General features: G+C 70.9%; 54 protein-coding genes, 1 tRNA gene and 1 pseudogene (1 of these 56 cut by a window edge). 41 read left to right on the plus strand and 15 right to left on the minus strand.

The genetic code is table 11. From position 1 onward, the window contains the following. A pseudogene (gene minC, locus VFQ84_RS00585) lies at window positions 1–409 on the minus strand (septum site-determining protein MinC); the annotation flags it as partial. Between the two features lie 2 nt (window positions 410–411). Then, complete coding sequence (locus tag VFQ84_RS00590) at window positions 412–1,008, minus strand: GNAT family N-acetyltransferase (RefSeq protein WP_325128118.1); 597 nt, start codon at window positions 1,006–1,008, stop codon at window positions 412–414. Window positions 1,009–1,176: 168 nt separating this feature from the next. Between VFQ84_RS00590 and VFQ84_RS00595 the strand changes: the two genes are divergently transcribed. From VFQ84_RS00595 to VFQ84_RS00635, 9 genes are all read left to right on the plus strand, one after another. Further along, window positions 1,177–2,355 (plus strand): sensor histidine kinase, encoded by a 1,179-nt coding sequence (locus tag VFQ84_RS00595; RefSeq protein WP_325128120.1) that lies wholly within the window; start codon window positions 1,177–1,179, stop codon window positions 2,353–2,355. Continuing rightward, window positions 2,352–2,993, plus strand: coding sequence for a response regulator transcription factor (locus VFQ84_RS00600; protein WP_325128122.1), 642 nt, complete (start codon window positions 2,352–2,354; stop codon window positions 2,991–2,993). The genes VFQ84_RS00595 and VFQ84_RS00600 overlap by 4 nt, the downstream gene beginning before the upstream one ends. Window positions 2,994–3,132: 139 nt before the next feature. After that, window positions 3,133–4,410, plus strand: coding sequence for an SRPBCC family protein (locus VFQ84_RS00605; RefSeq protein ID WP_325128124.1), 1,278 nt, complete (start codon window positions 3,133–3,135; stop codon window positions 4,408–4,410). A 98-nt stretch (window positions 4,411–4,508) separates the two neighbouring features. Further along, window positions 4,509–5,438, plus strand: a complete 930-nt coding sequence (locus VFQ84_RS00610) for an ABC transporter ATP-binding protein (protein WP_325128126.1) — start codon at window positions 4,509–4,511, stop codon at window positions 5,436–5,438. Beyond that, window positions 5,435–6,169, plus strand: coding sequence for an ABC transporter permease subunit (locus VFQ84_RS00615; protein WP_325128127.1), 735 nt, complete (start codon window positions 5,435–5,437; stop codon window positions 6,167–6,169). Before VFQ84_RS00610 ends, VFQ84_RS00615 begins: the two co-directional genes overlap by 4 nt. 5 nt (window positions 6,170–6,174) lie before the next feature. Continuing rightward, window positions 6,175–8,037: a GldG family protein gene (locus tag VFQ84_RS00620; RefSeq protein WP_325128129.1), complete on the plus strand. Its 1,863-nt coding sequence runs from the start codon at window positions 6,175–6,177 to the stop codon at window positions 8,035–8,037. Between the two features lie 3 nt (window positions 8,038–8,040). After that, entirely contained in the window at window positions 8,041–9,252 is a 1,212-nt protein-coding gene (locus VFQ84_RS00625; RefSeq protein ID WP_325128131.1) for a DUF4340 domain-containing protein, read from the plus strand. After that, window positions 9,249–9,605: a DUF423 domain-containing protein gene (locus VFQ84_RS00630; protein ID WP_325128134.1), complete on the plus strand. Its 357-nt coding sequence runs from the start codon at window positions 9,249–9,251 to the stop codon at window positions 9,603–9,605. Before VFQ84_RS00625 ends, VFQ84_RS00630 begins: the two co-directional genes overlap by 4 nt. A gap of 2 nt (window positions 9,606–9,607) precedes the next feature. Then, window positions 9,608–10,282, plus strand: coding sequence for a DNA-3-methyladenine glycosylase 2 family protein (locus VFQ84_RS00635; protein ID WP_325128136.1), 675 nt, complete (start codon window positions 9,608–9,610; stop codon window positions 10,280–10,282). Between the two features lie 80 nt (window positions 10,283–10,362). Here the strand turns inward: VFQ84_RS00635 and VFQ84_RS00640 are convergent, their stop codons facing one another. The 7 genes from VFQ84_RS00640 to VFQ84_RS00670 form a co-directional block, all read right to left on the minus strand. Further along, the gene (locus tag VFQ84_RS00640) at window positions 10,363–11,154 is read right to left on the minus strand and encodes a M15 family metallopeptidase (protein ID WP_325128138.1); all 792 of its coding nucleotides are present in this window, start codon (window positions 11,152–11,154) and stop codon (window positions 10,363–10,365) included. A 98-nt stretch (window positions 11,155–11,252) separates the two neighbouring features. Continuing rightward, window positions 11,253–12,668, minus strand: coding sequence for an alpha/beta hydrolase family protein (locus VFQ84_RS00645; protein WP_325128140.1), 1,416 nt, complete (start codon window positions 12,666–12,668; stop codon window positions 11,253–11,255). Continuing rightward, window positions 12,668–13,207 (minus strand): hypothetical protein, encoded by a 540-nt coding sequence (locus VFQ84_RS00650; protein ID WP_325128142.1) that lies wholly within the window; start codon window positions 13,205–13,207, stop codon window positions 12,668–12,670. The genes VFQ84_RS00645 and VFQ84_RS00650 overlap by 1 nt, the downstream gene beginning before the upstream one ends. Further along, window positions 13,204–13,401: an Arc family DNA-binding protein gene (locus tag VFQ84_RS00655; protein ID WP_325128144.1), complete on the minus strand. Its 198-nt coding sequence runs from the start codon at window positions 13,399–13,401 to the stop codon at window positions 13,204–13,206. The genes VFQ84_RS00650 and VFQ84_RS00655 overlap by 4 nt, the downstream gene beginning before the upstream one ends. A 3-nt stretch (window positions 13,402–13,404) precedes the next feature. Next, on the minus strand, window positions 13,405–13,713 hold the full coding sequence (locus tag VFQ84_RS00660) for a hypothetical protein (RefSeq protein ID WP_325128146.1): 309 nt from the start codon (window positions 13,711–13,713) through the stop codon (window positions 13,405–13,407). Between the two features lie 7 nt (window positions 13,714–13,720). Continuing rightward, a complete protein-coding gene (locus VFQ84_RS00665) occupies window positions 13,721–14,584 on the minus strand; it encodes an SPFH domain-containing protein (protein ID WP_325128148.1) in 864 nt (287 codons plus the stop codon). Between the two features lie 102 nt (window positions 14,585–14,686). Continuing rightward, window positions 14,687–15,592, minus strand: a complete 906-nt coding sequence (locus VFQ84_RS00670) for a hypothetical protein (RefSeq protein WP_325128150.1) — start codon at window positions 15,590–15,592, stop codon at window positions 14,687–14,689. A gap of 94 nt (window positions 15,593–15,686) precedes the next feature. Here VFQ84_RS00670 and purT point away from each other — a divergent pair, with 94 nt between their 5' ends. Then, window positions 15,687–16,886 (plus strand): formate-dependent phosphoribosylglycinamide formyltransferase, encoded by a 1,200-nt coding sequence (purT, locus tag VFQ84_RS00675; protein WP_325128152.1) that lies wholly within the window; start codon window positions 15,687–15,689, stop codon window positions 16,884–16,886. Window positions 16,887–16,927: 41 nt separating this feature from the next. Here the strand turns inward: purT and VFQ84_RS00680 are convergent, their stop codons facing one another. The 5 genes from VFQ84_RS00680 to VFQ84_RS00700 all read right to left on the minus strand — a co-directional run bounded on the left by VFQ84_RS00680 (window position 16,928) and on the right by VFQ84_RS00700 (window position 21,858). Beyond that, window positions 16,928–17,716 carry a histone H1-like repetitive region-containing protein gene (locus VFQ84_RS00680; RefSeq protein WP_325128154.1) on the minus strand — a complete coding sequence of 263 codons (789 nt, stop codon included), beginning with the start codon at window positions 17,714–17,716 and terminating at the stop codon, window positions 16,928–16,930. 115 nt (window positions 17,717–17,831) lie between these two features. Beyond that, window positions 17,832–19,046, minus strand: a complete 1,215-nt coding sequence (locus VFQ84_RS00685) for an endonuclease/exonuclease/phosphatase family protein (protein WP_325128156.1) — start codon at window positions 19,044–19,046, stop codon at window positions 17,832–17,834. A 43-nt stretch (window positions 19,047–19,089) separates the two neighbouring features. Further along, window positions 19,090–19,800: an arginyltransferase gene (locus VFQ84_RS00690; protein WP_325128158.1), complete on the minus strand. Its 711-nt coding sequence runs from the start codon at window positions 19,798–19,800 to the stop codon at window positions 19,090–19,092. 556 nt (window positions 19,801–20,356) lie between these two features. Then, window positions 20,357–21,196: an archaetidylserine decarboxylase gene (asd, locus tag VFQ84_RS00695; RefSeq protein WP_325128160.1), complete on the minus strand. Its 840-nt coding sequence runs from the start codon at window positions 21,194–21,196 to the stop codon at window positions 20,357–20,359. Further along, window positions 21,193–21,858, minus strand: a complete 666-nt coding sequence (locus VFQ84_RS00700) for an SCO family protein (RefSeq protein ID WP_325128162.1) — start codon at window positions 21,856–21,858, stop codon at window positions 21,193–21,195. The genes asd and VFQ84_RS00700 overlap by 4 nt, the downstream gene beginning before the upstream one ends. Window positions 21,859–21,939: 81 nt before the next feature. Here VFQ84_RS00700 and prmB point away from each other — a divergent pair, with 81 nt between their 5' ends. The 11 genes from prmB (at window position 21,940) to VFQ84_RS00755 (ending at window position 34,830) form a co-directional block, all read left to right on the plus strand. Then, the gene (gene prmB, locus VFQ84_RS00705; protein ID WP_325128165.1) at window positions 21,940–22,860 is read left to right on the plus strand and encodes a 50S ribosomal protein L3 N(5)-glutamine methyltransferase; all 921 of its coding nucleotides are present in this window, start codon (window positions 21,940–21,942) and stop codon (window positions 22,858–22,860) included. 7 nt (window positions 22,861–22,867) lie between these two features. Then, window positions 22,868–23,968 carry a chorismate synthase gene (gene aroC / locus VFQ84_RS00710; RefSeq protein WP_325128167.1) on the plus strand — a complete coding sequence of 367 codons (1,101 nt, stop codon included), beginning with the start codon at window positions 22,868–22,870 and terminating at the stop codon, window positions 23,966–23,968. A gap of 223 nt (window positions 23,969–24,191) precedes the next feature. Beyond that, window positions 24,192–25,211 carry an aspartate-semialdehyde dehydrogenase gene (locus VFQ84_RS00715; protein WP_325128169.1) on the plus strand — a complete coding sequence of 340 codons (1,020 nt, stop codon included), beginning with the start codon at window positions 24,192–24,194 and terminating at the stop codon, window positions 25,209–25,211. 80 nt (window positions 25,212–25,291) lie between these two features. Beyond that, window positions 25,292–27,724, plus strand: coding sequence for a FimV/HubP family polar landmark protein (locus tag VFQ84_RS00720; protein ID WP_325128171.1), 2,433 nt, complete (start codon window positions 25,292–25,294; stop codon window positions 27,722–27,724). Then, entirely contained in the window at window positions 27,725–28,492 is a 768-nt protein-coding gene (truA, locus tag VFQ84_RS00725; RefSeq protein WP_325128229.1) for a tRNA pseudouridine(38-40) synthase TruA, read from the plus strand. Window positions 28,493–28,669: 177 nt separating this feature from the next. Further along, a complete protein-coding gene (locus tag VFQ84_RS00730) occupies window positions 28,670–29,305 on the plus strand; it encodes a phosphoribosylanthranilate isomerase (RefSeq protein WP_325128174.1) in 636 nt (211 codons plus the stop codon). Further along, entirely contained in the window at window positions 29,298–30,527 is a 1,230-nt protein-coding gene (gene trpB, locus VFQ84_RS00735) for a tryptophan synthase subunit beta (protein WP_325128176.1), read from the plus strand. The genes VFQ84_RS00730 and trpB overlap by 8 nt, the downstream gene beginning before the upstream one ends. A gap of 167 nt (window positions 30,528–30,694) precedes the next feature. After that, window positions 30,695–31,501 carry a tryptophan synthase subunit alpha gene (gene trpA / locus VFQ84_RS00740; protein ID WP_325128178.1) on the plus strand — a complete coding sequence of 269 codons (807 nt, stop codon included), beginning with the start codon at window positions 30,695–30,697 and terminating at the stop codon, window positions 31,499–31,501. Between the two features lie 74 nt (window positions 31,502–31,575). After that, the gene (accD, locus tag VFQ84_RS00745) at window positions 31,576–32,472 is read left to right on the plus strand and encodes an acetyl-CoA carboxylase, carboxyltransferase subunit beta (protein WP_325128180.1); all 897 of its coding nucleotides are present in this window, start codon (window positions 31,576–31,578) and stop codon (window positions 32,470–32,472) included. Window positions 32,473–32,477: 5 nt separating this feature from the next. After that, a complete protein-coding gene (glmM, locus tag VFQ84_RS00750) occupies window positions 32,478–33,821 on the plus strand; it encodes a phosphoglucosamine mutase (RefSeq protein ID WP_325128182.1) in 1,344 nt (447 codons plus the stop codon). Between the two features lie 70 nt (window positions 33,822–33,891). Continuing rightward, window positions 33,892–34,830: an isopenicillin N synthase family dioxygenase gene (locus tag VFQ84_RS00755; protein ID WP_325128184.1), complete on the plus strand. Its 939-nt coding sequence runs from the start codon at window positions 33,892–33,894 to the stop codon at window positions 34,828–34,830. Between the two features lie 918 nt (window positions 34,831–35,748). Here VFQ84_RS00755 and VFQ84_RS00760 read toward each other — a convergent pair. Further along, window positions 35,749–36,555: an SDR family oxidoreductase gene (locus VFQ84_RS00760; protein ID WP_325128186.1), complete on the minus strand. Its 807-nt coding sequence runs from the start codon at window positions 36,553–36,555 to the stop codon at window positions 35,749–35,751. 107 nt (window positions 36,556–36,662) lie between these two features. On the opposite strand from VFQ84_RS00760, the gene VFQ84_RS00765 reads away from it, so the two are divergent. The 20 genes from VFQ84_RS00765 to nuoN all read left to right on the plus strand — a co-directional run. Continuing rightward, window positions 36,663–37,343 carry a methylamine utilization protein gene (locus tag VFQ84_RS00765; RefSeq protein ID WP_325128188.1) on the plus strand — a complete coding sequence of 227 codons (681 nt, stop codon included), beginning with the start codon at window positions 36,663–36,665 and terminating at the stop codon, window positions 37,341–37,343. Continuing rightward, on the plus strand, window positions 37,340–39,682 hold the full coding sequence (locus VFQ84_RS00770) for a putative bifunctional diguanylate cyclase/phosphodiesterase (RefSeq protein WP_325128231.1): 2,343 nt from the start codon (window positions 37,340–37,342) through the stop codon (window positions 39,680–39,682). Before VFQ84_RS00765 ends, VFQ84_RS00770 begins: the two co-directional genes overlap by 4 nt. A 32-nt stretch (window positions 39,683–39,714) precedes the next feature. Further along, a complete protein-coding gene (locus VFQ84_RS00775) occupies window positions 39,715–40,131 on the plus strand; it encodes a group 1 truncated hemoglobin (protein WP_325128190.1) in 417 nt (138 codons plus the stop codon). 43 nt (window positions 40,132–40,174) lie between these two features. After that, window positions 40,175–40,927 carry a triose-phosphate isomerase gene (gene tpiA, locus VFQ84_RS00780; protein WP_325128192.1) on the plus strand — a complete coding sequence of 251 codons (753 nt, stop codon included), beginning with the start codon at window positions 40,175–40,177 and terminating at the stop codon, window positions 40,925–40,927. A gap of 12 nt (window positions 40,928–40,939) precedes the next feature. Next, on the plus strand, window positions 40,940–41,383 hold the full coding sequence (secG, locus tag VFQ84_RS00785) for a preprotein translocase subunit SecG (RefSeq protein WP_325128194.1): 444 nt from the start codon (window positions 40,940–40,942) through the stop codon (window positions 41,381–41,383). A 55-nt stretch (window positions 41,384–41,438) separates the two neighbouring features. Then, window positions 41,439–41,523, plus strand: a tRNA-Leu gene (locus VFQ84_RS00790). A gap of 80 nt (window positions 41,524–41,603) precedes the next feature. Further along, a complete protein-coding gene (locus tag VFQ84_RS00795; RefSeq protein WP_325128196.1) occupies window positions 41,604–41,960 on the plus strand; it encodes an NADH-quinone oxidoreductase subunit A in 357 nt (118 codons plus the stop codon). Then, entirely contained in the window at window positions 41,951–42,505 is a 555-nt protein-coding gene (locus VFQ84_RS00800; RefSeq protein ID WP_034209917.1) for a NuoB/complex I 20 kDa subunit family protein, read from the plus strand. Before VFQ84_RS00795 ends, VFQ84_RS00800 begins: the two co-directional genes overlap by 10 nt. A 16-nt stretch (window positions 42,506–42,521) precedes the next feature. Next, the gene (locus VFQ84_RS00805; RefSeq protein WP_325128200.1) at window positions 42,522–43,244 is read left to right on the plus strand and encodes an NADH-quinone oxidoreductase subunit C; all 723 of its coding nucleotides are present in this window, start codon (window positions 42,522–42,524) and stop codon (window positions 43,242–43,244) included. A 7-nt stretch (window positions 43,245–43,251) separates the two neighbouring features. Continuing rightward, complete coding sequence (locus VFQ84_RS00810) at window positions 43,252–44,508, plus strand: NADH-quinone oxidoreductase subunit D (RefSeq protein WP_325128202.1); 1,257 nt, start codon at window positions 43,252–43,254, stop codon at window positions 44,506–44,508. A gap of 14 nt (window positions 44,509–44,522) precedes the next feature. After that, on the plus strand, window positions 44,523–45,050 hold the full coding sequence (gene nuoE, locus VFQ84_RS00815) for an NADH-quinone oxidoreductase subunit NuoE (protein WP_325128204.1): 528 nt from the start codon (window positions 44,523–44,525) through the stop codon (window positions 45,048–45,050). Window positions 45,051–45,058: 8 nt separating this feature from the next. Then, window positions 45,059–46,426 (plus strand): NADH-quinone oxidoreductase subunit NuoF, encoded by a 1,368-nt coding sequence (nuoF, locus tag VFQ84_RS00820; RefSeq protein WP_325128206.1) that lies wholly within the window; start codon window positions 45,059–45,061, stop codon window positions 46,424–46,426. After that, complete coding sequence (gene nuoG, locus VFQ84_RS00825) at window positions 46,423–48,729, plus strand: NADH-quinone oxidoreductase subunit NuoG (RefSeq protein ID WP_325128208.1); 2,307 nt, start codon at window positions 46,423–46,425, stop codon at window positions 48,727–48,729. The genes nuoF and nuoG overlap by 4 nt, the downstream gene beginning before the upstream one ends. A gap of 1 nt (window position 48,730) precedes the next feature. Continuing rightward, window positions 48,731–49,789 (plus strand): NADH-quinone oxidoreductase subunit NuoH, encoded by a 1,059-nt coding sequence (nuoH, locus tag VFQ84_RS00830; protein ID WP_325128211.1) that lies wholly within the window; start codon window positions 48,731–48,733, stop codon window positions 49,787–49,789. 7 nt (window positions 49,790–49,796) lie between these two features. Continuing rightward, a complete protein-coding gene (gene nuoI, locus VFQ84_RS00835; protein WP_325128213.1) occupies window positions 49,797–50,285 on the plus strand; it encodes an NADH-quinone oxidoreductase subunit NuoI in 489 nt (162 codons plus the stop codon). A 16-nt stretch (window positions 50,286–50,301) separates the two neighbouring features. After that, window positions 50,302–50,919 carry an NADH-quinone oxidoreductase subunit J gene (locus VFQ84_RS00840; RefSeq protein WP_325128215.1) on the plus strand — a complete coding sequence of 206 codons (618 nt, stop codon included), beginning with the start codon at window positions 50,302–50,304 and terminating at the stop codon, window positions 50,917–50,919. Then, on the plus strand, window positions 50,916–51,221 hold the full coding sequence (nuoK, locus tag VFQ84_RS00845; protein WP_034209925.1) for an NADH-quinone oxidoreductase subunit NuoK: 306 nt from the start codon (window positions 50,916–50,918) through the stop codon (window positions 51,219–51,221). Before VFQ84_RS00840 ends, nuoK begins: the two co-directional genes overlap by 4 nt. 7 nt (window positions 51,222–51,228) lie before the next feature. Continuing rightward, window positions 51,229–53,367 (plus strand): NADH-quinone oxidoreductase subunit L, encoded by a 2,139-nt coding sequence (nuoL, locus tag VFQ84_RS00850; protein WP_325128220.1) that lies wholly within the window; start codon window positions 51,229–51,231, stop codon window positions 53,365–53,367. A gap of 19 nt (window positions 53,368–53,386) precedes the next feature. After that, a complete protein-coding gene (locus VFQ84_RS00855) occupies window positions 53,387–54,916 on the plus strand; it encodes an NADH-quinone oxidoreductase subunit M (protein WP_325128222.1) in 1,530 nt (509 codons plus the stop codon). 22 nt (window positions 54,917–54,938) lie between these two features. Next, window positions 54,939–55,378, plus strand: the 5' portion of a protein-coding gene (gene nuoN / locus VFQ84_RS00860) for an NADH-quinone oxidoreductase subunit NuoN (protein WP_325128224.1). The gene runs 1,000 nt beyond the window's last position; the window shows 440 of its 1,440 coding nt (coding positions 1–440); it begins with the start codon at window positions 54,939–54,941; its stop codon lies off the right edge, out of view.

A 55,378-nucleotide genomic window follows, 5' to 3' on the forward strand; every position in this document is an offset into this window, starting at 1 on the left:
GGGCCGGCGCCGGTTCCGGGGCGGCGCGGCGGGGCGCGGGCGCGGCCGGTTCGGCCTCGCCGTCGCGCTCGTAGGACGCCCGGAACTTGGCCAGCAGCGGCAGGCCGACGGCCTGGGACAGGTCGTCCATCTCGCGGGTGCCGTAGGCCAGGGCCACCGGCAGCACGCCGGCCTCGCGCAGGGCGTCGATGACGGCCCGGGCCTGGCCGGCATCCGGGCAGCGGCTCAGGCCGCCGAAGTCCAGCACCACCGCGGCGCGGGCGAACAGCTTGGGCGCGCGCTGGACGCGTTCGGCCATCTCGGCCCCCAGGCGCGCGGGGTCGAGCGTGCGCACGCGTAGGTTGGCGATGCCGACCTGGCCGAACTTGAGTTCGCCGGCCTGCTCGTAGTCGATCGGGTTGGCGGCCATGGTCAGGTTCCCGTCGCCAGGGTGCCGTGGCGGCCGGGCAGGGCGCGCGCCTGGAGCCAGGGCTGGTCCGGCAGGCGATCGCCGTAAGCCTGGGCCACGAACGGATAGCTGCACATCTCCTTCATCAGCATCGACACGCGGATGTCGGTGCCGGGCATGACCTGCTGGCCGACCTCGCGGAAGCCGAAGTGGCCGTGGAAGAGCAGGGCCGGGTCGTTGCCCGACTGCAGGAAGACCTCGCAGCACAGCTGCGGCCAGCGCAGCTCGGCGAAGCTCTGGACGTCGGCGTAGAACGCCCGGCCGCGGCCGCCGCCCCGGCGGGGCCGGGCGATGACGATGCGGTCGACGTACAGGAAGCGCGGCTGGCGCTCCTTGAACCACCGGAAGTTCGGGCTCTCGTGCGGCGCGTCCTGCGACAGCGCCACCAGGAACCCGGTGATCAGGCCGTCCTGCTCGGCGACCCGGAAGTATTCGGCATGTTCCCAGAAGAACCGCGCCTTGGTGGCGTCCATCGGAAGGATGGACGGCCCGGCCGCATTGTTCAGGGCTAGTACGGAATCCAGCTCGTGCTCGCGCACGTCGCGGATGGTGATCGGCATTGTCTTTCGGACTCCGATGGCGTGAGGGCCGCGGGCGGGGGGAGCCGGCGGGCGATCGGGACGGGATTATCGCACGGGTGCCGCCGCCCGGGGCGGCCGTGGGAAATGCTCGCGGGGCATGACTTCCGGGGTGGCACGCCGGGCCGGTGGCCGGCCTATGATGCCGCCATGCTCAACCGCGTCTCCCACACCAAGCTGCTGCGCTACGCCGGCCTGTTCACCTGGGCGGTGGTGGGCATCCCGCTGGTGCTCAATTCCTGGTACTTCCCGGCCACCGAGGCCGGGGAGGGCCTCGAGGGCGTGATCCAGCCCGACATGCGCGGCGCGGCCATGGCGTATTTCGCCTTCGGCATGGCCTATTGGCTGGTCACCCGCTCGCTGGGGGCGCGCCGCCCGCGCTGGTACGACATCGGCCTGCTGGCCGCGCTGACCGCGTCCGCGGTCGCGCTCAGCCACCTCACCGGCACCGGCCTGGGCGGCATCCTGCTGATGATCATCGCCGGGGTCATCCCCTGGCTGCTGCCGCTGGCGCTGGGGGTGCTGTGGCTGGTGCTGCAGCACGTGGCCCTGGTGCCGGTGCTGATCGAGGGCCAGGGCCTGATGCCGGTCGAGGCCGTGCTGGTGGCCGCCCTGTACATCGGCTATTCCAGCTTCACCTTCGTCACCGGCCTGGTCGCCAAGCAGCAGGCCGAGGCCCGCGAGGAGCAGCGCCGCCTGAACTCCGAGCTGCGCGCCACCCGCGCCCTGCTGGCCGAAAGCTCGCGCATGAGCGAGCGGGTGCGGATCTCGCGCGAGCTGCACGACCTGCTGGGCCACCACCTGACGGCCCTGAGCCTGAACCTGGAGGTCGCCGGCCACCTCACCGAGGGCCGCGCCCAGGAGCACGTGCGCCAGAGCCACACCCTGGCCAAGCTGCTGCTCACCGACGTGCGCGAGGCGGTCAGCGAGATGCGCGACGAGGGCGCCATCGACCTCAGCGGCGCCATCCGCACCCTGGTCGAGGGCGTGCCGGCGCTGGACATCCGCCTGGACCTGCCCGAGCCGCTGGTCATCGAAGACCCGGAGCGCGCCCACGTGCTGCTGCGCTGCACCCAGGAAATCATCACCAACGCCGTGCGCCATGCCGGCGCCTCGACGCTGTGGCTGACCATCGCCCGCGACGGCGCCGAGGCCCGCATCCAGGCCCGGGACGACGGCCGCGGGGTCGAGGGCGACACCGTGGCCGGCAACGGCCTGCGCGGCATCCGCGAACGCCTGGGCGCCTACGGCGGCCGGGTCGATATCATCACCGGGCGCGGGCAGGGCTTCGCGCTGGACATCCGCTTGCCATTGGAGAACGCCGCATGATCCGTGTCTGCCTGGTCGATGACCAAACCCTCGTGCGCCAGGGCGTGAAATCGCTGCTGGAGCTGGCCGACGGCATCGAAGTGGTCGCCGAGGCCGGCGACGGCCGCCAGGCGGTCGAGCTGATCCCGCAGGTCAAGCCCGACGTGGTGCTGATGGACATGCGCATGCCGGTGATGTCCGGGTTGGAGGCGCTGCAGGCGCTGACCGCCCAGGGCCTGCTGCCGCCCACCATCATCCTGACCACCTTCGACGACGACCAGCTGGTGCTGGCCGGCATCCGCGCCGGTGCCCGCGGCTACCTGCTCAAGGATGTGTCGCTGGACCAGCTGGTGAACGCCATCCAGACCGTGGCCGACGGCGGCTCGCTGGTGCAGCCGGCGGTGACCCAGCGGCTGCTGTCGGGCCTGGAGGGCCTGCAGAACGAATTCGTCAGCCTCGACCAGCCCGACCCGCTGACCGACCGCGAGACCGAGATCCTGCGCCTGATGGCCGGCGGCTTCTCCAACAAGGAGATCGCCAACTCGCTGGGCGTGGCGGAAGGCACCGTGAAGAACCACGTGTCCAACATCCTGTCCAAGCTGGGCGTGCGCGACCGCACCCGGGCCGTGCTCAAGGCCTTCGAGCTCAAGCTGGTCTAGGCCCGGAACCCGCGCCACGGCGGGGTTTCCGACGATTTCCCGCCGCCCCCTGCCGGGCGGCTGGCTGACCTGTTATCCTCCCCGGTTCCTGCGATTGGGCATGTGGACCAGTCGAGGGCCGTTCCTGGAGAGCTTCCGAATGACCCGAGTTATTGAGTGGATTATTTCCCTGCTGATCGTCATCGCGCTGTTCGTGGTGATCGGCCTGTTCCTGCCCGCCAAGCGCACCGTGTCGCACTCGATCGAGACCAACCGTCCGATGGCGACGGTGAACGACATCCTGAGCAGCTTCACCCGGTTCCGCGACTGGAACGCCCTGGTCAACCATGACCCGCGCGTCCAGCTCACCACCTCCGGCCCCGAATCCGGCGAAGGCGCCACGCTGGCCTTCCAGTCCAGCCAGTTCTCGATCGGCTCGGGCGAATGGAAGGTGGTCGAGTTCGTGCCGGGCGAGAAGATCGTCTACGCGCTCGACACCCCGGGCCGCGGCAAGAACAAGACCATGACCTTCCGCTTCGAGCGGACCGGCCAGCGCAAGCAGAACGTCGAGATCACCCAGCGCTACTCGGTCGATTACGGCTGGGACCTGCTGGGCCGCTACTCGGGCACGCTCTACGTCAACAGCGAGATCGGCGCCGACATCAAGCGCGGCCTGGGCAAGCTGAGCAACCTGCTGGCCACCATCCCGCGCTTCGACTACAGCCTGCATGAGCCTGGCTTCCAGGTCGTCGAGCTGCCGGCCGAAAACGTCCTGCTGGTCACCACCGCCGCCAAGCGCGCCAACGACGACATCGCCCTGGCGATGACGAACCAGCGCAAGTGGATCGACCAGGTGATGGAGAAGAACGAGCTCGAGGCCGCCGGCCCGATGCGCATCGTCACCAACGAGTTCGGTGCCGACACCTACGGCTTCGACGTGGTGCTGCCGATCCGCCGCAAGGGCACCGGCCCGGCCGACGAGGCCACCGACGCCGCCGAAGGCGCCGAGGGCACCGAAGGCGAGGCCGTGGCCGAGGCCCCGGCCGCCCCGGCGGTCGACCCGAACGCGCCGCTCGAGACCTTCGACGTCAAGGTCGAGGGCCCGGTGGTGTACGCCCAGCTGCCGGCCCGTCGCGCCGCCAAGACCACCTACACCGGCCCGTCGCCGGGCCTGGCCCGCATCCGCGACCTGGTCCGCGCCTGGTCCCTGGTCCGTGGCTACGAGCCGACCGATCGCCCGTACGAGGACTACCTCGGCGAGATCAAGGACATGCTGGCCGAGGACGCGGAGTTCAACGTGTACTGGCCGATCCGCACGCCGGGCGTCGCCGACCCCGCGCCGCGCGTGATCGCGCCGCTGCCGGAGGACGAAGGCAGCGAGGCCGCGCCGGCGGAAGCCGACGAGGCCGGGGCCGAGGCCGAAGCGGCCGCCGCCTAAGCAACACCGCAGGGCGGGCCAAGTGCCCGCCCTGTCGTTTCCGGGCTCCCCGGGCCGCGGGGTCCCACCGAAACCGAACCCAGCGAGACGACGTCCCGATGATCGAGGCACACGCCCTGCACAAGCGCTACGGCCGCCTGCTGGCCGTGGATGGCATCAGTTTCAAGGTCGGGCCCGGCGAGGTGCTCGGCTTCCTCGGCCCCAACGGCGCCGGCAAGTCCACCACCATGAAGATGATCGCCGGCTTCCTGGCGCCGACGTCGGGCACCGCGAAGGTCTGCGGCCATGACGTGCAGGCCGAGCCGATGGCCGCGCGCCGCGCGCTGGGCTACCTGCCCGAAGGCGCGCCGGGCTACGGCGAGATGTCCCCCGACGGCTTCCTGGGCTTCGTGGCCGACGTGCGCGGCCTGCGCGGCGCCCATCGCCGCGAGCGCCTGCAGTCGGTGCTGGGCCGGCTTTCGCTCGAGGGCGTGCTGCACCAGCCCATCGACACGCTGTCCAAGGGCTTCAAGCGACGGGTGGGCCTGGCGGCGGCGATCCTGCACGATCCGCCGGCGCTGATCCTCGACGAGCCGACCGACGGCCTCGATCCGAACCAGAAGCACGAGGTCCGCGGCCTGATCCGCGAGCTGGCGCGCGAGCGCACCGTGCTGCTGTCGACCCACATCCTCGAGGAGGTCGAAGCGGTGTGCACCCGCGCCATGATCGTCGCCCGCGGCAAGGTGCTGGCCGACGCCACGCCGGCCGAACTGCTGGCGCGTTCGCGCTTCCAGGGTGCGGTGTCGCTGCTGGCCAGCGACAGCATCGCCGCCCGCGCCGCGCTCGACGGCATGCCCGGCGTCAGCGGCTTCCACCAGGACGCGGCCGACGGCCGCCTGTACGTCTTCCCGCAGGGCCGGCCGGTGCCGGCCGACGCGGTGGCCGAGCGCCTGCGCCAGCGCGGCGTGGTGTACACCGGCCTGCAGCCCGAACGCGGGCGGCTCGACGAGGTCTTCCGCCGCATCACCACCGGGGAGGCGGCGGCATGAGCGCGGTGCTGTCGGTGTTCCGCCGTGAGTTCGCCAGCTACTTCGCCACGCCGCTGGCGGCCGTGTTCCTGGTCATCTTCCTGGTGCTGGCCGGGGCCTTCACCTTCTACCTCGGCGGCTTCTACGAAGCGGGGCAGGCCGACCTGCAGCCGTTCTTCCGCTTCCATCCCTGGCTCTACCTGCTGCTGGCGCCCGCGGTGGCGATGCGGCTTTGGGCCGAGGAGCGCAAGTCGGGCACGCTGGAGCTGCTGCTGACCCTGCCGCTGGCGCTGTGGCAGGCCGTGCTGGGCAAGTTCCTGGCGGCCTGGGCGTTCCTGGGCCTGGCGCTGGCGCTGACCTTCCCGATGTGGGTGACGGTGGCGTGGCTGGGCGATCCCGACCACGGGGTGATCTTCGCCGGCTATCTCGGCAGCTGGCTGATGGCCGGCGCCTTCCTGGCGGTGGGCAGTGCGCTGTCGGCCGCGACCCGCAGCCAGGTCGTGGCCTTCATCCTCACCGTCGTCGTCTGCCTGTTGCTGCTGCTGGCCGGCTTCCCGATGGCGCTGGACCTGGTGCGCGGCTGGGCGCCGCAGGCCTGGGTCGACGCCTTCGCGGGGCTCAGTTTCCTCACCCATTTCCAGGCGATCAGCCGCGGCGTGCTGGACCTTCGCGACGTGGTGTTCTTCCTGCTGTGCATCGCCGCCTGGCTGGCGGCGACGGTGCTGGTGATCGACCTCCGGAAAGCCGACTGAACGCCATGAAGATCCTGTCCCGACGTTCCGCCCCGCTGTTCGCCCTGGCCCTGCTGGCCCTGGGCTTCGTGGCCCTGGTCGCGCTCAATTCGGTGCTGCTGCGCGGCGCCCGGCTCGACCTCACCGACAAGGGCCTTTACACGCTGTCCGAAGGCACCCGCCACCTGCTGGGCCGGGTGGACGAGCCGGTGCGCCTGAAGCTGTACTACTCCGAACACGCCACCCGCGACCTGCAGCAGTTCCGCGTGTTCGCCACCCGCGTGCGCGAGCTGCTCGAGGAAGTGGCCGCGCGCAGCGATGGCCAGGTCACGCTGGAGGTCATCGACCCGGAGCCGTTCTCCGAGGCCGAGGACCAGGCCGAGGCCCATGGCCTGCAGTCGATCCCGCTGGGTACCAGCGGCGACAAGCTCTACTTCGGGCTGGTCGGGCTCAACAGCACCGACGGCGAGACGGTGATGCCCTTCATCCAGCCGGACAAGGAAGCCTTCCTCGAGTACGACGTCGCCAAGCTCATCTCCACCCTGAGCATCGACACCCAGCCGGTGGTGGCAATCATCAGCGGCTTGCCGACCGGTCCGACCCTGGATCCGGCCGGCCGCAGCCGTCCGGGCTGGGTGTTCGACCGCCAGCTCAGCGAACTGTTCGAGCTGCGCCGGCTGCAGGACAATCCCACCGCCATCGCCGACGACGTCGACCTGCTGATGCTGGTGCATCCGCGGCAGCTGTCCGCCGACACGCTCTACGCCATCGACCAGTTCGTGATGCGCGGCGGGCGCCTGCTGGCCTTCGTCGACCCGGATTCGGAAGCCGACGAATCGGCGATCGACCCGCTGGACCCGCTGTCGGTGGCCATCCCCCGCAGCTCCGACCTGCCCGCGCTGTTCAAGGCCTGGGGCATCCAGTACGACCCGACCCGGCTGGTGCTCGACGACAAGCACGCGCTGCAGGTGCAGCCCGATCCGAACGGACTGCCCGTGCGCCACCTGGCGGTGCTGGGCCTGGGCAAGGACGCGCTGAACCAGGACGACGTGGTCACCGGCGAGCTGCAGACGCTGAACGTCTCCAGCGCCGGCGCGCTGGGCCTGAGCCGCGAGTCCGGGCTGGCCATGGAGGCGCTGGCACAAAGCTCCGGCGCCTCGGCCCTGGCCGACGTGGCCACGGTGCGCGACGCGGCCGCCGATCCCGAGCAGCTGCGCAAGGGCTTCCGGCCGGGCGGCCAGCCGCACGTCATCGCCGCGCGCTTCACCGGCCCGCTGCGCAGCGCCTTCCCCGACCGCGCGGGCGACAAGCACGTGGCCGAGAGCCGCGAGCCGGTGAACCTGGTCATCGTCGCCGACACCGACGTGCTGGCCGACCGGATGTGGGTGCAGGTGAACGACTTCCTGGGCCAGCCGGTCTACAACGCCTTCGCCAGCAACGGTGACTTCGTCTACAACGCGGTCGACAACCTGGTGGGCAATGCCGACCTGATCGCCGTGCGCACCCGCGCCAGCGCGGCGCGTCCGTTCGAGCGCGTCACGGCCCTGCGCCGCAGCGCCGAGCAGCGCTACCGCAGCAGTGAACAGCGGCTGCAGCGCCAGCTCGACGAGCTCGAGCAGAAGCTCGCCGCCCTGCAGCAGCCCGGCGCCGACGGCCAGGCGCAGCCGCTGAGCGGGCCGCAGCAGGCCGAGATCCTGCGCTTCCAGGACGAGAAGCTGCGCATGCGCAAGGAGCTGCGCGAAGTGCAGCATCGCCTCAACGCCGACATCGAGGCCCTGGGCGACCGCCTGAAGCTGGTCAACATCCTGGGCATGCCGGCGCTGGTGGTGCTGGTGGCGCTGGGCCTGGCCTGGCGCCGCCGCGCGCGCCGCCGCGCGACGGAGGCCTGAGCCATGCGCACCCGCTGGCTGTTGCCCGCGACCGTCGTCGTCTTCGCGCTGGCCGGCGCCGCCTGGTGGCTGCTCGAACGCCAGGCCACGGACACGGTCGAAGACCCCGGGCTGGCGCTGCCCGGCTTCGCGGAACGGGTCGACGCCATCGACAGCCTCGAGGTGCGAGGCGCCGGCGAAGCGCTCCTGGTGCGGATCGAGAAGCGCGACGGCGTCTGGCGCATGCCCGACCGCGACGACTGGCCGGCGAACCAGCGCGAAGTCAGCCGCGCCCTGTACCGATTGGGCCAGGCGCGCCGGATCGAGCCCAAGACCCGCGATCCGGCGCGGCATGCGCGCCTGGGCGTCGAGGCCATCGACCTGCCCGGGGCCAAGGGCGCCGCGCTCTGGCTCGACGGCGGCGCGGGCGGGCCGGTGCGGCTGGTGGTCGGCAACAACCATCCCTCGCTCGGCGGCAGCTACGTGCGCGTCGGCGACGATCCGCAGGCCTGGCTGCTGGACGAGGACATCGGGCCGGCGCGCGAGCCGACCGACTGGCTCGACCGCCGCCTGCTAGATATCCCGATGGCGCGCATCGAGGAAGTCCGCGTGGCGCCGTCCGGCGCCCGCGCTTTCCGACTGTCGCGGGTCGAGGATCGCTTCAGCCTCGACGGCCGGCCGCCGGCGGTGATGACCGATCCGGATGCCGGCAATGGCACCGCGGGTTTCACCGACCAGCTGCCTTTCGATGACGTCGCCGCCGACGACGGCAGCGAAGCGATCCAGGTCGTGGACTTCATCGGCGTGGATGGCGTGGCGGTGCGCGTCGCGGCCTGGACCGATGCCCGCGGCACCTGGGCGCGGCTCTCGGCAAGTTTCGATGAAGCCGCCGCGCTGGCCTGGTTCACCCGCGCCGATGCGATGGCGGCGGCCGCGCAGGAGGCCGCGCAAGAGGTCGCGCAGGCGGCCGCGCGTGACGCCGCGTCGGTCGACGGCGCCGCCGGCGAGGGAGCCGCGATGGCCGCGGGCAAGGCCGGGGCGGGGGGCGATGTGGCGGATGGCGCCGGAGACGACGCCCGCCCGCCCGCAGAATCGCCGGCCCAGCGCGCCGCGGCGCTGCGCGCCAAAGTCGAGGCCTGGCAGGCCAGCTTCGAAGGCCGGCGGTTCCTGCTGCCGCCCTACAAGGCGGCGCCGCTGATGCGCGGCCGCGACGACTACCTGGCCGGGCCCGGGTGAGCCGGCTGGCGCGCGCGCTGGCCGCCTCCGGCGCCGTGGCCTGCGCCGCGTCGGTCGGGCTGGGCGCCTATGCGAGCCACGGGCTGGCCGATGCCGATGCCCGCCGCGCCGGCCTGGCCGCCCTGTTCCTGTTCGGCCACGGCCTGGCGCTGTTCATGCTGGCCACGCCCTCGGCCGGCCGCCTGCGCCTGGCCGCGCTGGCGGCGCTGGCGCTGGGCGTCGTGCTGTTTTCGGGCAGCCTGCTGGGCGCCGTGTTCCTGGCCACGCCGACCGCGCTGGCCCCGGCCGGGGGCGTGCTGATGATGCTGGCCTGGCTTACGCTGGCCGCCGACGCCCTTCGCCCACGAGGCTAGCCATGGCCCGCCAATCGCGCGGATTCGACCTTGACGCCGCCGCCGCGCACCTGCGGCGGCGCGACCGCAAGCTGGGCCGCTGGATCGACCGCATCGGTCCGCTGGACGTGGCCGCGCGCTGGCGCAAACCCTTCGACACCACCGACGCGCTGGCCCGCGCCATCCTCTACCAGCAGCTGTCGGGCAAGGCCGCGGCCACCATCGTCGGCCGGGTGGAGGTCGCGATCGCGGCGAAGAAGCTGCACGCCGACACTTTGGGCCGCATCGATGATCCGACCCTGCGCGCCTGCGGCGTCTCCGGCAACAAGACGCTGGCACTGCGCGACCTGGCGGCCCGCGATGCGCGCGGCGAGATCCCCACTTCGCGCGAGATGGCGACGATGGACGACGCCGCCATCATCGAACGGCTGACCGCCGTGCGCGGCATCGGCCGCTGGACGGTGGAGATGATGCTGATGTTCAGTCTCGGCCGCCCCGACGTGCTGCCGGTCGACGACCTGGGCGTGCGCAAGGGCGCGCAGCTGCTCGACAAGCTCGACGAGATGCCCAAGCCGAAACTGCTGGCGGAGCGGGGCGAAGCCTGGGGGCCCTACCGCACGCTGGCGGGCCTGTACCTGTGGCGCATCGTCGACGCCGCCGCGCCGGCCCGGCCACCGGTCAAGCGCTCGCAGGACTAGGCGTCACGGCGCAGGTGCGCCGCACGGCCAAGGCCAGGTGCCCGCGGGACCGGGCGTCCCGCGCGCGTGCGCTGCGCGTTTCAGCCGGCGGGATGCCAGCGCCAGTGCCAGGGCTCGTAGACGATGCCGTGCGGGTTGCCGCGCGGGTAGCTCATCCGGAAGCCGAACTCGCCCGCCCGCCGATGCAGCCAGGCGAAGGCCGGCGTGGCTTCGAAGCCTTCCTCCGCCGGCGGCTGCCCGGGCGTGCCGATGTCGATCGCGCAGCCGCCGTGGTGTTCGCTGTAGCCGGGCGCCGCGTTGACCGCGAGGATCTGCGGCAGCGTGAGGCCGCGCGCCAGCTTCCGTTCGAAGATGCCGAGCTGGTAGGCGTGGCTGCGGTAGCCGGAGATGGCGTCGAGGGCGATGTCGTCGGCCCGGGCCGCGGCGCGCAGGCGGCGCCAGGCGCGCGCGGCGGGATCGAGCAGCCAGAGCGGGCGGCGGAAGCGGTCGCGGCCGGCGTATTCGAGCCGCATCGGTTCGGCCACCAGCGGCAGGCCGACCGCGTCGCCGTAGGACGTGTCCAGGCCCAGTGCCTGCAGGTGCGCGACCAGGCCGTCGAGCGGCAGTTCGTATGGGATGCCCGCGCGCTCGTGCGGCGCACCCAGCGCGTCCAGGATCGCGTCCAGGCCCGGCTCGCGCGCCAGGTCGGGCACCAGCGCCCGGAACCGTCCGTTGCCGGTGGTGGCCAGGAAGCGGCCATCGCGCTTGCGGCGCAGCAGCCACGGCGCCTGCGCCAAGGCCCGGGCATCGGCGTTCGCGCGGGCGCGCAGCAGCCGGGCCGGCAGGGCCTCGATCGCGTCGCTGTTGACCAGGTGCCAGTCGAGGGCGTGCATGCGGGCAGCTTATCCGGCGCGCGCGGACGCGTCACGCCGGGGCGCTGCGCGGTGGCGCGCCGGCCGTGCCGGGGTGGCCATTTGCGGCGTCCGGCGGCTCAGCGCGATTCGCGCGGCTCGCGCGCGTGGATCCAGGCGGCGATGTCGAGGATGACCTCGGTATCGAGCCGGCCGGGCGTGAAGTACTCGCGCGAACCCGGCGGGCCTTCGCCCGGCAGCAGGAAATGGTTGAGCGCCGGATACTCGCGGAACACCACGTCGTCGCGGCCCTGCAGCGCCGCCCGCCAGCGCGCCAGGTCGTCCCGGGCCGTGACCTGGTAGTCGCGGCCGCCCTGGATGAACAGCATCGGCAGGTGCAGGTCGCGCGCGGCGGCCAGGGCGTCGTAGGTGGCCAGGTGCCGCCAGTAGGCCGCCGGGATGCGCAGCAGCGGATCGCGGGGCTCGGGGCCGCCGGCCAGCATGGCGTCGATCTCGTCGCGCTGGCGCACAGCCTGCGCCACCGACGCGCGTTCGAGCTCGCTGACGCGGCCGTCGGCCTCGGCCAGATAGCGCACCTGGTCGGCGATGGCGTGGTGGAAGGGCCGCGCCAGCGCCGACAGCATGATCACGCCGTCGGTGTCGGGCGCTCGCGCGGCGATGCGCGGTGCCAGCAGTCCGCCCAGGCTGTGCCCGGCGACGAAGATGCGCCCGCGGTCCACGCCGGGCTGTCGCGCGAGCAGGGCGATCGCGGCCACGGCGTCGTTCACGGTCACGTCGTCGGCGTTCGCCGTGGGGCCCAGGGTGCGCTGCTGCGCCAGCGGTCGCTTGTCGTAGCGAAGGGTGGCGACATCGAGGTGGGCGAGGCCGTTGGCCAGGTCGCGGAAGGGCGTGTTGGGACCGATCCGGCTGTCGCGGTCGGCCAGGCCGCTGCCGTGCACCAGCACCACCGCGGGGAAGGGGCCGTCGCCGGCCGGGAGGGTGAGGACGCCGGGCAGGTCGCCGACCAGGATCGGCAGCGCGCGGACCTCCGATTCGCCGACCAGCAGGTCGCCGATGGCATCGGCGCCGGACACCAGCCGGAAGGCGACGATCCGATGGTCCGGGTCCAGCCGCAGCTGCGCCTGCAGGGTCGCGCGTTCGAACTGCAGGGTCACGGCCAGGATGCGCCGGCCGCCGGCCACGCGGGGCTGGCCGGCACCGCGGTTGAGCAGGGCGCCGTTGGCCAGCCCTTCGGATTGCCAGGTGTCGGCCAGGCGCGCCGCGCTGGCGCGCCGTGCGGCGTCAGGCGCCAGTCGGGCAGCGGCGTCGGGAGCCAGCCGGCGGGCGGCCTCCTCGTAGCGTCCGGCCGCCAGGTCCGCGAGGAAGGCCTCGGCGGCCTCGGCGCGCGCGGCGTTTTCATCCTTGGACGCGACGGACGATGGCGCCTGGGCGAACGCCGGCGGTGCCGATGCCATCGCCAGCGCGAGCGCGAGCGCGACCACCCGCCAGCCCGCCACAGGCCGCACGATGCCGCCCGTGCGCCCGCCGGGGGGCATCAGGCCCGCGACCGCCGGAGGATGTCGAGCACCGCCTGCGGATGCTGCAGGCTGAGCAGCCAGACGCCACCGTCGGCATGCGGCAGCATCAGCACCTTGGCCGGATCGCTGACCAGGCAGAACGCGCGGCGGCCGTCGCGCAGCCGGAAATGCCCGCCCCAGAAGCCCGGGAGGCGATAGCCCATCGTCTTCAGCCGCGGCCGGACGTCCTGGTGTTCGCGCAGGTCCAGCACCCTGGCCTGGTCCAGGCGGAACTCCGACACCGGCGATTCGCGGCTGAACCAGGTGGCGCGCACGCGCAGCCGTTCGCCATCGAACGCCGCCTGCCGCCGCCACAGGGGCAGCACCACGGCCAGCACCAGCAGCGCCACCAGGGCCTGGCCCCGGGCCAGCGGCAGCACGTCGACGCCGGCGGCGTCGGCCGGCACCCGCAGCACCGCCACCCCGGCCACCACCAGCGGCAGCAGCGTGGCCAGCAGGACCGCGAAGGCGACCACCGGCTTGCCCAGCGGCGTCAGTGCGAAATTGCGGTAGGTCATCGCGGGGCTCCCGGCGAGGTGTCGTCGTCGTCGTTGCCGGGGGCGGGCTTGAGGCGGCCGGACTTGCGAAGGGACTCCCGCAGCACGTACTCGATCTGCGCGTTCAGCGAGCGCAGTTCGTCATCCGCCCAGCGCTGGATGGCGTCCAGCACCTCGGCGTTGATGCGCAGCGGGTAGGCCTTCTTCGCCGTCACCGGTCAGCCCCGCTGCTTCCGCAGCACGACCACCGTCAGCACGACGGCCAGCACCAGGACCGCGCCCAGCAGGGCGGGCAGGGTCGCCAGCAGGGTCGCGCGCGGCAGCAGCAGCAGCGCCAGGCCCAGCGCCGACACCAGTCCGCCGATCGCCAGCACCGTGCCACCGACCGCGCGGCGCAGCCCGTCGGGGTCGCGGGCGCCGTCCAGCGAGGCGGGGCGCCACAGGCCGGCCAGCAGCGCCAGGCCGAGCAGCACGCCGGGCAAGGACGTCACCAGCGCGAAGATCCCGGCCAGCATCATTTCGTCCATGCCGGCCTCAGTAGATCGTGCCGGCATTGACCACCGGCTGGGTGCCGCGCTCGCTGCACAGCACCACCAGCAGGTTGCTGACCATGGTCGCGCGGCGCTCCGGGTCGAGTTCGACCACCTTGCGCGCGGACAGCTGCTGGAGCGCCATTTCCACCATGCTCACCGCGCCTTCGACGATGCGGGTGCGGGCGGCGATGATGGCGCCGGCCTGCTGGCGCTGCAGCATGGCCTGGGCGATTTCCGGCGCGTAGGCCAGGTGGCTGATGCGCGCCTCGGACACGGTGACGCCGGCCTGCGCCAGGCGCTCCTGGATCTCCTCGGTCAGGTGCTTGGCGATCTCGGCGGCGTGGCTGCGCAGGGCGACGGTGCCGTCGTCGTGCTGGTCGTAGGGGTAGCTGGTGGCCATGGCGCGCAGGGCGGCCTCGGACTGGATGTGCACGAAGCTTTCGTAGTCGTCGACGTTGTAGACGGCCTCGGCCGAGTCGACCACCTGCCAGACCACGACCGCGCCGATCTCGATCGGGCTGCCGTCGAGGTCGTTGACCTTGAGCTTGCCGGACTCGAAGTTGCGCACGCGCAGCGAGACCTTCTTGGCCGAGAAGAACGGGTTGTTCCAGCGCAGGCCCTGGTCCTTGCAGGTGCCGACGTACTTGCCGAACAGGCTCTGCACGGCGGCCTGGTTGGGTTCGACCATGTAGAAGCCGAACAGGAGGAAGAACTCGAGGCTGCCGAGGATGACGCCGGCGGCGATGAACAGGCCGTCCTGGTCGCGCAGCCCGGCGATGAACAACACCGCGGTGGCGATCATGGCCGCCAGCAGGCCGATCACGAGGGGGATGCCGGGGACGGAACGCAGGCTCTGCTCTTTCATGGGATTCTCCCTTGGGGTGGGAAAACGATATCAGAAAGATATCTCTTTGCAAGCCATGCGTCCGAAGGGGTCCCGGGCCGCCGAAAAACCCTTTCCCGACAACTACTTGGCTTCGGGCTCCACCTGGAACCGGATGATCGGCGAGGGCAATTGCTCGCTGGCGACGATCAGGCCACGGCCGTCGAGCGAGAAAGCGATGGCCTCGGCCTGGGGCAGCCAGGGCAGGGCGAGGTGCGGCAGCTTGTCGGACAGGCCGGGGGCCCAGTCGCCGTCCGCACCGCGCACCACGAAATGCACCGAGCGGTAGTTCAGCACCGCCAGCACGCGGCCGTTGGGGCTCAGGTCGGCGCCGGTGATCTGGGCCCGGTAGCGGCCATAGGTGGGGCTGCGGCGGAAGTCGGACGCGTCGGGCTGCTCGATGCCGGGTAGGGTGCCGATCCGCTCCGCGACCTGCTCATCGGGACCGGCCGCCAGCCGGACGCGGAACAGCTCGGCCGGGACCCGCTTCTTCGAAATCAGCAGGACCTCGCCGCGCACGGCATCCACCGCGACCGCCTCGCAGTCGCGCGGGCCATCGGGCCAGCGGAAGTGCACGGTCCAGGCCAGGGTGGCGGGCCGGGCCAGGTCCCGGGGCTCCTCGAACACGTGCAGCCGCAGCGACTGGCGGATGCCGCCGTTGTCGCCGGTGTCGGCGACCAGCAGGTAGTCCTCGCCGTCGAGCTGGAACGAGGCCATGTCTTCCCAGTCGATGTTCTCGGCGCCTGGCGTGGCCACGGTGGCCTGGCGCTGGCCGCGGCCGTCGAGCAGGTGCAGCGCGTCGCCGCCGCCGCTGTCGTTGTGGGCCCAGAACATCCCCGGATGGCGGCGCGAGGCCGCCAGCCCGCTGATCTCGTCGATGGCGCGATCGGTCACCAGGCCCATCGCTTCCGGCTTTCCCCAGCGGGCGCCCAGCGCCAGGGCCGGGACGAACAGCAGCAGGGTGATGGCGGAGGTGCGTGCGAAGGCCATGCGTCACTCGGGAGTCAGGCGCGCAGCATGCCAGAAACGCCCTGTGCCGGGGCGCGCGCTACAATCCGCGCCTCCCGACAGCAGGCCCGCCGCCATGACCGATCCGCGCTCGATCACCCTCGGAACCCCCCTGTCGGCCCGGGCGAAGCGGGTGCTGATGCTGGGCTCGGGCGAGCTGGGCAAGGAGGTCGCGATCGAGCTGCAGCGGCTGGGCGTCGAGGTCATCGCCGCCGACCGCTATGCCGACGCGCCCGCCATGCAGGTCGCGCACCGCAGCCACACCCTGAACATGCTGGACCCGGCGGCGCTGCGCGACCTGATCGCCCATGAAAAGCCCGACCTGGTGGTGCCCGAGATCGAGGCCATCCATACCCCGACCCTGGTCGAACTGGAGGCCGACAAGGGCCAGCACGTGGTGCCCACCGCGCGCGCGGCGCGCCTGACCATGGACCGCGAGGGCATCCGTCGCCTGGCCGCGGAGACCCTGGGCCTGCCGACCTCGCCCTACCGGTTCGTCGACACGGTGGAGGAATACCGCGCCGCGGTCGCCGCCATCGGCCTGCCCTGCGTGGTGAAGCCGGTGATGTCCTCGTCCGGCAAGGGCCAGAGCACGGTGCGCACCGAGGCCGACGTCGACGCCGCCTGGGACGTTGCCCAGACCGGCGGCCGCGCCGGCCAGGGACGCTGCATCGTCGAGGGCTTCGTGGCCTTCGACTACGAGATCACGCTGCTGACCGTGCGCCACCGCGACGGCACCTCCTTCTGCGACCCGATCGGACACCTGCAGGTGGACGGCGACTACCGCGAGAGCTGGATGCCGCAGCCGATGTCGGCGCAGGCGCTGCAGCGCTCGCAGGAGATCGCCCGCGCGATCACCGACGACCTGGGCGGCCACGGGCTGTTTGGCGTCGAGCTGTTCGTGCGCGGCGACGAGGTCTGGTTCAGCGAAGTGTCGCCGCGGCCGCACGACACCGGCCTGGTGACCCTGGTGTCGCAGGAGCTGAGCGAGTTCGCGCTGCATGCGCGCGCCATCCTGGGGCTGCCGATCCCGAACATCCGCGCGCTCGGCCCGTCGGCCTCGTGCGCGGTGCTGGCGACCGGCCACGGCGTGCCCGAGTTCTCGAACGTCGATGCGGCCCTGGTCGAGCCCGACACGGCCCTGCGCCTGTTCGGCAAGCCGCGGGTCGAAGGCCATCGCCGCGTGGCGGTGACGCTGGCGCGCGCCGACGACGTCGAGGCCGCGCGCGCCAAGGCCCGCCGCGCCGCCGCGGCCCTGGGCGTGTCCCTGCGCTAGGGCGGGCCCGGCCGCCTCCGGCCGGGACCCGCCTTCCGGGATCAGTGGCCGCGGACGCCGCGGCGATGCAGCAGCGGCAGGCCGTGGGTCTGCGAGGGCGCGTCGCCATGGCCGCCCTTGGGCAGCCGCCGCCGCGCCTTGGCCGAGATCGCAGGCTCCGGACCGGCGTGTGCCGGCGGGTGGGTGGGTGCCGGCATCGACGAGGTGTGTGGCGGCGCGGATGCCGGCGGGCTCGCGCTGTTGGCCGGAAGGGGTGTGGGGGTTGGCTTGGATGTCGCCGACGTCCCGCTCGCCGCGGGGTGGGTGTTGGCGGGCGGCTTCGCGACGGCTTTCCTGGCTTCTGGCTTCTTCGCCGGGACCTTGCTCGCCGCGGATTTTTTTGGCGCGGACTTTTTCGCCGCGGATTTTCCCGCCAGTGCCTTCTTCGCCGCGGGTTTCTTGGCGACCGCCTTCCTGGCGACGGACTTCTTCGCGGCGGGCTTCTTCGCCACTGCTTTCTTGGCGACGGACTTCTTCGCGGCAGGCTTCTTCGCCACTGCTTTCTTGGCGACGGACTTCTTCGCGGCGGACTTCTTCGCCACTGCTTTCTTGGCGGCGGACTTCTTCGCCACAGGCTTCCTGGCGACGGACTTCTTGGCGGCGGTCTTATTTGCCACTGCCTTCTTCGCGGCGGTTTTCTTCGCGACGGCCTTCTTCGCCGCGGGCTTCTTCGCCGCGGGCTTGGCGGCCGAGGTTTTCTTCGCGGCGGACCGCTTGGCGGTCGTCTTCCTGGCGGGTGCCTTCTTCTTCGCGGCCTGCTTGCCGGTGGCCTTCGCGCGGGAGGTCTTCATGGCGGGACGTCCTTCTGGTCGGCGGGGGGAATTCCATCCTAGTCCCGTCCGCCCACGCTTGCTTGAACGCGGGATGTCGCACCGCCGCAAGCGCGGCGCCCGGCGCCGCGGTCGTTCAGCCCCCGGCGTCGAGGTCCACCCACACCAGCCGGTGGTCGGTGGCCTGCAGCCAGGCGTGGCCGCGCTCGCCCTCGCGCGGCCAGAACACGCCGCTGGCCTTCACCGGCAGGCCGACCGAAGGCAGCACGTAGTCCACCCGGTAGTTGCCGTTGCGCGGGCCGAACGAGGCGGTGTCGTGCGCGGGCGCGGAGCGGTGGCCGGTGTTGCCGCCGCCGGTGCGCTGGCCCGCCTCCACGGCGCCCTCGCTGCGCGGCGTGGCGTAGCGCAGCACGCGCGGATGTTCCAGCAGCTGCTGGATCGTGCCCGGCAGGCTGCCGCCGTCGGCGGGGTCGGCGTTGTAGTCGCCGACGATCACGAAGCGCTCGCCCGCAGGCAGGCCACCGCAGCGGCCGGCGTCATCGCACAGCCAGGGCTTGTCGCCCGGCGACAGGTATTCGGCCCACAGCCGGATCTCGTCGTGGTTGCGCGCGGCGTTGCGGCGCTCGGGGCCATCGAAGACCGGCGGGGTGGGGTGCGCGGCCAGGAGGTGGATGCGGCCCAGCGGCGTGTCGATCGGCAGGTCCCAGTGCGACTTCGAGCTCAGCCGCAGCTGTTCCCAGATCGCCGGGGGGTAGAAGGGCTTGCCGGTATCGGGCCGCATCGGCTGCCTCGCGCCCGGCATCGCGCTCCAGCGCAGCAGGCGGAAGCTGCGCGCGGCGCCGGCGTCGATCGGATGCATCGACAGCACCAGCATGCCGTACTGCCCCGGGTGCAGGCCGTAGCCCCAGGCGTCGTTGCCGTGGAAGCGGCCCTCGCCGCCGACCCGGCCGTCGCCGTCGAGGTCGAGCCCGCTGGGCACGCCGGTGTTCACCTCGGCGAGGTAGCGGTAGGGATAGCGGATCGGCTCGCCGCCGTCCTGCGACACCCCGAGGTAGCGCGACTGGAACAGGTCGGCCGCCAGGCCCGCCGCGTCGTAGTCGAACTCGTTGAGCAGCACCACGTCCGGCCGCATCGCCTGCAGGGTGGCGGCGATCTTGCGGGCGTCGTCGTCGCCCTGGTCCAGCCGCTCGATCAGGCCGCCGTGGGTCTCGTCGTACAGCGACGTGTTGAAGGTGGCGACGCGAAGCGTCATGGCGGGCTCCGCGGAGGCGCTGGCGGCGGCCGGTGCCGGCGTACGGCAGCCGGCCAGCAGGACGAGGGACAGCAGGGCAAGGGCGAGGTGGGTTCTCATGCGCGGCGATTGTGCCCGAAGCCCGGCCGCCGGGCGATGCGATTCATTCGGGCATGGGCTTCCAGTCCGCCCCGTCCAGGAACTCCAGCGGGCGGTAGCCGCGCTTGTAGGCCATCTTCGGGTGCCCCTCGAGCCAGAAGCCGAGGTAGAGATGCTCGCGCCCCTCGTCGCGGGCCCGCTGCACCTGCCGCAGGATGGCGTAGGTGCCCAGGCTGCGGGCCGCTTCCTCCGGGGCATAGAAGGTGTACACGGCCGACAGCGCGTCGCCGACGACGTCGGTAACGGCCACCGCCAGCAGCTCGCCCCCGCGCCGGAACTCCATGAACTCGGTCGGGCTCCAGGGGCAGGCCAGGAAGGCATCGAAGTTCGCGGGCGCCGGATCGTCCATGCCGCCGCCGACGTGCCGGGTGTCGAGGTAGCGCCGGTACAGCGCGAAGTTCTCGGCCGTCCGCCGCGCCGGCACGCTGCGCACCTCCAGGTCCGCATTGCGGGCCAGGCAGCGCTTCTGGGCCCGGTTGGGCGCGAACCGGCGCACCGGGATGCGCACGGAGATGCAGGCGCGGCAGCCCACGCAGTGCGGCCGGTACACATGCCCGCCCGAACGCCGGAAGCCCATCGCCAGGGCGCGGCCGAACAGCGTGGGCAGGTAGGGATCGGTAGGGTCTATGATCAGGTCGCGCGACAGTCGGTCCGGCCAGTAGCCGCAGGCGTGCTCGACGGTCTGGAACAACCGGATGTGGTGCTGGTTTCCCATGCCCCCAGTCTATCCCCGGGCGCGGACCTGGCGCACGGCTTGGCATACGGCCCGACGTACAGCCTGATGCTTCCCGGCAGCGCCGCCGCCCGCAGACATAGGTCTGCGGCCCGACTCGGGAGCGTCATCCTGACCACCGATGTCGGCCGTTCCGGCCTCCTGCCTCCACTGCCGCAGACCTATGTCTGCGTGCGACGTCGCCCCGGAAGCCAGTCGCACACCGGGAGGAGGTCAAGTGCCAAAGCCAATACCAACGGGCACGTGCTGGCAGGTCATCCATGATTGCAGGGCGTGTTCGGCCATCCGTGCGCGTTGCGCACGCCATGATCGTCGCGGCTTTTGACTTCGTTCCGGTGTGCGGCTGAAGGTCGGGGCGGCGCCCTGCGACGAGGTGGTTCGACGAAGTGGAGGCAGGAAGCCGGAACGGCCGCCACTCAATGGACAGGACGTCGTGTTGAGTGGCGGTCGGCGAACCACCTCGTTGCAGGGCGCCGCTGCCGTGAGGCCACGCGCCGCGCGCCACGCGCCGTTCGCTGGGCGCTCGGCGCGCCCGAGGTCAGAGGGCGACGCCGAGGCGCTGGCCGACGCGCGTCGGGGTCTCGGTGGCGAAGGCGTCCAGCGCGACCGCGTCGCACGGGAACAGCAGGATCACGGTGGAGCCGTAGTTGAAGCGCGCCATTTCCGCGAAACGGTCCAGCGTGATGCCCTGGCCCCGCCAGTCGCGGCGTACCGGCTTGTGCGCGTAGGGCGGGATTTCCTCCCCGTTCCACACCGACTCCACGCCCGAGACCAGCAGCGCCCCGACCATCACCGAACACATCGGCCCGAACGCCGTGTCGAAGTGGCAGACCAGGCGCTCGTTGCGCGCGAACAGCCGCGGGATCGCCTGCACGCCCCAGGGCGCCACCGTGAACAGACGGCCCGGCACGTGCAGCGTCTCGACCAGGGTGCCTTTCCACGGCATGTGCACCCGGTGGTAGTCGCGCGGCGACAGATAGATGTTGGCGAACCAGCCGTCCGCGTAGGGCGCGGCCATTGCCTCGTCGCCCAGCAGCTCGGCGGCGGTGAAGGCCTGGCCCTTGGCCTGGAAGATACGCCCCGCCTCGATGCGGCCGGCCTGGCTGATCTTGCCGTCGGCCGGCATCAGCAGCGTGCGCGGGTCGGCGTCGGCCACGCGCGCGCCGGGCTTGAGCTCGCGGGTGAAGAACGCGTTGAAATGCGGGTAGTTCGTGGCCACCGGATCGGCGGCCTCGGCCATGTCGACGTTGAACTTGCGCACCACCAGCCGGATCAGCCAGTCCTTGAACCAGCCGGTGCGGGTGCGCGCGACGCCGTAGGCGATCCGCGACAGCAGGCGGTGCGGCAGCACGTACTGCAGGAAGACCTTCGGGCTCATGGCGCGGCCTCCGACAGCAGGACCAGGTCGGCGGCGATGTCGGCCGGCACGAAGGGCGGACGGATCAGGCCGGCCTGGCGCCCCTGCGGGTCGATCACGACCAGGGCCGAGGAGTGGTCCATGGTGTAGTCGCCGCCGTCGGTGGCCACCTTCATGTAGACCAGGCCCAGGCTGCCGGCGAAGGCCTGCAGCGCGCCCTGGCTGCCGGTGGCCGCCAGCGTGGCCGGGTGGAAGTAGGCCGCGTACTCGCCGGTCTTGGCCGGGGTGTCGCGCTCCGGGTCGATGGACACGAACAGCACCTGCGGCCGCCGCGCCTCCGGCAGGTCGGCCCAGGCCTTCTGCGCCTGCGCCAGCTCGGACAGCGTGGTGGGGCAGACGTCGGGGCAGTGGGTGAAGCCCAGGAACACCACCGTCCAGCGGCCCTGCAGCTCGGCGGGTTCCAGCGGCGTGCCGTCGGACTGGTCCAGCGCGAACGGCGCCAGGACGCGCGGGCTGGAGAACAGGCGGGTCGCCTTGAGGCGGGCCGGGTCGACGGCCGGGGCGGCCGGCGTGGTCGCGGCCGGGCCGGACGGCGCCGGCACCAGCACGAGCTGGGCGGCCCAGAGGCCGAGGCCGGCGGCGAGCGCGGCGACGAGGATCAGCAGGGTGGTGCGATTGAACACGGCGTGTCCCGGAAGGGCGGCAAGGCGGCAATTATAGCGGGCGCGCGGCTATACTCGCGGCATTGCAAGGGCTTGGCGCACATGTCGATAGAACTCGTCACCATCGTGGACTTCATCCGCTACGGCGCCAGCCGGTTCGGCGCCGCCGGCCTGACTTTCGGTCACGGCCACGACAACGCCCTCGACGAGGCGACCCAGCTGGTGCTGCACGCCCTGCACCTGCCGCCCGACCTGGGCCCGGCCTATGGCCAGGCCAAGCTGGTGGCGGAGGAGCGCATCGCCGTGCTGGCGCTGTTCGAGCGCCGCATCCAGGAGCGCATCCCGGCCTGCTACCTCACGGGCGAGGCCTGGTTCGCCGGCCTGAGCTTCAAGACCGACAGCCGCGCGCTGGTGCCGCGTTCGCCGATCGCCGAGCTGATCGAGACCGGCTTCGAGCCCTGGCTGGGCGGCCGGGAAGTCAACCGCGTGCTCGACATGTGCACCGGTTCGGGCTGCATCGCCATCGCCACCGCCCACTACCACCCGCACTGGCAGGTGGACGCGGCCGACCTGAGCGAGGACGCGCTGGCGCTGGCCGCCGAGAACAAGGTCCGGCTGATGGCGGACAACGTGCGCCTGGTCCAGTCCGACCTGTTCAAGAACCTCGATGGCGAGGTCTATGACCTGATCGTCACCAATCCGCCCTACGTGACCCACGCCGAGACCGACGCGCTGCCGCCGGAGTACGCGCACGAACCCGACCTGGGCCTGCGCGCCGGCGAGGACGGCCTGGACCTGGCGCTGGAAATCCTGCGCGACGCACCGCGGCACCTCTCTGAGAACGGCCTGCTGATCTGCGAAGTCGGCGAGAGCGAGCACGCTCTGGTTGCGCTGCTGCCGGAGCTGCCGCTGGCCTGGGTCGAGTTCAAGGTCGGGCAGATGGGCATCTTCGTCGCCGAGCGCGAGGACCTGGTGGCGCACCACGCGCGCATCAAGGCCCTGGCCGACGCCCGGCGCGGTTGAGCCGGGGATGAGCGACAACAGTTTCGGCCGGCTGCTGCGCGTCACCACCTTCGGCGAAAGCCATGGCCCGGCCATCGGCTGCGTCATCGACGGCTGCCCGCCCGGCATCGCGATCGCGGCCGGTGATTTCCGCGCCGACCTCGATCGCCGCGCCACCGGGAAGTCGCGCCACACCTCGCAGCGGCACGAGGCCGACGAGGTCGAGATCCTCAGCGGTGTCTACGAGGGCCGCACCACCGGCACCCCGATCGGCCTGCTGGTGCGCAACACCGATGCGCGCAGCAAGGACTACGGCAAGATCGCCGAACAGTTCCGCCCCGGGCACGCCGACTACACCTACCTGCACAAATACGGCCTGCGCGACCCGCGCGGCGGCGGCCGCAGTTCGGCGCGCGAGACCACGATGCGGGTGGCGGCGGCGGTGATCGCCAAGAAATGGCTGGCCGAGCGCCACGGCATCACGGTGCAGGCGCACGTCTCGCAGATCGCCGACCTCCGCCCGCGTGCGTTCGACGCCGCGGCGATCGAAGGCAATCCGTTCTTCTGGCCCGATGCGTCGCAGGTCGCCGAGCTCGAGGCCTTCATGGACGCGCTGCGCAAGTCCGGCGATTCGGTCGGCGCCCGCGTGGACGTCGTCGCCCGCAACGTCCCGCCGGGCTGGGGCGAGCCGGTGTACGGCAAGCTCGACGCCGACATCGCCGCGGCCATGATGTCGATCAACGCCGTGAAGGGCGTCGAGATCGGCGCCGGTTTCGCGGCGGTGCTGCAGAAGGGCACCGAGCATCGCGACCTGATGTCGCCCTCCGGCTTCGCCAGCAACCATGCGGGCGGCATCCTGGGCGGCATCAGCAGCGGCCAGGACATCACCTGTTCGGTGGCGTTCAAGCCCACCTCCAGCCTGCGGCTGCCGGGGGCCACGGTGGACACGGCCGGCCAGCCGGTCGACATCATCACCACCGGCCGCCACGACCCCTGCGTCGGCCTGCGCGCCCCGCCCATCTGCGAGGCCATGCTGGCCCTGGTCCTGATGGACCACGCCCTTCGCCATCGCGCCCAGTGCGGGGATGTGGGCCCGGTCGTGCCCCGGGTGGCCGGCGGTGGTGGGTGAGCGCGATTCGAACGCGGATCAGAGCGGAAACCCCGGATAAGAGCGGATACCGCTTTTGCTTGGGTGCGCGAAAACGAGTGCCCGGGGTGTCCGGCCTTGCCTGAGGCTTTGCTTCGGCGCGCGCCAGCTCCCGGGCCGGATCCATTCAGGACTTATCCGCCTTTATCCTTCTTTTCCGATTTGATCCGCGTTCAAATCTAGATCCCCTGGAAGCACGAGCCCCATGAGCAAGACATACACAGTCGCCATCGTCGGTGCCACCGGTGCCGTTGGCGAGACGATGCTTTCGATCCTGGCCGAGCGGCAGTTCCCGGTCGGGACCCTGCACCTGCTGGCCAGCGAGCGCTCCGCCGGCGCCAAGCTCCGCTACGGGGCGCGCGAACTGGTCGTGCAGGACCTCGCCACGTTCGACCCGGCCGGCGTCGACATCGCCCTGTTTTCCGCGGGCGGCTCGATTTCGAAGGCGTTCGCGCCGAAGTTCGCGGCCGCGGGCGCGGTGGTCATCGACAACAGTTCGGCGTTCCGCCAGGACGACGACGTGCCGCTGGTCGTGGCCGAAGTGAATCCCGAAGCCATCGCCGATCGCCCGCGCGGCATCATCGCCAACCCCAACTGCTCGACCATGCAGATGCTGGTGGCGCTGGCGCCGATCCATCGTGCGGTCGGCATCACCCGCATCAACGTCGCCACCTACCAGTCGGTGTCGGGCGCCGGCCGCAGCGCGATGGAGGAGCTGGGTCGCCAGACCGCCGCCATGCTCGGCTTCCAGAACCACGCCCCCGAGAAGTTCCCGGTGCAGATCGCCTTCAACCTGATCCCGCACATCGACGAGTTCATGGACAACGGCTACACCCGCGAAGAAATGAAGATGGTGTGGGAGACCCGCAAGATCCTGGGCGACGACGGCATCAGCGTGAACCCGACCGCCGTGCGCGTGCCGGTGTTCTACGGCCACTCCGAGGCGGTGCACCTCGAGACCCGCGACAAGCTCTCGGCCGCGGACGCCCGCGCCCTGCTCGAGGCTGCGCCGGGTGTCGAAGTGGTCGACGACCGCGCGCCCGGCGGCTACCCGACGCCGGTGACCCACGCCGCCGGGACCGACCCGGTCTACGTCGGTCGCATCCGCGAGGACCTGTCGCATCCGCACGGCCTGGACCTGTGGATCGTGTCGGACAACATCCGCAAGGGCGCCGCCCTCAATGCGGTGCAACTGGCGGAACTCGTGGTCAAAGCGGGCGGCTGACCGGTATATTCGAGCCGTCGTACCGTCGGGACCGCTGCAGGGGAGCGGTCGCGCCAGCCTTCATCGGGGAGATTCGAAGCGTGAAAAAACGCCATCTGCAGCTACCGCTCGCCCTGGCCCTGGCCCTGGGCGCTTCCAGCGCGCACGCGCTGGGCCTGGGCCAGATCCAGGTCAAGTCCGGGCTGAACGAGCCCCTGGTCGCCGAGATCCCCATCCTGTCGGCGGCGCCCGGCGAGCTCGACGAGCTCGAGGTGCGCCTCGCCTCGCCCGAGGCCTTCGCCCGCGTCGGCCTCGAGCGCCCGGTCGGCCTGACCGCCAACCTGCAGATGAGCGTCGGCCGCAACGCCGCCGGCCAGCCGGTGATCCGCGTCACCACCGATTCGCGCTTCACCGAACCCTTCCTGACCTTCCTGATCGAGGCCAACTGGGGCCGCGGCAGCGTGGTGCGCGAATACAGCGCCCTGGTCGATCCGCCCTACATCGCGCCGGCCGTCATCCGCCCGCTGGAAGCGCCGGTGTCGGCCGCGCCCGCGCCCTACGTCGCGCCGCCGCCGGCCCCGATGCCCGAGCCGGTCGAGACCACGCCGCTGGCCGATCCCGAGCCGGTGCTGACGGTCACCGACATCCCGCCGGAGGCGCCGGCGCCGCAGGCCGAGCCGCTGCCGCCGGAGCCGGCGCCCGCGCCGGTGCTGCCCGAGCCCGAGGCCGAGCCCGAGGTCGCGGCGGTGCCGCCGGCCCCGGAGCCCGAGCCCGTGCCGACCCCGGAACCTGCACCCGAACCGACCCCGGAGCCGGTCGCCGCCGCCCCCGAACCCGCCCCGGTCGCGCCGCCTGCGCCTGCGCCCGCACCGACCCCGGCGCCGGCCGACAGCTACGGCCCCGTCAGCGAAGGCCAGACCCTCTGGAGCATCGCCAACGGCGCGCGCCCGGACCGGGCGGTCACCATCAACCAGATGATGCTGGCGCTGCAGCGGGCCAACCCCGAGGCCTTCATCGACGACAACATCAACCAGCTCAAGCGCGGCGCCGTGCTGCGCATCCCGGCGCGCGAGGAAGTGCTGACGCTGGGTGCCGACGAGGCCGCCGCGCTGGTGCGCGAGCAGGCCAGCGCCTGGCAGGCGCGCCGCCAGCCGGTGCCGCAGCCGGCCGAGTCCGTGGCCCAGGCGCCGTCGCGCCCGGCCGCGCGTCCGGCCCCGGGCGCCGCCGCCGACGGCCGGCTCGAGATCGTGCCGCCGTCCGGCAACGAGCGCGCCGCCCGCGGCGTCCAGTCCGGCGCCAGCGGTGACGGCACCGGCACCGAGTTGCGCGCCGAGCTGACGCAGGCCCGCGAAGACCTGGCCGCCCGCCAGTCGGAAGTGGCCGAACTGCGCTCCCAGCTGACCGAGCTGGACGAGCAGCAGGCCGACAGCGAGCGCCTGGTGGCCCTGCAGGACAGCCAGCTCAAGGCGCTCCAGGACCGCCTGGGCCAGCCCGAGCCGGCCCCGGCCCCGACGCCCGCCCCGACTCCCGAAGCGGCCCCGGCCGACACCGCCGCGGCCCCGGTCGCGGCGCCGCCGGCCCCGGCGCCCTGGTACATGAATCCGCTGGTGCTGGTGGGTGCCGGGCTGGTGCTGCTGGGCGGCCTGGTGCTGGCCCTGCGTGGCCGCCGCAGCAAGGCCCCGCTGCCCAGCCCGTCGCGCCGCATTTCCGACGACGATGCCGTGCGCGCCAGCCTGCCCGGCGCCCAGCGCGCGGCGCCGGTCGCGACCGACGCCGAGCCCGAGGCCACGGACGACGCGGCGCCGGCGGTGGACGAGAACCTGCTGCGCCTGCAGAAAGCCCTGCGCGAACGCCCCGGCGACCTCGAGGCCCACATCGGCCTGCTGCGCTACCACTACTCGCGCGGCGAAGCCGCCGAGTACGAGCGCGCCGCCCAGGCGATGCGCATCCAGGTCCGCAGCACGCTCGACCCGCGCTGGCGCGAGGCCGTGGTCATGGGCGCCTCGCTGGCCCCGGGCAACGCGCTGTTCAGCCAGGCCGGCTGGAACACGCCGCGCTTCGGCGACACCGGCGTGATGGCCTCGACCGCGAAGCCGGCCGCTCCGGCGCCGGCGCCCGCCGCCGAGCCGGTGCCCGACCTGGACGACCTGGACGCGATCGATGTCGCGCCGCGGGCGTCCACCGCGCCGGTCGACCAGGACGAAGACTGGGAGCGCATCACGCACGGCGGGGCCGGCGTCCGCCTCACCGCGCCCGCGCCTGAACCGGAACCGGAACCCGCGCCGACCGCCGAGGCCGAGCCCGAGCCCGACTTCACCGCCACCGACGATCAGGCGTTCGACGCCGGGTTCGACGCGGCTCCGGACGCGGCGGACGCCGACGATGACGGCAGCGCCACCAAGATCGAGCTGGCCCGGGCCTACCTCGACATCGGTGACGTCGAAGGCGCCCGGGGCATGCTCGAGGAAGTGCTGGCCGAGGCCGGTCCGGCCGGTCGCGCCGAGGCCGCCCGCCTGCTCAAGGACATCGGCTAACTGCGCTACGCACTGGGCATCGAATACGACGGCAGCGGCTTCCAGGGATGGCAGCGGCTGTCGCACGGTGCCTCGGTGCAGGCCGAGGTGGAGAAGGCGCTGTCCTTCGTCGCCAACCATCCGCTCGACGTGGTGTGCGCGGGCCGTACCGACAGCGGCGTGCACGCCAGCGGCCAGGTGGTGCACCTGGATTCCGACTCGGGCCGCACGCCGTTCGCGTTCCGGCAGGGCGCCAACAGCCGGCTGCCCGGCAGCATCGCGGTGCTGTGGTGCCAGCCGGTGGCGCAGGACTTCCACGCGCGCTACTCGGCGCGGGCGCGCCGCTACCGCTACAGCATCCTCAACCGCGGCATGCGCCCGGCCATGCTGCGCGACTACCTCACCTGGGAGCGCCAGCCGCTGGACGCCGACGCCATGCACCGTGCGGCGCAGGCGCTGGTGGGCGAGCACGACTTCAGCGCGTTCCGCACGGTGCACTGCCAGGCGCCGCATCCCAACCGCAACGTGCACGAGATCAAGGCCTGGCGCGAAGGTGACCGCGTGATCGTGGAAGTGCAGGCCAATGCCTTCCTGCACCACATGGTCCGCAATTTCGTCGGCAGCCTGCTGCTGGTCGGCCGCGGCGAGCGCCCGGAAGCCTGGGTCGGCGAGCTGCTGGCCGGCCGCGACCGCGCCGTCGCCGGCCCCACCGCGCCCTCGAGCGGCCTGGTCTTCCTGGGCCCGCGCTACCCCGCCGAATGGGGCCTCCCCCCCGAAGTCACCCTCTGACCCCTGGCCGCGAAGCCCCTCTGTAGGAGCGCCTTCAGGCGCGAATCTTTTCGCGGTCACCCGGCAACGGACGAGGCCGACGCCGGGAACGAGGGAAAGCTTCGCGCCTGAAGGCGCTCCTACAGGGGAGGGCGGGGCGTACACGGGGCGAGCACGGCGGGCGGCTACAATGGCGGCATGAGGACGCGCATCAAGTTTTGCGGAATGACCCGGCCGGGCGACGTGCGGCTGGCGGTCGAGCTGGGCGTGGATGCGCTGGGCTTCGTGTTCGCGGCCAACAGCCCGCGCCGGCTCGGCATCGAGCCGCTGGAGGGGCTGCGCCAGGCGGTGCCGCCGCTGGTGGATGCCGTGGCCCTGTTCATGGACAACCCGGGCAGCGAAGTCGCCGCCGCCATCAAGGTCCTGCGGCCGACCCTGCTGCAGTTCCACGGCAGCGAGGACGACGCCTTCTGTCGCGGCTTCGGCCTGCCCTTCATCAAGACCGTGCCGATGGGGCAGGGCGCCGACGATGCGGCGATGGCGCGGAAACGCTACCCTTCGGCCAGTGCCTTCCTGCTCGACGGCCATGGCCCCGGCCAGCCCGGCGGCCGCGGCGAGCGCTTCGACTGGACCACCATCCCCCCGCTGGGCAAGCCGGTCTTCCTGGCGGGCGGCCTGTCGGCGGCGAACGTGGGCCAGGCCATCCGCACCGCGCGGCCCTTCGCCGTCGACGTGTCGAGCGGGATCGAGAGCGCGCCGGGCATCAAGGACGGCGACAAGATGCAGCAATTCGTAGACGAGGTTCGACGTGCAGACCGCAGTTCCCATGAATGACATCCCCCGGACCGAAGACATCGCCGATTTCGGTGCCTGGCCCGATGCCGCGGGGCACTTTGGCCGCTATGGCGGCGTGTTCGTCTCCGAGACCCTGATCGGGCCGCTGCGCGAGCTCGAGGCCGCCTACGAGAAATACCGCAAGGACCCGGAATTCCTGGCCGAGCTGCGGCACGACTACCGTCACTACGTCGGCCGCCCCAGCCCGATCTACGAAGCGGCGCGGCTGAGCGCGCACGTCGGCGGTGCCCGCATCCTGCTCAAGCGCGAGGACCTCAACCACACCGGCGCGCACAAGATCAACAACACCATCGGCCAGGGCATGCTGGCCAAACGCATGGGCAAGACCCGCATCATCGCCGAGACCGGAGCCGGCCAGCACGGCGTGGCCTCGGCCACGGTGGCGGCGCGACTGGGCCTGGAGTGCGTGGTCTACATGGGCGCCACCGACGTCGAGCGGCAGGCGCCGAACGTGTTCCGCATGAAGCTGCTGGGCGCCACCGTGGTGCCGGTGACCTCGGGCAGCAAGACCCTCAAGGACGCGCTCAACGAAGCCATGCGCGACTGGGTCACCAACGTGCACGACACCTTCTACATCATCGGCACCGTCGCCGGCCCGCACCCGTACCCGAAGCTGGTGCGCGACTTCAACGCCGTGGTCGGCCAGGAGTCGCGGGCGCAGATGCTCGAGGAATACGGGCGCCTGCCGGACGCCGTCACCGCCTGCGTGGGCGGCGGCAGCAACGCCATCGGCATGTTCCATGCCTTCCTCAACGACCGCGACGTGGCCATCGTCGGCGCCGAGGCCGCGGGCGACGGCGTCGAGACCGGGCGCCACTCGGCTTCGCTGGTGGCCGGCCGCCCGGGCGTGCTGCACGGCAACCGCACCTACGTGATCTGCGACGACGACGGCCAGATCACCGAGACGCATTCGATCTCGGCCGGCCTCGACTACCCGGGCGTCGGCCCCGAGCACGCCTTCCTCAAGGACAGCGGCCGCGCCACCTACGTCGGCATCACCGACGACGAGGCGATGGAAGCCTTCCACCTGCTGGCCCGCACCGAAGGCATCCTGGCCGCGCTGGAGTCCAGCCACGCCGTTGCCCAGGCGATGAAGCTCGCCCGCGACCTGCCGAAGGATGCGCTGGTGCTTTGCAACCTTTCCGGGCGTGGCGACAAGGACATCTTCACCATTGCGCGGCGCGAGGGTATTGCGCTCTAGCTTCGTGTGGCTTTTTATTTTTTGACACGGAAAGAGCGGATAAACACGGATAGAGCAAAATCCGTGGGGTGGTTTTCGCCGGCCTGTCGCCATGCGCCGAGAACCCATCCAATTCGCTTTATCCGTGTTCATCCGTGTTTATCCGCTCTTTCCGTGTTGAGAACCCCATGTCCCGAATCGCCGCCAAGTTCCGCTCCCTCGCCGAAGCCAAGCGCAAGGCGCTCGTTCCGTTCGTGACGGCGGGGGATCCCTCGCTGGAGGCGACGGTGCCGGTGATGCATGCGCTGGTGGCCGCGGGCGCCGACGTGATCGAGCTCGGGGTGCCCTTCTCGGACCCGATGGCCGACGGGCCGGTGATCCAGCGCAGCTCCGAGCGCGCGATCGAGCGCGGGGCCGGCGTGCGCTACATCCTCGCGGCGGTGGCCGAGTTCCGCCGGGTCGACGCGGAGACGCCGGTGGTGCTGATGGGCTACCTCAACCCGGTCGAGATGTGGGGCGCCGCGCGCTTCGCCGAGGCCGCGGCCGAAGCCGGCGTGGACGGCGTGCTGCTGGTCGACCTGCCGCCCGAGGAGGCCGGTCCGACCCGCGACGCCTTCAACGCCGCCGGCCTGGACCTGATCTCGCTGGCCGCGCCCACCACCACGCCCGATCGCCTGGCGCGCCTGGCCACCGAGTCGCAGGGCTACCTGTATTACGTCTCCTTCGCCGGCGTCACCGGCGGCGGCCAGCTCGACACCACGGCCGTGCTGGCCAAGGCGGGCGACCTGCGGCGCCAGGCCAAGGTGCCCGTGCTGGTCGGGTTCGGCATCCGCGACGCCGCCTCGGCCGCGGCCCTGGCCCCGGCCGCCGACGGCATCGTGGTCGGCAGCGCCCTGGTCGATGCCCTGGCGGGCGCGGCCACGCCGGCCGACGCCGCCGCGCGCGCCGGGGCCTTCCTGGCGCCGCTGCGCGGTGCCCTGGACGCCCACGCCTGAGCCGGCGGGGCGGGGGCCTTCCGGGCGGGGCCATTCGGGCTAAACTTCACGACCCGAACAAGACCGGTGGCTGAATGAGCTGGCTGACCAAACTGATGCCGTCCCGCATCCGCACCGAGGGCGGCGGCAAGCGCGCCGTGCCCGAGGGCCTGTGGGAGAAGTGCGACCGCTGCGGCGCGGCGCTGTACGGCCCCGAGCTGGAAAAGAACCTGCGGGTCTGCCCCAAGTGCAGCCACCACATGGCCATCGGCGCCCGCGAGCGCCTGGTTGCGTTCCTGGACGACGACAGCGGCGAGGAGATCGGCGCCGCGCTCGGCCCGGTCGACGCGCTGCACTTCAAGGACCAGAAGAAGTACGCCGACCGCATCAAGGCCGCGCAGAAGGCCACCGGCGAGCGCGATGCGCTGGTCGCGGTGCAGGGCAGGCTCAAGGGCCACGACATCTGCGTGGCGGCCTTCGAGTTCAAGTACATGGGCGGCTCGATGGGCTCGGTGGTGGGCGAGAAGTTCACCCTCGCCGCCGAGCGCGCGCTGGCCCTGGGCTGCCCGCTGGTGTGCTTCTCGGCCACCGGCGGCGCGCGCATGCAGGAAGGCCTGTTCTCGCTGATGCAGATGGCCAAGACCTCGGCGGCGCTGGGTCGCCTGCGCGCGGCCGGGCTGCCCTTCGTATCGGTGCTCACGCACCCGACCACCGGCGGCGTCTCGGCCTCGCTGGGCATGCTGGGCGACATCAACGTCGGCGAGCCGCAGGCCCTGATCGGCTTCGCCGGCCCGCGCGTGATCGAGCAGACCGTGCGCGAGACCCTGCCCGAGGGCTTCCAGCGCTCGGAGTTCCTGGTCGAGCACGGTGCGGTCGACCTGATCATCGACCGCCGGCAGATGCGCGAGAAGCTGTCGGCCCTGCTGGCCCTGATGATGCGCCAGCCGATGCCCGCGCCGGACGCGGCGGCGAACGGCAACGGCGGCGCCTGAGCGCGATGTCGGAGCGCAAGTATTTCGGCACCGACGGCATCCGCGGCCGGGTGGGGCAGTGGCCGGTGTCGGCCGACTTCATGCTGCGCCTGGGCGCCGCCGCCGGCCGCGTGCTGGTCGCCGAGGGCCGCGACAGCGCCACCGTCGTGATCGGCAAGGACACCCGCATCTCGGGCTACATGTTCGAGGCGGCGCTGGAGGCCGGCCTGGTCGCCGCCGGCGCCGACGTGCGCATGCTGGGCCCGATGCCGACCCCGGCGGTGGCCTACCTCACGCGTTCGCTGCGCGCCGACGCCGGCATCGTCATCAGCGCGTCGCACAACCCGCACCACGACAACGGCATCAAGTTCTTCTCGGCCCAGGGCGAGAAGCTGGGCGACGCGCTGGAAGCCGCGATCGAGGCCGAGCTGGACAAGCCCTTCAGCACGGTCGAATCCGACCGCCTGGGCAAGGCCTCGCGCGTCACCGACGCGATGGCGCGCTACGCCGAGTTCTGCAAATCCACCGTGCCCGACGACTTCGTGCTCAGCGGCATGAAGCTGGTGCTCGACTGCGCCCACGGCGCCACCTACCAGGTCGCGCCGCGGGTGTTCTCCGAGCTCGGCGCCGTGGTCGACTGCATCGGCAACGAGCCCGATGGCCTGAACATCAACGACGGCGTCGGCTCCACCCATCCCGCCGCGCTGATCGCCCGCGTGCGCGAGACCGGCGCCGACCTCGGCATCGCCTTCGACGGCGACGGCGACCGCGTGCTGATGGTGGACGGGCAGGGGCGCCTGGTGGATGGCGACGGCCTGATCTGGCTGCTGGCCCGCGACTGGCACGCCAGCGGCCGCCTGCGCGGGCCGGTGGTGGGCACGCTGATGACCAACTACGCGATGGAGCGTTCGCTGGGCGAGCAGGGCATCGGTTTCCTGCGCGCCCGGGTCGGCGACCGCTACGTGCACCAGGCCCTGGTCGAACACGACGGCGTGCTGGGTGGCGAAGCCTCCGGCCACCTCCTGTGCCTGGACCGCGCCAGCACCGGCGACGCCATCGTCAGTGCGCTGCAGGTGATCGAAGTGCTGCGCCGCCGCGGCAAGTCGCTGCAGCAGGCGCTGGCCGCCTACCAGCCGCTGCCCCAGCAGACCGTCAACGTCCGGGTCGCCCCGGGCGTGAAGCCGCTCGACAGCGCCGCCGTGCAGGCCGCCCGCGCCGAGGCCGAGGCGGCCCTGGCCGGCCGCGGCCGCCTGGTGCTGCGGCCCTCCGGCACCGAGCCGGTGGTGCGCGTCACCGTCGAGGCCGACGACGACGGCCTGATGCGCCAGGTGCTCGACCGCCTGGCCGAGGTCGTGCGCGCCGCGACTTGAGCCGCGTCAAGGCCCGGCTCACGCCGCCGGGCCTAGAATCCCCCCATCGAAACCCTTCGGAAGCATCGCCGTGACCGCCAGCATCCCCACCCTCGACATCCAGCGCTTCGACACCGACCGCGACGCTTTCGTCGCCGAGCTCGGCGCCGCCTACCGGGAGTGGGGCTTCGCCGGCATCCGCAACCACGGCATCCCGCAGGCGCAGATCGATCGCGCCTACGACGTGTTCCAGCGTTTCTTCGCGCTGCCCGAGGACGTCAAGAAGCAGTACCACGTGCCCGGCGGCGGCGGTGCGCGCGGCTACACGCCGTTCGGCATCGAGACGGCGAAGGGCGCCAAGCACTTCGACCTCAAGGAGTTCTGGCACGTGGGCCGCGAGATCCCGCGCGACTCGAGGTACGCCGACGTGATGCCGCCGAACCTGTGGCCGGCCGAGATCCCGGAGTTCAAGGACGTCGCCTACGGCCTGTTCACCGCGCTCGACCAGCTGGGGTCGCGGGTGCTGTCGGCGCTGGCCCTGCACATCGACCTGCCGGCGGACTACTTCGCCGACAAGACCAATTTCGGCAATTCGATCCTGCGCCCGATCCACTACCCGCCGATCACCGCCGACGACATCCCGAACGTGCGCGCCGGCGCCCACGAGGACATCAACTTCATCACCCTGCTGGTCGGCGCCAGCGCCGCCGGCCTGGAAGTGAAGTCGAACCAGGGCGAGTGGGTGCCGTTCACCGCGGCCGAGGACACCATCGTGGTGAACATCGGCGACATGCTGCAGCGCCTGAGCAACCACGTGTACCCGTCCACCACGCACCGCGTGGTGAACCCGCCGGGCGAGGCCGCGCGCAAGCCGCGCTACTCGACCCCGTACTTCCTGCACCCGAACCCGGACTTCCTGATCAAGACCCTGCCGGGCTGCATCAGCGCCGGGAACCCGGACCGGTATCCGACCCCGATCACCGCCCACGAGTACCTCCTCGAGCGCCTGCGCGAGATCAAGCTGGTCTGACCTGGACTTGGCGCCGGCGGCACCGCGAAGGTGAGGGTCCTGGCGCGGTCGGCACCGCGAAGGTGAGGGTCCTGGCGCCGTCGGCACCGCGGAAGCGAGGGTCACTTCCTGCTCAGTGAAGCCTTTTATTTCGCAGGAAGTGACCCTCGCTTCCACGGCGCCGCCGGTGCGTGGCTGTCTGGGCGCGTGACGGAAGGCAGGTGGGGGCGCGCTCTGATGCTTGCGCGTTTCGATCCGGGTCGGGGCGGGGCATCTTTCCTGCGGATCCGGTTTGGCTAACCCGGTCGAGGCCCTTCGCCAGAGCTCGCCTGCTGTTCGCGTCCCTTCGGACACGGGCTGAGACGCCGGCGCGAGCCCGGAAGGTGGCCAGACCGGTAGTCCTCGCCGCCCGGCGGCGGGTGTGAGGGCTTGGCAAGTGTCTGCGGCGCATTTGAGGGATACAGGTAAGCCCAAAGCCGCAGCTGCGGCTGCTTGCGCAACAACGGCCGAGGCTTCGCTAACTGCGCGGCCTCTACGCTTTTGCAAAGGGCTGCGACGGAGATTCGGCAGTGCGGGTCGCCTTTCGCCTTGCTCCCACACCCGCCGCCGGGCGGCGAGCTGTTTCGAACTGGCGGTCTTCCGGGCTCGCGCCGGCGTCTCAGCCCGTGTCCGAAGGGACGCGAATAGGAGGCGAGGTGCAAACAAGCGCCTCGGCCGGGTTAGCCAAGCCGGATCCGCAAGAAAGATGCCCGGCCTTGGTCCTGATCGTCACGCGCAAGCATCGAAGCCTTCCAGCCACGGGCACTCCGTCCAAACCACCCGACAGGCCCCACCGGCCGCGCCGCGAAGGCGAGGGTCACTTCCCGCGAAATAAAGGCTTCACTGAGCAGGAAGTGACCCTCGTCTTCGCGGTGGGGCCGGCGCCAGACATCACCACCCTCAATCGGCGTCGCGGAAGTCCTTGGAGCGGGAGCTGATCAGGGCGCTGGCCAGGCGGTCGGGCAGGTACTTCGAGAGGGCGGCCAGCAGCTGGTTGGCGCGGCCGGTGACGACGCGGGGGCGGCCGGCCTCGACGGCATCGACGGCGAGCTTCGCGACCTGGGCGCTGGTGAGCCAGATGCCCTTGGGCAGCTGGCTGACCTTGTCGCGCATGCCGTTGACGTCGTGGAACTCGGTGTAGGTCATGCCCGGGCAGACCGCGGTGACGTGCACGCCGTGTTTCTTCATCTCCAGGTCCAGCGACTCCGAGAAGCGCACCAGCCACAGCTTGGTGGCGCCGTAGAGCGTGTGCCCGGCGGTCGCCGGCACCAGGCCCGCCAGCGAGGCGACGTTGAGGATGCGGCCGTGGCCCGCGGCCTCCATCGCCGGGAGGTAGCGGTGGGTGAGTTCGGCGACTGAGGTCATCAGCACCTGCAGGAAGTCCGCGTGGGTCTTCCAGTCGGCGGACAGGTAGCGGCCGGGCACGCCGTAGCCGGCGTTGTTGACCAGGGTCGAGATGAACAGGCCGCGGGCCTGGGTCTCGGCGAACAGGCGGGCGGGCGTGCCGGGGTCGGCCAGGTCGGCGGCGATCGCCTGGCAGTCGACCCGGGCCGACAGCTCGGCGGCCAGGGCCTGGAGCCGCTCGGCGCGGCGCGCCACCAGCACCAGCGGCACGCCGCGCGCGGCGTACTCGCGGGCGATGGCGGCGCCGATGCCGCTGGAGGCGCCGGTGACCAGGGCGTGGCCACGAACCGGGGACTGGGTCATGTTTCGGGAACTCCGTGGCAGGCGAGGGGCCTGGTTTCGCGCCATTATCACCGGGCGTGGCCGGTAATCGCCGCATGCGGACGGTTCCAGGCCGCCAAAGGAGCGGCATGAGCATCAAGCACCGCGCGTCCCCGGGTTTCCGGATCGCCGCCGCCCTGGCCCTGGCCTGGGCGGCCTGCCTTGCGCCGGTCGCGGCCGGCGAACTGCGGCTGCAGCTCGACGACGGCAGCCTGCCGGTGGCGGGCGCCGTGGCCAGCCTGCACGCCGAGGCCCGCGAGGCGCCGGGCGCGACCGCAGTGATGGACCAGCGCGACTCCACCTTCGTGCCCGGGGTCCTCGCGGTGCAGGTTGGCACCTCGGTCAGCTTCCCCAATTCCGACCGGGTCCAGCACCAGGTCTATTCCTTCTCGAAGCCCAAGCCCTTCGAGCTGCCGCTTTACGCCGGCACGCCGCGCGAGCCGGTGACCTTCGACCGGCCCGGCGTGGTGGTGGTGGGCTGCAACATCCACGACTGGATGATCGGCTACATCGTCGTGCTCGATACGCCGTACTTCGCGACGTCCGGCGATGACGGCGCGATCCGCCTGCAGGCGCCGCCGGGTCGCTACACGCTGCGGGTCTGGCATTCGCGCCTGGCCGAACCCCGGGAGGAGGCCGTGGAGGTCGGCACCGGCGCCAGCGAGCGCACGCTCACGCTGGCCCTGGGCCCGCCGCCGCCCGACCGCCGCGGCAACGACCGGCTGCGCGCCCTGCAGGATCGCCTGCGCAGCCTGCGGCGCGACCCCTGATGCACTGGCGCCTGCAAACCCGGATCGTCGCCCTGCTGATCCTGCTGGTGCTGGCGGCCCAGCTGGCGACCTTCGCGGTGGTGAACGTGGCCACCGGCCGCAGCGTCAGCGGCCAGCTCGAGGAGGAGCTGGTGGTCGCCGAGCGCGTCTGGCAGCGCTTCTACGACGCGCGCAGCCGGCAGCTGCTGGAGTCGACCCTGGTCCTGGCCGACGACTTCGGCTTCAAGGCCGCGGTGGCCAGCGGCGACGCCGCCACCATGGCCTCGGCGCTGCGCAACCAGGCCGCCCGCGTCGGCGCCGATGCCGCGGTGCTGCTGGGTCCCGACGGCGATGGCCGCGCCGCGCTGGCCGGCACCGACCCGGTGCGCCAGGCGCAGGCGCTGGCGCCCCTGCTGGCCCAGGCCCGCGCCGAGGGCTTCGCGCTGTCGGTGGTCGACCTCGACGGCCGCCTGCACGTGATGGCCCTGCTGCCGGTGCTCGCGCCGAACCAGATCGGCTGGGTCGCGATCGGTTCGACCTTCGGCGACGACTATGCCGGCGACTTCCGCGCCCTCACCGGCATCCACGCCAGCTTCGCCAGCCCGCGGGACAGGACCCTGCAGGTCTATGGCTCCAGCCTGGCGCCCGGCGCACGCGCGGCGCTGGGGCAGGTCCCGCCGGCGTCGCTGGCGCCCGACCGCCGCGTCCGGCCCATGGACCTGGCCGGGGACCGCTACTTCGCGCTGGCCGAGCCGCTGGCCGGGTCGGCCTCGGTGAACGTCGTGCTGCAGGGCTCGCTGGACGAGGCCATGGCGCCCTACGCCACGCTGAAGGACCGCATCCTGCTGCTGTCCGGCCTGGCCGCCCTGGTGGCGCTGGTGCTGGCCGGCCTGCTGGGGCGCGGCATCAGCCGCCCGGTCGTGCGCCTGGCCGAGGCCGCCCAGCGCATCCAGGCCGGCGACTACAGCCAGCCGATCGAGGCCCGCGGCCGCGACGAGATCTCGGGCCTGGCCAGCGCCCTGGGCCACATGCAGCAGGGCATCGCGGCCCGCGAGGCGCGGATCCTGCACCAGGCCAACCACGATGCCCTGACCGGGCTGCCGAACCGCGCCCGCGCCCGCGACCACCTGGAGCAGGCGCTGGCCACGCCGCATCCGGACGGCCACGCCTGCGCGGTGCTGATGCTCGACCTGGACCGGTTCAAGGAGATCAACGACACCCTCGGCCACGGCTTCGGCGACCAGGTGCTGCAGGAAGTGGGCAAGCGCCTGCGGCTGGCGGTGCGGCCCGAGGACCTGGTGGCGCGGCTGGGCGGCGATGAGTTCATGGTGATCATGCGCGACGTCGAGCGCGAGCACGTCCCGCGCCGCGCCCGCCTGCTGCTGGAGCAGCTGCGCGAGCCGCTGGACCTGCCCAGCACCCGCATCAACCTCGACTGCAGCATCGGCCTGGTGCTGTCGCCCGACCACGGCGAGGACGCCCAGACCCTGCTGCGCCGGGCCGACATCGCCCTGTACGACGCCAAGCACGCGCGCAGCGGCGTCGCCGTCTACCAGCCCGGGCGCGACGAGGTCCACCTGCGCCAGCTCACCCTGATGGGCGACCTGCGCCAGTCGGTGGCGCGCGGCGAACTGCGCCTGAAGTTCCAGCCCAAGGTCGACCTGGCCAGCCGCAGCGTGCACCACGTCGAAGCCCTGCTGCGCTGGCAGCACCCGACCCTCGGCGCGGTGCCGCCGGATGAGTTCATCCCGCTGGCCGAGCGCTCGGGCTTCGTGCACGAGCTCACCCGTTTCGTGGTGGAAGAGGCGCTGCGCCAGAACGCCAAATGGCGCGCCGAAGGCCTTGACCTGGGCATGGCCATCAACCTCTCGGCCATGGACCTGATGGACGCCGACCTGCCGGATTTCATCCATGACTGCCAGCGGCGCCACCAGGTGCCGCCGGCGAAGATCATCCTGGAGGTCACGGAAGGCGCGCTGATGCGCGACGTCGACTACGCCGTGCGCATGCTGCACCGCCTGCGCGCCGGCGGCATCCGGCTGTCGATCGACGACTTCGGCACCGGCTATTCCTCCCTGGCCCAGCTCAAGCGCATGCCGGTCGACGAGCTCAAGATCGACAAGAGCTTCGTGATGCAGATGACCGAGGGCAGCGACGACGCGGTGATCGTGCGCTCGACCATCGAACTGGGCCACAACATGGGCCTGGCGGTGATCGCGGAAGGCGTCGAGAGCGATTCCAGCCTGCAGCTGCTGCGCAAGTACCGCTGCGACATGGTGCAGGGCTATTTCTTCAGTCCGCCGATCGAAGCGGGCGAGCTGGCGGCCTGGTGCCAGCGCTTCGCCGGCGCCGAGGCTTGAGCCCGGGGCAGGGCTGTGGTCTGGTAGGCGCCATGCGCATCCTTGCCGCCCTCATCCTCGCCGGCCTGCTGGCCGCCTGCGCCAGCACCCCGCGGGCGTCCCTCTACGAGCAGTTCGGCGGCCAGGCGGGCCTCGAGGCCCTGGTCGAGGAGCTGCTGGTGCGCCTGCTCGAGGACGATCGCATCAACGCCGCGTTCGCGGAAACCGACCTGGTCAACCTCAACGACCGGCTGGTCGAGCAGTTCTGCGTCGAGCTCGGCGGTCCCTGCACCTATACCGGCCGCGGCATGGCCGAGTCGCACGCCGGGCTGGCGATCACCGAGGCGGATTTCAACGCCCTGGTGGAGGACCTGCAGGAGGCGATGGACGCCCGCGGCATCCCGTTCCGGGCCCAGAACCAGCTGCTGCGCCGGCTGGCGCCGATGCACCGGGACATCGTCAGCCCCTAGCGGTGCGCGGTATCCTTGTCGCTTGCCCGCCCAGGAGCTCCCGATGCGCCAGAGAATCGTTGCCGGAAACTGGAAGCTGAACGGCGATCGCGCCTTCGCGCGCGACCTGCTCGACGCCCTGGCCGCCGCCCCGCGCCCGGCCGGCGTGGACGTGGTGGTGATGCCGCCCTTGCCCTACCTGGGCGAGCTCAGCGAGCGCTACGCCGCCAGCGGGATGGCCTTCGGCGCCCAGGACCTGGACGTGAACGACCACGGCGCCTACACCGGCGAGACCGCCGGCCGGATGATCCGCGACGTCGGCGGCCGTTACGTGCTGGTGGGCCATTCCGAGCGCCGCCAGTACCACGAGGAGGACAGCGAGCGCGTGGCCGAGAAGTTCCAGGCCGCCCGCCAGGCGGGGCTGGTGCCGGTGCTGTGCGTGGGCGAGACCCTGGGCCAGCGCGAGGCGGGGCACACCGAATGGGCCCTGCAGCGCCAGCTCCAGCCGGTCATCGACCTGGTCGGCATCGCCGGCTTCGAGGGCGCGGTGGTGGCCTACGAGCCGGTCTGGGCCATCGGCACCGGCCGGACCGCCAGCCCGGACCAGGTCCAGGAGGTCCATGCCTTCCTCCGTGGCGAACTGCATGCGCTCGATGCTAGAATCGCCGGCTCGCTGCCCCTGCTTTATGGCGGCAGCGTCAAACCCGCCAACGCCGCCGAGCTGTTTTCCCAGCCCGATGTCGATGGCGGCCTGATCGGGGGCGCGTCCCTCGTGGCCCAGGATTTCCTGGCAATCGTCGCCGCGGCGGCGAGGTAATAGACAGAAACCATGCTGCTCACCATCGTCAGTGTCATCTACGTGCTGGTCGCGATCGCCATGATCGTGCTCATCCTCATGCAGCGCGGTTCGGGCGCGGCGGCCGGCTCCGGCTTCGGCGGCGGCGCCTCGGCCACCGTCTTCGGCGCGCGCGGCTCCGCGAACTTCCTGTCGACCGCCACCAAGTGGCTGGCGGCGGTGTTCATGATCATGAGCCTGGCCATGGCCTGGAACGCCACGCGTGGCGTCACCGTCGCCCCGATCGAGGACGACCTGGGCGTGATGTCGGACGTGCCGACCGCCGCCAGCGTCCCGTCCGACGCGGCGCCCGCGGGCGACGTTCCCGTGATCCCGGCCGCCGACGTTCCCGCGGTCGAGCCGGCACCCGCCGCGGACGCGGCACCGGTGGAAGAAACGCCGGTGGAAAATGCCGAAAAAGACAGCCAAGGCGGCTGATCGGCTGGTACAATCTCTCGCCTTCGCACCGGCATGGCCGGTTCGGGGCACACCTGCCCAGGTGGCGGAATTGGTAGACGCACTACCTTGAGGTGGTAGCGACGTAAGTCGTGGGGGTTCGAGTCCCCCCTTGGGCACCAATCTGATGGACGGGCTGCCGCCCGGCGATGCTGGAGCGGCGGCGCGAACGCGCCCACGGGCGCATGGTGAGGAAGCGCGCGTGCTGGGCGAATATCTGCCGATCCTGCTGTTCCTGTTCGTTTCCACCGGCCTGGGCATCGTCCTGCTGGTGCTCGGCTGGGCCCTCGGCCCGAAGCGGCCGACCAGCGAGAAACTCTCGCCGTACGAATGCGGCTTCGAGGCCTTCGAGGACGCGCGCATGCAGTTCGACGTGCGCTACTACCTCATCGCCATCCAGTTCATCATCTTCGACCTGGAAATCGCCTTCGTATTCCCGTGGGCGGTGAACTTCCGCAACCTCGGCATCGTCGGCCTCACCGAGATGGGCATCTTCATCGGCCTGCTGGTGCTGGGCTTCGTCTACGTCTGGAAGAAGGGAGCCCTGGAATGGGAGTGACCTCGACGATCAAGCGCGTGATGAACAACCCCGAGCCGATCGGCTCGGTGGACGACATCCTGCGTCCCGAAGGCGACAACCCGCTGCTCGAGCGCGGCTTCGTCACCACCAACGTCGACACGCTGGTCAACTGGGCCCGCACCGGCTCGATGTGGCCGATGACCTTCGGCCTGGCCTGCTGCGCGGTGGAAATGATGCACGCCGGCGCCTCGCGCCTCGACCTCGACCGCTATGGCGTCATCTTCCGCCCGTCGCCGCGCCAGTCCGACGTGATGATCGTCGCCGGCACCCTGGTCAACAAGATGGCCCCGGCGCTGCGCAAGGTCTACGACCAGATGCCCGACCCCAAGTGGGTGATCTCGATGGGCAGCTGCGCCAACGGCGGCGGCTACTACCACTACTCGTATTCGGTGGTGCGCGGCTGTGACCGCGTGGTGCCGGTGGACATCTACGTCCCGGGCTGCCCGCCGACGGCGGAAGCGCTCGTGTACGGCATCCTGCAGCTGCAGAAGAAGATCCGCCGCACCAACACCATCGCCCGCTAAGGACCCAGCCGACGCCATGGTCGAATCCACCACGAGCTTCATCGAGCGCCTCAGGGCGCGCCTGCAGGACCGCCTGGTGTCGGTGCACGAGGCGCTGGGCGAGACCACCGTCGAGGTGACGCCGGATTCCTTCGCCGAGTCGGCGCGCCTGCTGCGCGACGATCCCGAACTGTCCTTCGAGCAGCTCTCCGACCTGTGCGGCGTCGATTTCCTCGGCTACGGCACCGACGAGTGGGAGACCTCCGACGTTTCCGACGAAGGCTTCTCGCGCGGCATCGAGGGCAACGCCGGCCCCGGCCGCTTCAAGTGGGAAGACCGCCCGCGCGGCAACGGCCCCGAGCGCCGGTTCGCGGTGGTGGTGCACCTGCTGTCGGTGCGCACCAACCGGCGCCTGAGGCTTCGTTGTTTTGCGATTGACAATAGCCTGCCTACCGTCCCGTCGCTTGTTGATGTATTTCCCGTAGCAAATTGGTTCGAACGCGAATGCTTCGACCTGTTCGGCATCGTCTTCGAAGGCCACCCGGACCTGCGCCGCATCCTCACCGACTACGGCTTCGTCGGCCACCCGTTCCGCAAGGACTTCCCGCTGACCGGCAACGTCGAGGTCCGCTACGACGCCGAGCGCCAGCGCGTGGTGTACGAGCCGGTGTCCATCGAGCCCCGCGTGGGCGTGCCGCGCGTGGTGCGCGAGGACTCGCGCTGGCAGCAGGCCGCCTCCGAGCAGCCGAGCAAGGAATGACCCGGCCATGACCCAGGAAATCCGCAACTACACCCTCAACTTCGGCCCCCAGCATCCGGCCGCGCACGGCGTGCTGCGCCTGGTGCTGGAGATGGACGGCGAGGTCGTGCAGCGCGCCGACCCGCACGTGGGCCTGCTGCACCGGGGCACCGAGAAGCTGGCCGAGTCCAAGCCCTACAACCAGTCGATCGGCTACATGGACCGCCTCGACTACGTCTCGATGATGTGCAACGAGCACGCCTACGTGCGCGCCATCGAGAAGCTGCTCGGCGTCGAGGCGCCGATCCGCGCGCAGTACATCCGCACCATGTTCGACGAGATCACCCGCATCCTGAACCACCTGATGTGGATCGGCTCGAACGGCCTCGACCTGGGCGCGATGGCGGTATTCCTGTACGCCTTCCGCGAGCGCGAAGAGCTGATGGACTGCTACGAGGCGGTCTCGGGCGCGCGCATGCACGCCACCTACTACCGCCCCGGCGGCGTCGCCCGCGACCTGCCGGACGCGATGCCCAAGTACCGCGAGTCGCCGTGGCGCAAGGGCGGCGAACTCAAGCGCGTGAACGAATGGCGCGAGGGCTCGCTGCTCGACTTCCTCGACGCCTTCACCAAGGATTTCCCCAAGCGCGTCGACGAGTACGAGACCCTGCTCACCGACAACCGCATCTGGAAGCAGCGCACCGTCGGCATCGGCGTGGTGCCGGTCGACATGGCCCTGGCCTGGGGCATGACCGGCCCGATGCTGCGCGGATCCGGCCTGGCCTGGGACCTGCGCAAGAAGCAGCCCTACGCCGCCTACGACCAGGTCGACTTCGACATCCCGGTCGGCGTGCAGGGCGACTGCTACGACCGCTACCTGGTCCGGGTCGAGGAAATGCGCCAGTCCAACCGCATCATCGCCCAGTGCGTGCAGTGGCTGCGCGCCAACCCGGGTCCGGTGATGGTCAAGAACTTCAAGGTCGCGCCGCCCAGCCGCGCGGAAATGAAGGACGACATGGAAGCGCTGATCCACCACTTCAAGCTGTTCACCGAGGGCTACAGCGTGCCCGCGGGCGAGGCCTATGCCGCGGTCGAGGCGCCCAAGGGCGAGTTCGGCGCGTACATCGTCTCCGACGGCGCCAACAAGCCGTTCCGCCTGAAGCTGCGCGCCCCCGGCTTCGCCCACCTCTCGTCCATGGACGCGATCGTGCGCGGCCACATGCTGCCCGACGTCGTGGCGATGATCGGTACCTACGACATCGTCTTCGGCGAAATCGACCGCTAAGGGTTACCTGACCGATGAAAGCAACCGGAAACTTCGCTGCCTGCCAGGACGTCGACCCGATGGTCGCCCTGTCCGACGGCACGCGCGCGCACATCGACCACTGGGTCGCCAAGTTCCCGCCCGACCGCAAGCGCTCCGCCGTCATCCAGGGCCTGATGGCCGCGCAGGAACAGAACGGCGGCTGGCTGAGCGACGAGATCATCGCCGCCACCGCAAAGTACCTGGGCCTGCCGCCGGTGTGGGCCTACGAAGTGGCGACCTTCTATTCGATGTTCGACCTGCAGCCGGTGGGCCGGCACAAGGTCGCGATCTGCACCAACATCAGCTGCTGGCTCAACGGCGCCGAGGACATGGTCCGCCACTGCGAGCGCAAGCTCGGCATCAAGCACGGCGAGTCCACCCCCGACGGCCGCATCTTCCTCAAGGTCGAGGAAGAGTGCGTGGCCGCCTGCGCGGCCGCGCCGGTCATGCTGATCGACGGGCATTACCACGAGAAGCTCACCACCGCCCAGGTGGACGCGCTTCTGGACGGACTGGAGTAAGGCAGGCCATGGCGCACCACTCCCACTATTCCGCGGCCACCGGCCCGGTCGGCCCGGCGCCGCAGGAGCACAACGTCGTCTACACGACGCTGCACTTCGACAAGCCCTGGTCGTACGAGAACTACCTCAAGACCGGCGGCTACGCCGCCTGGCGCAAGATCCTGGCCGAGAAGATGGATCCGGCGGCCGTGGTCGAGATGGTCAAGCAGTCGGGCCTGCGCGGCCGCGGCGGCGCGGGCTTCCCCACCGGCCTGAAGTGGAGCTTCATGCCGCGCAGCGCGCCGGGCCAGAAGTACATCCTGTGCAATTCGGACGAGTCCGAGCCGGGCACCTGCAAGGACCGCGACATCCTGCGCTACAACCCGCATTCGGTGATCGAGGGCATGGCCATCGCCTGCTACGCCACCGGCTGCACCGTGGGCTACAACTACCTGCGCGGCGAGTTCCACCACGAGCCCTTCGAGCACTTCGAGGAAGCGCTGAAGGAAGCCTACGCCAACGGCTGGCTGGGCAAGGACATCCTGGGTTCGGGCGTGGACGTGGACATCCACGCGGCGCTCGGCGCGGGCGCCTACATCTGCGGCGAAGAGACCGCGATGATGGAGTCGCTGGAGGGCAAGAAGGGCCAGCCGCGGTACAAGCCGCCGTTCCCGGCCAACTACGGCCTGTTCGGCCGCCCGACCACCATCAACAACACCGAGACCTACGCCTCGGTGCCGGCGATCATGCGCAACGGCGCCGAGTGGTTCCTCAACCTCGGCAAGCCCAACAACGGCGGCCCGAAGATCTTCTCGGTCTCCGGCCACGTCAACAACCCGGGCAACTTCGAGATCCGCCTGGGCACCCCGTTCTCCGAGCTGCTGGCCATGGCCGGCGGCGTCAAGGGCGGGCGCAAGCTCAAGGCGGTGATCCCGGGCGGTTCCTCGATGCCGGTGCTGCCGGCCGAGACCATGATGGCCTGCACCATGGACTACGACTCGATCCAGAAGGCCGGTTCCGGCCTGGGTTCGGGCGCCGTGGTGGTGATGGACGAGACCACCTGCATGGTCCGCGCCTGCCAGCGCATCTCGCGCTTCTATTACGCCGAGTCCTGCGGCCAGTGCACGCCCTGCCGCGAAGGCACGGGCTGGATGTACCGCGTGCTGACCCGCATCGTCGAGGGCAAGGCCACGATGGAAGACCTGCACATGCTCAAGGGCGCCGCGGGCCAGATCGAGGGCCACACCATCTGCGCCTTCGGCGAAGCCGCCGCCTGGCCGGTGCAGGGCATGCTCCGCCACTTCTGGAGCGAGTTCGAGTACGCCATCGTCAACAAGCGTTTCTACGTCGACGACGTCGCCAACGGCACCGTCGCCGGCACGGAGCAGGCCGCATGAGCGCCCAGCCGACCGCCCCGAACGCCGCGCCCGACGTGGTGAACATCGAGATCAACGGCGTGGCGATGACCGCGCCGAAGGGCTCGATGATCATCCAGGCCGCGGACAAGGCCGGCATCCCGGTGCCGCGCTTCTGCTACCACGAGAAGCTGCCGATCGCCGCCAACTGCCGCATGTGCCTGGTCGACGTCGAGAAGATGCCGAAGCCGGCCCCGGCCTGCGCCACGCCGGTGATGGAAGGCATGAAGGTCACCACCCAGACCAAGCGCGCGCTCGATGCGCAGCGCAACGTCATGGAATTCCTGCTGATCAACCATCCGCTGGACTGCCCGATCTGCGACCAGGGCGGCGAGTGCGAGCTGCAGGACGTGTCGATGGGCTACGGCCGCTCGGTCTCGCGCTACGTCGACCGCAAGCGCGTGGTCCCCGACGAAGACCTGGGCCCGCTGGTCGCGACCGACATGACCCGCTGCATCCAGTGCACCCGTTGCATCCGCTTCACCGCGGACGTGGCCGGCACCTTCGAGCTGGGCGGCATGAACCGCGGCGAGCACCTGCAGATCGGCACCTACGACGGCAAGCCGCTGATGACCGAGCTGTCGGGCAACGTCATCGACGTCTGCCCGGTCGGCGCGCTGACCAACAAGGTCTTCCGCTACCGCGCCCGCGCCTGGGAGCTGGTGGCCCGCGAATCGCTGGGCTACCACGACGCCCTGGGCTCGAACCTGTACCTGCACGCCCGCCGCGGCGAAGTGCTGCGCACCGTGCCGCGCGACAACGAGGCCGTGAACGAGTGCTGGCTGTCGGACCGCGACCGCTACTCGCACCAGGGCCTGGGCGCCGCCGACCGCGTGTCGCGCCCGCTGCTGCGCGAGGGTGACGGCTGGCGCGAAGCCAGCTGGGACGAGGCGCTGGCGCAGGCCGCCAAGCTGCTGCGCAACGCCGGCGAGTCGCTGGGCGTGCTGGCGCATCCGGCGACCTCGAACGAGGAAGGCGCGCTGCTGGCGTCGCTGGCCGCGGGCCTGGGCACCGGCCACGTCGACCATCGCCTCAAGGCCATCGACTTCGCCGACGCCGCCTTCGCCGAGCCCTTCGAGCTGCCCGTCGCGGCGCTGGAAACCGCCGACGCCGTGCTGCTGGTCGGCTGCAACCTGCGCCACGAGCTGCCGCTGCTGCACCAGCGCCTTCACAAGGCCGGCAAGCGCGGCGCCAGGGTGTTCGCCATCAACCCGGTCGATTTCGAGACCACCTTCGCCGTCGCCGGCAAGCGCATCGTCGCGCCGTCGCAGCTGCCGGGCGCGCTGGCCGCCGTGGCCAGGGCCGCCGGCGCCACGCTGCCCGACGCCATCGCCGCGCAGGACCACGACGCGGCGAAGGCCATGGCCGAGGCGCTGGCCAAGGCCGCGGGCAACGCCGTGATCGTGCTGGGCGAGCTGGCCGAGAACCACGCCCAGGCCTCCTGGCTGCGCGCCGCTGCGCGCGCGCTGGCGACCGCCACCGGCGCGAAGCTCAACCGCATCCCGCAGGGCGCCAATGCCATCGGCCTGGCGCGCCACGGCGTGCGGCCGACGGGGCAGGGCCGCCCTGCCGGCGCCATGCTGGCGCAGCCCCTGCCGGCCTACGTGCTGTACGGCGTCGAGCCGCAGTACGACTTCGCGCACGGCGCCCAGGCGCTCAAGGCGCTGGCCGGTGCCCAGGTGCTGGCGTTCGCGGCCTTCGCCAGCGATGAACTCAAGAAGCTCGCGCACGTCATCCTGCCGATCGGCCTGCTGCCCGAGGTCGAGGCCACGCTGACCAACGTCGACGGCACCGACCAGTCGACCCAGGCCGGCGGCAAGCTGCCGGGCGAAGCCCGCGCCGGCTGGCGCGTGCTGCGCGCCCTCGGCGGCCAGCTCGGCCTGCCGGGCTTCGACTTCACCGACCTGCACGGCCTGCGCGCCGCGCTGGCGCCGGTGGCGCCGGGGCAGGGCAGTGGCCTGGCCGAGCTCGGCAAGGCCGACCCGGGCCTTGAGCGCATCACCAGCACGCCGATCTACCGCGGCGACGCGGTGCTGCGTCGTGCGGCGGCGCTCAACGCGCATCCGCTGACGCACGGCGCCCGCCTCGTGCTGCACCCGGAGGAGGCGCTGTCGCGCGGCCTGTCCGAGGGCGCCGTGGCCAAGGTCGGCGACGGCATCGGCAGCGCCGCGCTGCCGGTGGCCATCAGCGCCCGCGTCGCCAAGGGCGCGGTCTGGATCGAGAACGGCTACGAGGCCACCGCGCCGATGTCGCCGGTCGCGCGCCTCGCGGTGGTGGGGGCCTGAGATGATCGACGCGATCCGCGACTTCCTGCTGGCCTACGGTGACCTGGGCCTGGTGGCCTGGACCCTGGCCAAGATCATCGTCATCGTCCTGCCGATCACCATCGGCGTGGCCTTCTTCACCCTGTTCGAGCGCAAGGTCATCGGCTGGATGCACGTGCGCCAGGGCCCGCAGTACATCGGCGGCTTCCTGGGCATCGGCGTCATCCAGGCCTTCGCCGACGTGTTCAAGATGCTGTTCAAGGAGCTGGTGATCCCGGCCAATGCCAGCCCGCTGCTGTTCCGCCTCGCGCCGCTGCTGGCGCTGGCGCCGGCGTTCGCGGCCTGGGCGGTCATTCCCTTCGACGAGGGCGTGGTGCTGGCCGATGTCGACGCCGGCCTGCTGGTGCTGCTGGCCCTGACCTCGATGGGCGTGTACGGCATCATCGTCGGCGGCTGGGCCTCCAACTCCAAGTACGCCATCCTCGGCTCGCTGCGCTCGGCGGCCCAGGTGGTCAGCTACGAGATCGCGATGGGCTTCGCCCTGGTCGGCGTGCTGGTCGCGGCCGGCACCATGAACCTGACCGAGATCGTGCACGCCCAGGCCGGCAGCCTCGGCGCGCTGGAATGGTTCTGGCTGCCGCTGTTCCCGCTGTTCATCATCTACTTCATCTCCGGCGTGGCCGAGACCAACCGCGCGCCGTTCGACGTCGCCGAAGGCGAGTCCGAGATCGTCGCCGGCTTCCACGTCGAATACTCCGGCTCGGCCTTCGCGATCTTCTTCCTGGCCGAATACGCCAACATGATGCTGGTCAGCCTGCTGACCTCGATCCTGTTCCTGGGCGGCTGGCTGTCGCCGTTCCCGCCGTCCTGGGGCTTCCTGGGCGAGCCGGGCTGGTGGTGGCTGGCGCTGAAGTTCGCCTTCTTCGCCTTCTGCTTCTTGTGGTTCCGGGCCTCGTTCCCGCGCTACCGCTACGACCAGATCATGCGGCTGGGCTGGAAGATCTTCATCCCGATCACGATCGTCTGGATCTTCGTGACCGCGGTCATGGCCTACAACAGCTGGTTCACGGTCGGGGCCTGAGGACGCTATGAATCGGATCAAGAACTACTTCAAGAGCCTGCTCCTTCTGGAGCTGCTGGCCGGGCTGAAGCTGACCCTGGGCTACATGTTCAAGCCCACGTACACGCTCAACTACCCGTTCGAGAAGACCCCGCAGTCGCCGCGCTTCCGCGGCCTGCACGCGCTGCGCCGCTACCCCAACGGCGAAGAGCGCTGCATCGCCTGCAAGCTGTGCGAGGCGGTCTGCCCGGCGCTGGCCATCACCATCGACTCCGAGCCGCGCGCCGACGGCTCGCGCCGCACCACGCGCTACGACATCGACCTGTTCAAGTGCATCTACTGCGGCTTCTGCGAGGAAAGCTGCCCGGTGGACTCGATCGTCGAAACCCACATCCACGAGTACCACTTCGAGAAGCGCGGCGAGAACATCGTCAGCAAGCCGCAGTTGCTGGCCATCGGCGACCGCTTCGAAGAGGAAATCGCCCAGCGGCGCGCGGTCGACGCGCCCTACCGCTGAGGCAGGGGACCACGCCATGACCTACCAACTCGCCGCTTTCTGGGCCTTCGCCTCCGTCACCGTGCTGGCCGCGCTGGGCGTCATCCTGGTGCGCAACCCGGTGCACGCGGTGCTGAGCCTGGTGCTCGCCTTCTTCTCCACCGCCTGCCTGTGGCTGCTGCTGCAGGCCGAGTTCCTGGGCGTGGTGCTGGTGCTGGTGTACATCGGCGCCGTGATGGTGCTGTTCCTGTTCGTGGTGATGATGCTCGACATCAACACCACGCCGATGCGCGAAGGCTTCACCCGCTACCTGCCGATCACCGGCGCGGTGGTCGTGGTGATGGCGGCCGAGATGGTGCTGCTGATCGGCGGCAAGCGCTTCGAGGTCGGCCTGTCCTCGGTCGACCCGGCGGCGGCGGCGGGCAAGACCAACCTGCAGTGGATCGGCGAAACCCTGTTCAGCAAATACATCCTGCCGTTCGAGATCGCGGCGGTCATCCTCACCGTGGCCCTGGTGGTGGCGGTGATGCTGACCCTGCGCCGCCGTCCCGGCACCAAGCACCAGGACCCCGGCCGCCAGGTGGCGGTGCGTGCCGAAGACCGCGTGCGCCTGGTCAAGGTCGCGTCCGAACCCCGCCAGGAGGGCAACCCGTGATCAGCCTCGGCCACTACCTCGCGCTCGGCGCGGTGCTGTTCTGCATCAGCGTCGCCGGCATCTTCATCAACCGCAAGAACGTCATCGTGCTGCTGATGTGCATCGAGCTGATGCTGCTGGCGGTGAACATCAACTTCGTGGCCTTCTCGCGCTTCCTGGGCGACGTGTCCGGCCAGATCTTCGTGTTCTTCATCCTGACCGTGGCCGCCGCCGAGGCCGCCATCGGCCTGGCCATCCTGGTGACGCTGTTCCGCAACAAGCGGACCATCAACGTCGCCGAACTCGATTCCCTGAAGGGCTGAGCGCGCGATGATCTCCATGAACACGCTCCTGGTCATCGCGCTGGCGCCGCTGCTGGGCGCCGCCATCGCCGGCCTCTTCGGCAAGCAGGTCGGCCGCGCCGGTGCCCACTGGGTGACCATCCTCGGCGTCGCGGTCAGCTGCGCGCTGTCGTGCCACGTGCTCTGGCAGTTCGCAGTCGGCGGCGCGGCGCCGTTCAACGAGAACGCCTACACCTTCTTCCAGGTCGGTGGCTACGCGGCCCACGTCGGCTTCATGGTCGACAGCCTCACCGCCATGATGATGGTGGTGGTCACCTTCGTGTCGCTGCTGGTGCACGTCTACACCATCGGCTACATGGCCGACGACCCTGGCTACCAGCGCTTCTTCAGCTATATCTCCCTGTTCACCTTCAGCATGCTGATGCTGGTGATGAGCAACAACTTCCTGCAGCTGTTCTTCGGCTGGGAAGCGGTGGGCCTGGTGTCCTACCTGCTGATCGGCTTCTGGTACAAGCGCCCGACCGCCATCTTCGCCAACCTCAAGGCCTTCCTGGTCAACCGCGTCGGCGACTTCGGCTTCCTGCTGGGCATCGCCGGCGTGCTGATGTGGCTGGGCACGCTCGACTACGCCACCGCCTTCGCCCAGGCCTCGAACGCCTCGCTCAACGAGACCTTCACCCTGTGGTCGGGCCAGGTGGCCCTGTTCGGCCACACTTGGCAGGTGCTGGCGAACCCGGTGCAGGTCCAGGTCATCAGCTTCATCTGCATCTGCCTGTTCATCGGTGCGATGGGCAAGTCGGCCCAGGTGCCGCTGCACGTCTGGCTGCCGGACTCGATGGAAGGCCCGACCCCGATTTCGGCCCTGATCCACGCCGCCACCATGGTCACGGCCGGCATCTTCATGGTCGCGCGGATGTCGCCCCTGTTCGAGCAGAGCGAGGCGGCGCTGGGCTTCGTGCTGTTCATCGGCGCCACCACGGCGCTGTTCACCGGCCTGATCGGCATCGTGCAGAACGACATCAAGCGCGTGGTCGCCTACTCGACGCTGTCGCAGCTGGGCTACATGACCGTGGCGCTGGGCGTGTCGGCGTACTCGGCGGCGGTGTTCCACCTGATGACCCACGCCTTCTTCAAGGCGCTGCTGTTCCTGGCGGCGGGTTCGGTGATCATCGGCATGCACCACGAGCAGGACATGCGCAAGATGGGCGGCCTGCGCAAGTACATGCCCATCACCTACATCACCAGCCTGATCGGCACGCTCGCGCTGGTGGGCACGCCGTTCTTCTCCGGCTATTACTCCAAGGACACGATCATCGTGGCCGCGGGCGAGGCCGCCAGGACCGGCGGCTGGATCCAGACCTACGGCTACTGGGCGGTCATGCTGGGCGTGTTCGTCACCGCCTTCTACAGCTTCCGCCTGCTGTACCTGACCTTCCACGGCAAGGAGCGCTTCCGCGAGGTCGCGGCGCACGAGGCGCACGGCCATGACGCGCATGCCGACGCCCACCACGGCGACGCCCACGACGACCACGGCCATGGCCACCACGGCCCGGTCGAGCCGCACGAGTCGCCCAAGGTCGTCACCGTGCCGCTGATCCTGCTGGCGATCCCCTCGGTGCTGATCGGCTTCTTCACCGTCGGGCCGATGCTGTTCGGCGACTTCTTCCGCGGCGCGATCGAGGTCCTGCCGGCGCACGATACGGTGGCCGCGGCCTCCGAGACGCTCTGGCATGACCACCATGGCTGGCTGTCGGCCGCGGTGAATTTCGGCCTGCATGCGATCGGATCGCCGGTCTTCTACCTGGCGTTCGCCGGCTTCCTGGCGGCCACCGCGCTGTACCTGTTCTTCCCGGATACCGCCACGAAGATGCGCGCCAGCAAGCCCGGCGCCTTCCTCACCCGCATCCTCGAGAACAAGTACGGCTTCGACGACCTCTGGATCAAGGGCTTCGCGGGCGGCGGCATCAAGCTCGGCAAGTTCTCCTGGAAGCGCGGCGACGCCGGCCTGATCGATGGCCTGCTGGTCAACGGCTCGGCCGTGCTGGTCGACCGCATCGCCGGCCTGGTGCGCCACCTGCAGACCGGTCGCCTCTACAACTATGCGTTCGCCATGATCATCGGCCTCATCGTCCTGCTGGCGGTGCTGGTGCGGACGATCGGCGCCTGAGACCCACAAGGAAGACCTGATGGAAGCCAACTGGCCCCTGCTGAGCGTGTTGATCTGGCTGCCGATCCTCGGCGGCCTGCTCACGCTGGCCTTCGGCGACGCCCGCGCCAACCAGGGCAAGCTGTTCGCCCTGGTCGTGGCCCTCGCCACGTTCGCGGCCAGCCTGATGCTGTTCGCCGGCCACGACTACGCCTCGCCGGCGATGCGTTTCGTCGAGGACCACGCCTGGATCCCCAGCTTCGACATCCGCTACGCGCTGGGCGTGGACGGCATCTCGATCGCCCTGATCGCGCTGACCAGCCTGACCACCGTGCTGGTGCTGATCGGGTCCTGGACCTCGATCGACCGCCGCGCGCACCAGTACTTCGCCGCCTTCCTGGTGCTCGAGGGCCTGATGATCGGCGTGTTCTCCGCGCTCGACGCCATCCTGTTCTATGTCTTCTTCGAAGGCATGCTGATCCCGATGTTCATCATCATCGGCGTCTGGGGCGGCCCGAAGCGCGTGTACGCGTCCATCAAGTTCTTCCTGTACACGTTCCTGGGCTCGGTGTTCATGCTGGTCGGCCTGGTCTACCTGTACCTGCAGACCGTGGCCGCGGGCAACCCCAGCTTCATGCTGGCCGACCTGTACCAGCTGCGCCTGACCGACGTCGAGCAGATGTGGCTGTTCTTCGCCTTCCTGGCCGCGTTCGCGGTCAAGGTGCCGATGTTCCCGGTGCACACCTGGCTTCCGGACGCCCACGTCGAGGCGCCCACCGGCGGTTCGGTGATCCTGGCGGCGATCATGCTCAAGATCGGCGGTTACGGCTTCCTGCGCTTCACCCTGCCGATCCTGCCCGACGCGGGGCAGGAGTGGGCCTGGCTGGTGATCGCGCTGTCGCTGGCGGCCGTGGTCTACATCGGCCTGGTGGCGCTGGTGCAGGAGGACATGAAGAAGCTGATCGCGTATTCGTCGATCGCGCACATGGGCTTCGTCACCCTCGGCACCTTCATCGCCTTCGCGCTGGTGCGCGAGCTGGGCAGCACCGACGCGGCCCAGCTGGGCCTGCAGGGTGCGATGGTGCAGATGATCTCGCACGGCTTCATCTCCGGCGCGATGTTCTCCTGCGTCGGCGTGGTCTACGACCGCATGCACAGCCGCATGATCCGCGACTACGGCGGCGTGGCCAACACCATGCCGTGGTTCGCCGCCTTCTTCGTGTTCTTCGCGATGGCCAACTCGGGCCTGCCGGGCACGTCCGGGTTCGTCGGCGAGTTCATGGTCATCCTGGCCGCGTTCCAGCACAACGTGTGGGTGGCCTTCGCGGCCGGCTTCACGCTGATCCTCGGCGCTGCCTACACGCTGTGGATGGTCAAGCGCGTGATCTTCGGCGAGGTGGCCAACCACCACGTCGCCGAACTGACCGACATCAACGGCCGCGAGGTCCTGGTGCTGGGCGTGTTCGCGCTGGGCACGCTGGCGCTGGGCGTCTACCCCAAGCCGCTGACCGACCTCATGGAAGCACCGATCGCGCAGCTGCTCACCCAGCTCGCCGCCACCAAGCTGTAAGGGAATCCGAATGGCCTTGCCGATGCCCACCCTCGCCGACCTGGTACCGCTGGGACCGGAAATCTTCGTCTGCGGCGCCGCCTTCGCGCTGCTGATGGTGGACCTGTTCCTGTCCGACCAGCGCCGCGGCCTGACCCACTTCCTGGCGCTGTTCATCCTGGCCGCGGCGGCGGTGCTGACCGCGCGCGACATGGCGATGGCGCCGGTGTACGGCTTCGCCGAGCTGTTCGTGCGCGACACCGCCAGCGACGTGCTCAAGATCGCGGTCTACGTGGTGGCGGCGGCATCGTTCATCTACGCCAAGCCCTACCTGCAGGACCGCGGCCTGTTCAAGGGCGAGTTCTACGCGCTGGGCCTGTTCTCGGTGCTGGGCATGATGCTGATGATCTCGGCCAACAGCATGCTGGTGCTTTACCTGGGACTGGAGCTGCTGGCGCTGAGCTCCTACGGCCTGGTCGGCAT

It is taken from the genome of Arenimonas sp., from assembly GCF_035721105.1.
GTDB lineage: Bacteria > Pseudomonadota > Gammaproteobacteria > Xanthomonadales > Xanthomonadaceae > Arenimonas.

What these genes read in the sequence shown, in the direction of transcription:
- VFQ84_RS00590 (WP_325128118.1), bottom strand. Translation starts at nt 1,008, where the DNA reads ATGCCGATCACCATCCGCGACGTGCGCGAGCACGAGCTGGATTCCGTA.
- VFQ84_RS00840 (WP_325128215.1), top strand. Translation starts at nt 50,302, where the DNA reads ATGACCTACCAACTCGCCGCTTTCTGGGCCTTCGCCTCCGTCACCGTG.
- VFQ84_RS00805 (WP_325128200.1), top strand. Translation starts at nt 42,522, where the DNA reads ATGGTCGAATCCACCACGAGCTTCATCGAGCGCCTCAGGGCGCGCCTG.
- VFQ84_RS00650 (WP_325128142.1), bottom strand. Translation starts at nt 13,207, where the DNA reads ATGACCTACCGCAATTTCGCACTGACGCCGCTGGGCAAGCCGGTGGTC.
- VFQ84_RS00760 (WP_325128186.1), bottom strand. Translation starts at nt 36,555, where the DNA reads ATGACCCAGTCCCCGGTTCGTGGCCACGCCCTGGTCACCGGCGCCTCC.
- VFQ84_RS00730 (WP_325128174.1), top strand. Translation starts at nt 28,670, where the DNA reads ATGAGGACGCGCATCAAGTTTTGCGGAATGACCCGGCCGGGCGACGTG.
- nuoG (WP_325128208.1), top strand. Translation starts at nt 46,423, where the DNA reads ATGAGCGCCCAGCCGACCGCCCCGAACGCCGCGCCCGACGTGGTGAAC.
- VFQ84_RS00775 (WP_325128190.1), top strand. Translation starts at nt 39,715, where the DNA reads ATGCGCATCCTTGCCGCCCTCATCCTCGCCGGCCTGCTGGCCGCCTGC.
- tpiA (WP_325128192.1), top strand. Translation starts at nt 40,175, where the DNA reads ATGCGCCAGAGAATCGTTGCCGGAAACTGGAAGCTGAACGGCGATCGC.
- nuoL (WP_325128220.1), top strand. Translation starts at nt 51,229, where the DNA reads ATGATCTCCATGAACACGCTCCTGGTCATCGCGCTGGCGCCGCTGCTG.
- VFQ84_RS00615 (WP_325128127.1), top strand. Translation starts at nt 5,435, where the DNA reads ATGAGCGCGGTGCTGTCGGTGTTCCGCCGTGAGTTCGCCAGCTACTTC.
- trpB (WP_325128176.1), top strand. Translation starts at nt 29,298, where the DNA reads ATGAATGACATCCCCCGGACCGAAGACATCGCCGATTTCGGTGCCTGG.
- prmB (WP_325128165.1), top strand. Translation starts at nt 21,940, where the DNA reads ATGTCGATAGAACTCGTCACCATCGTGGACTTCATCCGCTACGGCGCC.
- VFQ84_RS00800 (WP_034209917.1), top strand. Translation starts at nt 41,951, where the DNA reads ATGGGAGTGACCTCGACGATCAAGCGCGTGATGAACAACCCCGAGCCG.
- glmM (WP_325128182.1), top strand. Translation starts at nt 32,478, where the DNA reads ATGTCGGAGCGCAAGTATTTCGGCACCGACGGCATCCGCGGCCGGGTG.
- VFQ84_RS00595 (WP_325128120.1), top strand. Translation starts at nt 1,177, where the DNA reads ATGCTCAACCGCGTCTCCCACACCAAGCTGCTGCGCTACGCCGGCCTG.
- nuoF (WP_325128206.1), top strand. Translation starts at nt 45,059, where the DNA reads ATGGCGCACCACTCCCACTATTCCGCGGCCACCGGCCCGGTCGGCCCG.
- VFQ84_RS00645 (WP_325128140.1), bottom strand. Translation starts at nt 12,668, where the DNA reads ATGCCCCCCGGCGGGCGCACGGGCGGCATCGTGCGGCCTGTGGCGGGC.
- VFQ84_RS00670 (WP_325128150.1), bottom strand. Translation starts at nt 15,592, where the DNA reads ATGGCCTTCGCACGCACCTCCGCCATCACCCTGCTGCTGTTCGTCCCG.
- VFQ84_RS00665 (WP_325128148.1), bottom strand. Translation starts at nt 14,584, where the DNA reads ATGAAAGAGCAGAGCCTGCGTTCCGTCCCCGGCATCCCCCTCGTGATC.
- asd (WP_325128160.1), bottom strand. Translation starts at nt 21,196, where the DNA reads ATGAGCCCGAAGGTCTTCCTGCAGTACGTGCTGCCGCACCGCCTGCTG.
- trpA (WP_325128178.1), top strand. Translation starts at nt 30,695, where the DNA reads ATGTCCCGAATCGCCGCCAAGTTCCGCTCCCTCGCCGAAGCCAAGCGC.
- VFQ84_RS00685 (WP_325128156.1), bottom strand. Translation starts at nt 19,046, where the DNA reads ATGAGAACCCACCTCGCCCTTGCCCTGCTGTCCCTCGTCCTGCTGGCC.
- VFQ84_RS00605 (WP_325128124.1), top strand. Translation starts at nt 3,133, where the DNA reads ATGACCCGAGTTATTGAGTGGATTATTTCCCTGCTGATCGTCATCGCG.
- VFQ84_RS00690 (WP_325128158.1), bottom strand. Translation starts at nt 19,800, where the DNA reads ATGGGAAACCAGCACCACATCCGGTTGTTCCAGACCGTCGAGCACGCC.
- accD (WP_325128180.1), top strand. Translation starts at nt 31,576, where the DNA reads ATGAGCTGGCTGACCAAACTGATGCCGTCCCGCATCCGCACCGAGGGC.
- VFQ84_RS00765 (WP_325128188.1), top strand. Translation starts at nt 36,663, where the DNA reads ATGAGCATCAAGCACCGCGCGTCCCCGGGTTTCCGGATCGCCGCCGCC.
- VFQ84_RS00610 (WP_325128126.1), top strand. Translation starts at nt 4,509, where the DNA reads ATGATCGAGGCACACGCCCTGCACAAGCGCTACGGCCGCCTGCTGGCC.
- VFQ84_RS00620 (WP_325128129.1), top strand. Translation starts at nt 6,175, where the DNA reads ATGAAGATCCTGTCCCGACGTTCCGCCCCGCTGTTCGCCCTGGCCCTG.
- VFQ84_RS00600 (WP_325128122.1), top strand. Translation starts at nt 2,352, where the DNA reads ATGATCCGTGTCTGCCTGGTCGATGACCAAACCCTCGTGCGCCAGGGC.
- VFQ84_RS00855 (WP_325128222.1), top strand. Translation starts at nt 53,387, where the DNA reads ATGGAAGCCAACTGGCCCCTGCTGAGCGTGTTGATCTGGCTGCCGATC.
- VFQ84_RS00640 (WP_325128138.1), bottom strand. Translation starts at nt 11,154, where the DNA reads ATGCACGCCCTCGACTGGCACCTGGTCAACAGCGACGCGATCGAGGCC.
- VFQ84_RS00625 (WP_325128131.1), top strand. Translation starts at nt 8,041, where the DNA reads ATGCGCACCCGCTGGCTGTTGCCCGCGACCGTCGTCGTCTTCGCGCTG.
- VFQ84_RS00680 (WP_325128154.1), bottom strand. Translation starts at nt 17,716, where the DNA reads ATGAAGACCTCCCGCGCGAAGGCCACCGGCAAGCAGGCCGCGAAGAAG.
- VFQ84_RS00660 (WP_325128146.1), bottom strand. Translation starts at nt 13,713, where the DNA reads ATGGACGAAATGATGCTGGCCGGGATCTTCGCGCTGGTGACGTCCTTG.
- nuoH (WP_325128211.1), top strand. Translation starts at nt 48,731, where the DNA reads ATGATCGACGCGATCCGCGACTTCCTGCTGGCCTACGGTGACCTGGGC.
- nuoE (WP_325128204.1), top strand. Translation starts at nt 44,523, where the DNA reads ATGAAAGCAACCGGAAACTTCGCTGCCTGCCAGGACGTCGACCCGATG.
- secG (WP_325128194.1), top strand. Translation starts at nt 40,940, where the DNA reads ATGCTGCTCACCATCGTCAGTGTCATCTACGTGCTGGTCGCGATCGCC.
- aroC (WP_325128167.1), top strand. Translation starts at nt 22,868, where the DNA reads ATGAGCGACAACAGTTTCGGCCGGCTGCTGCGCGTCACCACCTTCGGC.
- VFQ84_RS00810 (WP_325128202.1), top strand. Translation starts at nt 43,252, where the DNA reads ATGACCCAGGAAATCCGCAACTACACCCTCAACTTCGGCCCCCAGCAT.
- VFQ84_RS00715 (WP_325128169.1), top strand. Translation starts at nt 24,192, where the DNA reads ATGAGCAAGACATACACAGTCGCCATCGTCGGTGCCACCGGTGCCGTT.
- VFQ84_RS00635 (WP_325128136.1), top strand. Translation starts at nt 9,608, where the DNA reads ATGGCCCGCCAATCGCGCGGATTCGACCTTGACGCCGCCGCCGCGCAC.
- nuoI (WP_325128213.1), top strand. Translation starts at nt 49,797, where the DNA reads ATGAATCGGATCAAGAACTACTTCAAGAGCCTGCTCCTTCTGGAGCTG.
- purT (WP_325128152.1), top strand. Translation starts at nt 15,687, where the DNA reads ATGACCGATCCGCGCTCGATCACCCTCGGAACCCCCCTGTCGGCCCGG.